Below are 56783 nucleotides of genomic sequence, written 5' to 3' on the forward strand. Positions count from 1 at the left end.
ACCCAATGACCCGATCACGAATGACCAGACCAACGGGAATTGTTACTTGGCACTGACTTTCGGCACGCTGTTGAGTTCTCAAGGAGCGGACGCGCGAGGAACCAGACCCTGGAAGGTCGTCGTCTCCGGCGGCTTGACCCACGTTACGCCGTGCACGGCTCGCTGTCACACCCGGAGGTCTGACGGTGCGGCTCCCGGGCCTTTCGACCCGGTCTCGCTCGGCGCAGAAGGAAAGTTACGCGGCGGGGAGGGCCTCGTCAAACCGGTGCGGGGCCCGATCGGCCGTCGACCCGGCTGCGCGCCCCGGTGGCCGCAAGAACCTGCAGGTCAGCGCGATCCAGGGGATGCCGGGATGCGAGGCAGGTCACGCCCCGAGGCCCCGGGGACGGCGTCCCAGAGGCCCCACAAGACCGTTCCGGGGTGCTCAGAGACCGAGCAGCGACTCGATGCCGACGGTCAGACCCGGTCGGGAGGGAATCTCGCGGACCGCGAGCAGGACACCGGGCATGAAGGACGCCCGATCGTAGGAATCGTGCCGGAGCGTGAGCGTCTCCCCCGAGGACCCCATCAGGACCTCCTGGTGGGCGACGAGTCCGGCCAGCCGGACGGCGTGCACCGGGATCCCCTCGATGTCGGCTCCGCGGGCTCCGGGTAGCGAGTCCGCCTCCCGGGTGGCGTCCGGCGCGATCGGGATGCCGGCCGCCCGCCGCGCCGCGGCCACGAGGCGGGCGGTCCGGGCTGCGGTGCCGGAGGGGGCGTCGACCTTGGCCGGGTGGTGGAGCTCGACGATCTCCACCGAGGGGAAGAACCGCGCCGCCTCCTGGGCGAAGCGCATGAGCAGCACCGCACCGATGCCGAAGTTCGGCGCGATCAGCACACCGAGGTCGGGCTTGGGCTCCAGCCACTGGGCGATGGTGGCCAGCTTCTCCTCGTCGAAGCCCGTCGTCCCGACCACGCAGTGGATGTTCTGGTCGATGCAGAACCGGATGTTGTCCATGACGACGTCCGGCCGGGTGAAGTCCACGACCACCTGGGCGCCGGCGTCGGCGACGTTGAACAGCCACTCACCGTCGTCGACCATCGCGACCAGCTCGAGGTCCTCGGCGGCGTCGACCGCCCGGCACACCTCGGTGCCCATCCGGCCCCGGGCGCCGAGGACGCCCACCGAGACGAGCGGCGCCTCCCCGGGCGGGACGCTGGGGGGCTGTGGTGCGGCGGTCGGCGTGCTGGTGGTCATGCGGCGATGCTCACCAACGTGCGCGCCCGGCGCAAGGCGGCCTCCCTTCCGGGCGGTCCGGGAGGCACCGGGGTTCAGGTCCCGGCGGGAGGCCGGCGCCGGACGGCCAGGGCCCAGACCGCCAGGCCGGCGAGCACGCCGACGACGTCGGCCAGCCAGTCCGCGACCGAGGCGGTCCGGCCCACGGCATCGAGGCCCTGCACGACCTCGCTGCCGGCCGCGTAGAGCACCAGGAGGCCGGCCAGGACCGCGCGCCCCACCCCCGCCCAGCGGCCGGTGACCGCCAGCAGCAGGAACAGCGACGCGTGGACCACCTTGTCGATGCCGGGCGCGCTGTCGGGCACGTCGGACGGGGGCGCGAACAGCACCGCCAGGGAGACCAGGACGGCGACCGAGAACACGCCGCGGGACAGCGCCCCGTGTTGGCGCCACGGCGAGGCCGGCGGCCGGGGGGCGGACAGCCCGGGAGGCGGCGTCATGCCCGGCGGCCCCTCAGGCGGTCAGCCGGTCGAGGTCCCGGTCCCGGTAGGGACCGACCACGGCCAGGCAGACGTCCCGGGTCAGCAGGTCCGCGGCCACCGACCGGACCTGCTGCTCGTCCACCGCGTCGAGCAGACCGAGGACCTCCCGCACGGGGAGGTACTCCCCGTAGGAGAGCTCGCTCTTGCCGAGCCGGCTCATCCGGGACCCGGTGTCCTCCAGGCCGAGCACCATGCCGCCCTTCAGCTGCCCGCGCGCCCGGACGACCTCTTCGGTGGAGAGGCCGTGCGCGGCCACCCCGGCGAGTTCGGCCCGGACGATGCGCAGGACCTCCGGAACCCGCTTGGGCGAGCACCCGGCGTACACGGAGAAGCTGCCCGTGCCGGCGTAGTGCGTCAGCGCGGAGCCGACGCTGTACACCAGCCCGCGCTTCTCCCGGATCTCCTGGAACAGCCGGGAGCTCATCCCGCCGCCCACCGCGGCGTCGAGCACCGCGGCGGCGTACCGCCGGTCGTCGAGCCGGCCCATGCCGACGCTGCCCAGCAGCAGGTGGGTCTGCTCGGTCTTCCGGTGGATGAGCCCGGCCGGCCGGGCGGGCCGGACGAGGTCGACGTCGTCCCCCCGCCGCAGCGGCTCGGGGCGGCCCGGCCCGGTGAGCCGGTCGCCGAACGCGGCGGTGACCAGGTCGAGTACCTGGGAGTGGTCGACCCGGCCGGCGGCCGCCACGACGATCGAGGGGACGGCGTACCGGTCGCGGTACCAGCCGTCGACGTCATCCCGGCTCAGCGACTCGATCGACTCGACGGTACCCAGCACCGACCGGCCGAGTGGGGTGCTCCCGAAGAGCGTCTCGGCGAACAGGTCGTGCACCGCGTCGCTGGGCTCGTCGTCGCGCATGGCGATCTCCTCGAGCACCACCGTCCGCTCCGACTCGAGGTCGGGGGCGGTGTTCAGCGCATCGGTGACGAGGTCACCGAGCAGCGTCACCGCCAGCGGCAGGTCGCTGGCCAGCACGTTGGCGTAGTAGCAGGTGTGCTCCTTGGCGGTGAAGGCGTTCATCTCACCGCCCACGGCGTCCATCGCCGTGGCGATCTCCAGCGCCGAGCGGCTGCGGGTGCCCTTGAAGAGCAGGTGCTCCAGGAAGTGCGACGAGCCCGCGAGGGCCGGCGTCTCGTCCCGGGAGCCCACACCCACCCAGATGCCCACCGTCGCCGAGAGGACGCCGGGCATCGTCTCGGTCAGGACCCGGAGTCCGCCGGGCAGCTCGGTGCGCTCCACCCGGCCGCCGACCTCGTCGACGTCCAGCACCTGGATGCTGCCGACCGGGGCCGGGGCGGGTGCGTCGGCACCCGTCCCGGCCCCGGTGGTGGAGCGGCTGTCGAGCGTCGTCACGCCTCCGCGGGGGCGGTGTCGGCGTCGGCGGCGGCGTCGGCGGCCGGGGCGTCCGAGGACGCCTCGCCCTCGGCGACCGGGACCAGGCTGATCTTGCCGCGGGCGTCGATGTCGGTGATCTCGACCTGCAGCTTGTCACCGACGTTGGCGACGTCCTCGACCTTGGCGATCCGCTTGCCGCCGCCGAGCTTGCTGATGTGCACCAGGCCGTCCCGGCCCGGCAGCAGCGAGACGAAGGCGCCGAAGGCGGTGGTCTTCACGACCGTGCCCAGGAACCGTTCCCCCACCTTGGGCAGCGTGGGGTTGGCGATAGCGTTGATCCGGTCGACGGCGGCCTGGGCCGAGGGGCCGTCGGAGGCGCCGACGTAGATGGTGCCGTCGTCCTCGATGGTGATGTCCGCGCCGGTCTCGTCCTGGATCGCGTTGATCATCTGCCCCTTGGGGCCGATGACCGCGCCGATCTTGTCGACCGGGATGCGCACCGTGGTCACCCGGGGCGCGAACGGGCTCATCTCGTCGGGGCCGTCGATCGCCTCGAGCATGACGTCGAGGATGTGCAGCCGGGCCGCGCGGGCCTGGGTCAGCGCACCGGCCAGGACGTCGGAGGGGATGCCGTCGAGCTTCGTGTCCAGCTGGAGGGCCGTGACGAAGTCCTTGGTGCCGGCGACCTTGAAGTCCATGTCACCGAAGGCGTCCTCGGCGCCGAGGATGTCGGTCAGCGCGACGTACTCGGTCTTCCCGTCGACCTCGTCGGAAACCAGGCCCATGGCGATGCCGGCGACCGGCGCGCGCAGCGGCACACCGGCGTTGAGCAGGGCCAGCGTCGAGGCGCAGACCGAGCCCATCGAGGTGGAGCCGTTGGAGCCCAGCGCCTCGGAGACCTGCCGGATCGCGTAGGGGAACTCCTCGCGGTCGGGCAGCACGGGCAGCAGCGCCCGCTCGGCCAGCGCGCCGTGACCGATCTCGCGGCGCTTGGGCGAGCCCACCCGGCCGGTCTCACCGGTGGAGTACGGCGGGAAGTTGTAGTTGTGCATGTACCGCTTGCGGGTGATCGGGTTCAGCGTGTCCAGCTGCTGCTCCATGCGGAGCATGTTGAGCGTGGTGACGCCCATAATCTGGGTCTCGCCGCGCTCGAACAACGCCGAGCCGTGCACCCGCGGGAGCACCTCGACCTCCGCCGACAGCGGCCGGATGTCGGTGAGACCGCGGCCGTCGATGCGGATCTTGTCGCGCAGGATGCGCTGCCGGACGACCTTCTTGGTCACCGCACGGAAAGCCCCGGAGACCTCCTTCTCGCGGCCCTCGAACGCAGCCGAGAGCGCGGCCTTGACCTCGTCCTTGAGCGCGTCGGTGGCCTCCTCGCGCTCCTGCTTGCCGGCGATGGCCTGAACCACGGCCAGCTTCTCGGCGGCCTGGGCCTCGACCGCGGCGTAGACGTCGTCCTGGTAGTCCAGGAAGCGGGGGAAGTGCGCCTCGGGCTTGGCGGCCTTGCCGGCCAGCTCGGCCTGCGCCTGGCACAGCGCCTTGATGAACGGCTTGGCGGCCTCGAGGCCCTGGGCCACGACCTCCTCGGTCGGCGCGGGGGCACCGCCGGCGACCAGGGCGATCGTCTTCTCGGTGGCCTCGGCCTCGACCATCATGATCGCGACGTCACCGTCGGGCAGGACCCGGCCGGCCACGACCATGTCGAAGACGGCGTCCTCGAGCTCGGCGTGGGTCGGGAAGCCGATCCACTGGCCGTTGACCAGCGCCACCCGGGTGCCACCGACCGGGCCGGAGAACGGCAGGCCGGAGAGCTGGGTGGACGCGGATGCGGCGTTGATCGCGAGCACGTCGTAGACGTGGTCGGGGTCCAGCGACAGCACGGTGATGACGACCTGGACCTCGTTGCGCAGACCCTTGGCGAAGGTCGGGCGCAGCGGGCGGTCGATCAGCCGGCAGGTGAGGATCGCGTCCTCGGAGGGGCGGCCCTCGCGGCGGAAGAACGAGCCGGGGATCTTCCCGATCGCGTACATCCGCTCCTCGACGTCGACCGTCAGGGGGAAGAAGTCGAACTGCTCCTTGGGCTGGCGACCGGCGGTGGTGGCCGACAGCAGCGTGGTGTCGCCCATGGTGGCGACGACGGAGCCGGCGGCCTGCTTGGCCAGGCGACCGGTCTCGAAGGTGACCGTGCGGGCACCGAGTGCGCCGTTGTCGATCACCGCGGTGGCGGTGAAGACGCCGTCCTCGGCGTCGAAGTCGATCGGATCCGTGGTGGGTGCGGACATCGTGTCCTCTTCCTACGTCGCATGCGGCGACGTCCTCTTCGCGGCTGGGAGGCCGGCGGCGTCCGGGGCGACCGGTCTTCGATCGAAGCCCTCGGGGACGCGCTGTCCGCGCTCGTGCGCGGGTGCGTCCCGGGGGCCACTACCGAGGACCGGCCCTCGCGGGTGGCCGGAATCCCTGGCCGGTGGGCCCGTGCGGCGGGTTGCCGCACGAGAGAGGGGACCGTCCCGGCGTACCGGAGCGGTCCCCTCGGAGTGCTAGCGGCGCAAGCCGAGCCGCTCGATGAGCGAGCGGTACCGGTTGATGTCGGTCTTCGCCAGGTAGTTCAGCAGCCGCCTGCGGCGGCCGACCAGCAGGAGCAGGCCCCGCCGGCTGTGGTGGTCGTGCTTGTGCAGCTTGAGGTGCTCGGTCAGGTCACTGATCCGTCGGGTCAGCATCGCGACCTGCACCTCCGGCGAACCGGTGTCGCCCTCGACCGTCGCGTACTCGGTCATGATCTGCTTCTTCGTCGCGCTTTCAAGCGCCATGTGTTGCCTCCAGGGCAGGTCACGTGTGGCCCCCGGTCTGTGTCACGGGGGCAGCATGCACACACGTCGGTCACCCGACGCCACGAGCGAGGTTACACGGCCCGGTCAACGCCCTGTCGTGCCGAGTGGGGGCCGGAGGCCTCCGCGCAGGCGCGACGCAGCGGCTCAGCCCGGGAGGGGACGGCACCTGGTCGCGTTGCGACCCGAGAGGGTCGCAGTGTCAGAGACCGAGGGCCGCCCGGGTGTCCTGCACGTCCCGGGCCATCGCCTCGAGCAGTTCGGGAACTCCCGGGAAGGCGGCCATCCCGCGCAGCCGGACGGCGAACTCCACCCCGACGTGCTCGCCGTAGAGATCGCCGGAGAAGTCGAGCAGGTGCGCCTCCACGGTGCGCCGGCTGCCCGCGAAGGTGGGGTTGCTGCCCACCGAGATCGCCGCCGGGTGGCTGCTCCGGCTGGCGCCGGTGGTGTGGTCGCGCAGCACGAGCGCGCCGGCGTAGACGCCGTCGGCCGGGACGGCGGTGTACGGCGGGCTCTCCACGTTGGCCGTGGGGTACCCCAGCTCGCGGCCCCGGCGGTCGCCGCGCACCACGACGCCGTCGACGCGGTGCGGCCGGCCCAGCGCCATCGCCGCCGAGGCCATGTCACCGGCCGCGACACAGGCGCGGATGTAGGTCGAGGAGATGGTGACCTCCCCGTCGCCCACCAGGTCGGGAGCCTGCCCCACGCTGGTCAGGTCGACCCCTTCCACCGCGAAGCCGAACCGCCGGCCCTCGGCGGCCAGCGACTCGACGGTGCCGGTGGCCTTGTGCCCGTAGGTGAAGTTCCGCCCGACGACGACCTGCGCGGCGTGCAGGTGCTCGACGAGCACGGTGTGGGTGAACCCCTCCGGGGAGAGCCGGCTGAACTCGGGGGTGAACGGCAGCACGCACATCGCATCGACGCCGAGCCGGGCCACCAGCTCCGCCTTGCGGTCGGCGGAGGTGAGGATCGCCGGGTGCGAGCCGGGCCGGACCACCTCGGCCGGGTGCGGGTCGAAGGTGAGCAGCAGCGAGGGACGGCCCAGCGCACGCGCCCGGGCCACGGCGGTGCCGATCAGGTGCTGGTGCCCGCGGTGCACGCCGTCGTACATCCCCACGGTGACCACCGTGCGGCCGAGTTCGGCCGGTGTCGCCTCCAGGCCGCGCCAGCGCAGCACGCCGCTCCCCTCCCCCGGCTCGCGGCTCGTCCCACCCACCCGGGTCAGGAGTCGGGCGCGACGCGGTGCAGCCAGCCGTGGGTGTCGGGCAGCCGGCCGTGCTGGACGTCGAGCAGGTGGGCGCGGAGCTGCATGGTGAGCGGCCCGGGCTCGCCGTTCCCGATGGCGAAGTCGCCGGTGCGGGCCTTCACCGCCCCGACGGGGGTGATGACCGCGGCCGTGCCGCAGGCGAAGGTCTCGGTGATCGAGCCGTCGGCCACGCCGGACCGCCACTCGTCGACGCTGATCCGCCGCTCGGTGACCGGGTGCCCCAGCTCGCGGGCCACGGTGATCAGCGACTCGCGGGTGATGCCGGGCAGCAACGTGCCGGTGAGCTCGGGGGTGACCAGCTCGGCGTCCTCGCCGGAGCCGAGGACGAAGAACAGGTTCATCCCGCCCATCTCCTCGACGTAGCGCTTCTCCACCGCGTCCAGCCAGACCACCTGGTCGCAGCCCGCGGCGATCGCCTGCTCCTGGGCCAGCAGGCTGGCGGCGTAGTTGCCGGCGCACTTGACGTCGCCGGTGCCACCGGGCGCGGCCCGGATGTAGTCCTCGGACAGGTAGACCGAGACCGGGTGCACCCCACGCGGGAAGTACGCGCCGGCGGGGCTGGCGATCACGATGAACAGGTACTCGTGAGCCGGCCGGACGCCCAGGAACGGCTCGGTGGCCAGCATGTACGGCCGGATGTACAGCGTCTGGTCTGGTCCGGTGGGCACCCAGTCACGGTCGGCGTCCACGAGGGCGTCGACGGCGGCGATGAACGACTCTTCGGGCACCGGGGGCATCGCCAGCCGGGCCGCGCCCCGGGCGAACCGGGCGGCGTTCGACTCCGGCCGGAAGGTGGCCACCGTGCCGTCGGGCTGGGCGTAGGCCTTGAGCCCCTCGAAGATCGACTGGGCGTAGTGCAGGGCCGCGGCGCTGGGGTCCAGCTGCAGCGGAGCGTAGGCGGCCAACCGGGCATCGCACCAGCCCTGCCCCGCGCGGTGGCGGGCGATGAACATCGAGTCGGTGAAGTACCGGCCGAAGCCCGGGTCCTCCAGCACCTGGGCGCGCTCGGTGACCGGGCGGCGGGCCATGTCCTCCACGACCAGCGGTACACCCTCGGAGAACTCCCGCGGGGACGTACGGCTGTCGGCGAGCGTGTCGGTCATGGCTCCCACCTGCTGGTGCTCGTGCTGGCGCGGCGCCCGACGGTTGCCGGGCCGCCCGGCCACCCTAGCCCGCGCCCGGGCGGGCACCCCGGGCGCGGGCGCGGGTCCTCACCCCTTCGCGCCCTGCGGGCCGGCCGACTCGATGACCTCGTAGCTCCACAGGTGGTTCTGCGAACGCTCGGCCGCCGGGGCGAGCGTGTCGCCGCCCCCGTCGTGCGCCCGGTCGAACTCCTGGCTGGACTGCCAGGAGTCGTAGGCCTCCTCGCTGCTCCACCTCGTGTAGACAAGGTAGGAGTCGGTGCCCTCGACCGGGCGCAGCAGCTCGAACCACTCGAACCCCGGGGTGCTCTCCACGGCCCCGGCGCGGCCCTTGAACCGCTCCTCGAAGCGGGCCCGCTTGTCCTCCGGCATGGTCACGACGTTGATCTTCACGACGCTCATGGCAGGCATCCTGCCCAGCCGCGGCCGGTGTGACACGCCAGGTGCGGGAGACTGGACCGGTGACCGAACTGCGCCGCACCGCCGACGTCGGCATCGCCCGGCTGGATGTCGACCGGGCGGCCCGCACCGGCACCCCGGAGGTCGTCTACGCCGCGGGCAAGACCCCCGAGCAGACGGTCACCTGCCTGGCCGGGTTGCTCGACGCCGGGGCGGGGCCGGGTGGTGGGGCCTTTGCCTGGGCGACCCGCGTCGACGCACCCACGGCCGCCGCGGTGCGCGCCCGCTGGCCCGAGGCGGGGGTCGACGAGGCAGCCCGGATCGCGTGGGTCGGCGAACTGCCGGCACCGGTCGGCCGGGTGCTGGTGCTCACCGCCGGCACCTCCGACGGCCCGGTGGCGGCGGAGGTGGCGGCCACGCTGGCCGCCAGCGGCGTGGGCTGCGCCCGGGTGGACGACGTCGGGGTGGCCGGGGTGCACCGGGTGCTGGCCGTCGCCGACGACCTCGCCGCCTGCGATGCCGTGGTGGTGGTCGCCGGGATGGACGGGGCGCTGCCGAGCGTGGTCGCCGGCCTCACCGACCGGCTGGTGGTCGCCGTCCCCACCTCGGTCGGGTACGGCGCGGCGTTCGACGGCCTGGCCGCGCTGCTGACCATGCTCACCGCCTGCGCGCCGGGCGTGCTGGTGGTCAACATCGACAACGGCTTCGGCGCCGGTGTGGCCGCGGCGCGGATCGTGCACACGCTGCGGCACGGCGACCGGCCCCGGGATCAGCGGTAGCGGACCGGGTCGGGCAGGAGCTCGTTCATCGATCCGGAGCGGAAGCCGCGGGGGTCCAGCTCCACGAGGTCGAAGCCGGCGGCGTCGCGGACCCGGGCCAGCACCTCCGGCCGGCCCGCCAGCTCGGCCACCAGCACGGCGTCGACCTCCACCCGGGCCGTGTCCCGTCCGCGCACGGCGCCGAGATCGCGCACCCGGAGGTCGCGCGCGGTCAGCCCGGCGGCGGCCAGCGCGCCGCGCAGCGCGGTTTCCGCCGTCTCCACCCGGGCCAGCCGCTCGGCCGAGACCGGCACGCCATAGGCGATCCGGCTGGCCAGGCAGGCGGCGGCCGGCTTGTCGGCCAGCGGCAGCTCCCAGCGGTGGGCGGCGGCGCGGACGTCGTCCTTGGTCAGGCCGGCGCGGGCCAGGGGCGCCCATGCGCCGCGCTCGGTGGCGGCGCGGATGCCGGGGCGGAAGCCGGCCCGCACGTCGTCGGCGTTGGTCCCGGTCACGACGTCGGCGATGCCGAGCCGGGCGGCGATCGGGGTCAGCACGTCGACCAGCTCGGCCTTGCAGAAGAAGCAGCGGTCGCCGGCGTTGGCCACGTAGCCCTCGCGGGACAGCTCGTCGGTGCGCGGCTGCTCGTGCCGCACACCGAGGGACCGGGCGAACCCGGCGGCGGCGGTCCGCTCGGCAGCCGGCAGGCTGGGCGACAGCGCCGTGGCGGCCACCACCCGTCCGGCGCCGAGGGCGCGCACCGCCGCGGCCAGCACGACACCGGAGTCGACTCCTCCGGAGAAGGCGACCAGCACGCCCGGGAGGGCGACGAGGTCGGCGTGCAGCGCGGCGAGCCGGTCGTCCAGGGCCGTCATGCGGTCCACGGTGTCACCCCGCGCTCCCGGGCGGGAAGCCGACCGCCACCCGGGCGATCCGACCGCTGTCCTCGATCAGGGCGACCAGCCGCTCCCCGGGGCCGACGGCGGCGTGCAGGCCGGCCGCGCCGGTCGCCGGCACCCGCTGGCCGTGGCCCAGCGCGACCGCCTCCTCCGCGGACAGCTCGCGGGCCGGGAACACCCGGCGGGCCGCCTCGGTGAGCGACAGCACGCCCGGGCCGGCACCCGGGCCGGCCAGGGCGGCCGCGGCCTCCTCGACCGGCCGGGCGTCGTCGGTGGCGAACGGCCCGGAGGAGGTCCGGCGCAGCGCGGTCAGGTGGCCGCCGACGCCGAGGGCCGCACCGACGTCGCGGGCGATCGCCCGGATGTAGGTGCCGGTACTGCAGCAGACGGTGACGTCGACGTCGACCAGGTCGGGCGTAGCGCGCCGCACCCGGTGCACGTCGATCCGGTGCACGGTGACCGAGCGGGCAGCGAGCTCGAACTCCTCACCCGCGCGCACCCGGTCGTAGGAACGGCGGCCGTCGACCTTGACCGCGCTGACCGAGGACGGCACCTGCTGCAGCGCGCCCACCTGACCGGCCAGCGCCGCGCGGACGTCGTCGTCGGTCACCCCGGCCGCCGAGGTGGTGCCGGTGACCTCACCCTCCTGGTCGTCGGTGACGGTGGTCCGGCCGAGCCGGACGGTGGCGTCGTAGGTCTTGTCCGAACCGCTGAGGTGGCCGAGCAGCCGGGTGGCCGCGCCGACGCCGAGGACCAGCAGCCCGGTCGCCATCGGATCGAGCGTGCCGGCGTGCCCCACCTTGCGGACCGAGAGGACCCGGCGCGCGCGGGCGACGACGTCGTGGGACGTCATGCCGCCGGGCTTGTCGACCAGGAGCAGGGACGGCGGGACGTCGGCGTCGGGCTTCTTCGGACTCACCTCCCGTCCTCGCCAGCGTTCGCCGGCCGGCTTCGCCGGGCTGCTGTGCTCCTCGGTTCGCTCGCGGGCTCGCTCACCCGTCCTCCTCGCTGGCGCTCGTCGGCCGGCTTCGCCGGGCTGCTGTGCTCCTCCGTTCGCTCGCGGGCTCGCTCACCCGTCCTCCTCGCTGGCGCTCGTCGGCCGGCTCCGCCGGGCTGCTGTGCTCCTCGGTTCGCTCGCGGGCTCGCTCACCCGTCCTCCTCGCTGGCGCTCGTCGGCCGGCTTCGCCGGGCTGCTGTGCTCCTCCGTTCGCTCGCGGGCTCGCTCACGTGCCCACCGTCCCAGGTGCGCTCAGCCAGCGGTCCCCCGCCACCCGGACGCCCACCGCGACCAGCCGCAGCACGATGAACAGGGTCAGCCCGGTCCACACCCCGGCCAGGCCCCAGTCGAGCCAGCCGGACAGCAGCGACAGCGGCACGAAACCCAGCAGGGCCGCGCCGAGGGTGACGGTGCGCAGGTAGGCGACGTCGCCGGCGCCCATGAGCACGCCGTCCAGCGCGAACACGACCCCGGCCAGCGGCTGCATGAGCGCGAGGAACCACCAGACGACGGCGGCCTGGGCGAGGACGGCGGGGTCGTCGGTGAACAGCGGCGGCAGCAGCGGCCGCAGGGCCAGCAGCGCGAGGGCGACCACGACCCCGGTGCCCAGGCCCCACAGAGTGACCCGGCGGGCGGTGCGGCGGGCATCGCCGGGGCGGCCGGCGCCCAGCGCGTGGCCGACCAGGGTCTGCGCGGCGATGGCGTAGGCGTCGAGCACGAGCGCGAGGAACAGCCACAGTTGCAGCGCGATCTGGTGGGCGCCCAGCGGGGCGGCGCCGGAGCGGGCCACCACGGCGGCGGCCGCGGCGAAGGCGAACTGCAGCACCGCCGCCCGCACCAGCAGGTCGCGGCCCAGCACCAGGTGGGCCCGCAGCGCCGAGGCCCGGGGCCGCCAGTCGATGCCGAGCCGGCGGAGCTCCCGGCCGAGGGCGAGCCCGAAGGAGGTCGCGGACACCGCCTGGCCGATGACGTTGGCCACCGCGGAGCCGACCAGGCCCAGCCCGGCCGGGTACACGAGCAGCGGGCACAGCACCAGGCTGACCAGGCTGCCGGCCAGCACGTACCGGACCGGGCGGTGGAGCTCCTGCACCCCGCGCAGCCAGCCGTTGCCGGCCAGGGCGAGCAGCAGGAGGGGCAGCCCGAGGCTGGCGACTCGCAGCCACTGCTCGGCGGCGTCGGCGACGGGGCCGGCCCCGCCGGCCAGCAGCCGGGTCAGCGGGCCGGCCAGCACCTGGAACACCAGCGCCAGGAGCACGCCGAGACCGAGGGCCAGCCAGGTGGCCTGGACGCCCTCGGCGACCGCGCCGGCGCGGTCACCGGCTCCGGACCGGCGGGCGGCCCGTGCGGTCGTGCCGTAGGCGAGGAAGTTCAGCAGCGCCGCGGCGTACGCCAGCAGTCCGCCACCGATCGCGAGCCCGCCGAGCGACACGGTGCCGAGGTTGCCGATGACGGCGGTGTCGACGAGCAGGTACAGCGGCTCGGCCGCGAGGACGACCAACGCCGGCGCGGCCAGCGCCGGGATCGACGGAGCTGAGCTGATCGCGACCCTTCGGGCCGCACCGCGGCCACGAGCCATCACCGATTTCCGATGAGCCGTTGCCGTCGTTCCCGGCGGAGACCCTCCGGGCCTCGCACCGGAGCCGCCGAGCTCGCAGGCTCGCTGATTGGCGGGCTCAGTTCGAGGACCCCGTCGCGAGCATGCCCCGCAGGGCGGCGATGGTGCCGGGAAGGTCCAGCCGGGAGGTGTAGCCGGCGGCCTGACGGTGCCCACCGCCGCCGAGCTCGATCGCGACGTGCGAGACGTCGGTGGCTCCCCGGGAACGGAGGGACACCACCCAGCTGCCGTCGTCCTGCCCCTTGAGGACGCACGCGACGTCGGCCTCCCGGGTGGCGCGGATCACGTCGACGAGCGCCTCGAGCTGGTCGCCGGCCAGACCGTGGTCCCGCGCCTCCGCGACGGTGGCCCAGGTCCAGACGAGCCCGGCGCCGACCTCGGTCTCGAGGCACGCCCGGCCGGCAACCAGGGACAGCAGCGGCAGCCGGCCGAACGGGGCGGTGTCGAACAGCCGCTGGCTGATCGTGGCGTGGTCGATGCCCGTGCCCAGCAGCCGGGCGGCGAGCTCGTGCGTGCCCGGCGCGGTGTTGCCGAAGCGGAAGGAGCCGGTGTCGGCGGCCAGGCCGGCGTACAGGCAGGTGGCGAGGTCGTCGTCCCACGCGACGCCGAGTCCGTCGAGCAGTTCGGCCACCAGCACGACGGTGGCCGCGGCGCCGGGGTCGACGAGCCGGACGGTGCCGAACCCCGGGTTGCTGGCGTGGTGGTCGACGACGAGGGACGTGCCGGCGGAGTGGAGGAGCCCGGCGAGGTCGCCCAACCGACCGGTCGAGGAGGCGTCGAGGCTGACGAAGACCTCGGGCGCCGTCGGGATCTGGTCCGAGGGCACGAGGGCGCCGGCGCCGGGCAGCCAGCTCAGCGACTCGGGGAGCACGAACGGCGCCGGGAAGGTCGCCACCACGCGGGCTCCCCGCCGACGGAGCCCCTCGGCCAGCGCGAGGGTGCTGCCGAGGGCGTCGGCGTCGGGCTGCACGTGGCCGGACAGCACCACGGTCGCCCCCGCGGACGCGGCCGTGTCGAGGAGCTCGATCGCGGTGGTCAGGGAGGCCCCGGTGACGGTGGTCACCGCGGTCAGGTGCCGGGGCCGGGGTCGGCCACCGGGGAGGCGTCGGACTCCTCGGTCACCTGGCCGCCACCGACCGGGATGGCCGGGCCGCCGTCGTCGGGCTCGTCCTCGGCGATGCTGCCGGTCTCGCCGATCTGCCCGCGTCTACCACCCATGGTGGGGTCCCCGGCCGGATCGGGAGCCGACCGGCCGCCGAAGGCGGCGCCCTCGGCGGAGGCGGCACGGTCGTACGGGTCCGGGTCGACGGCCTCGGTCATGGGGTGCTCCTGGTGGGCTCGGCCTGCGTGGACGTGGGGAGCCCGTCCCCGGACAGGACGTCGCGGTCGAGGCCGTCCCGCTCGGAGGTGGGCGCCGGGTCGGCGCCCCGGAGGTCGTCGTCGGCGGCGGTCTCGTCGGTGTCGTCGGTGTCGTCGGCCTCGACCGGATGGCGGTACGGGTCGGCGTCGCCGGCGTACTGGGCGCCCTCCCGGGCCCGGGCCAGCTCTGCATCGGCGTGCCGGACCCGCTCCAACGCGATCTCCAGCTCCCGGGCGGTGTCCGGGACGATGTCGGCGACGAAGGCGAGCGTCGGGACGAACTTGATGCCGGTCTGCTTGCCCACCGTGGACCGGAGGACGCCGGTGGCACTGGCCAGGGCGCGGGCGGAGTCGGCGACCTCGGTCTCGTCGCCGTAGACGGTGTAGAAGACCGTGGCCTCACGCAGGTCGCTGGTCACCCGGGCGTCGGTGATGGTCACCATGCCCAGCCGCGGGTCCTTGATCTGCATCTCGATGGTGGCGGAGACGATCTGGCGGATGCGCACCGCCAGTCGGCGTGCCCGTGCCGGGTCGGCCATCGGTCGGTCCTCCTGTGCTCGGCGCGGGCGTCCGGTGGGGCGCCGGCGCGGGATGGACGGCACCGGCCGGGGCCCTGGTCCAGGGCCCCGGCCAGCTACACACGGCCCCCTCGCAGGGGCCCTCCGCGAGCTTGCGAGCGGTGGGAGGGCGAGGGGGTCCTTCCTCATTCGTCGGAGTCGGACACGAGCTGCCGGTGGGTCGACAGCAGCGTCACCTCCGGCCGCTCGGCCAGCAACCGCTCGCAGGCGTCGAGGACCTCGGTCGCCTGCCCCGCATCGCCGGCCACCGTCGCCACGCCGACCTGCACGCGGCGGTGCAGGTCGTTGCCCTCCACCTCCGCGGCGGCGACGGCGTAGCGGCGCCGCAGGTCGGCCAGGATCGGCCGGACCACGGCGCGCTTTGCCTTGAGCGAGTGGACGTCGCCCAGCAGCAGATCGGCGCTGAGCGTGCCGGTGAACATCCGGCTCCCTCCGACCTGCCGCTGGGGACGTCGTGCTGGAACATCCTCGCCGCCCCACCACTCGCACCCGGAGCGGGCCCCTTCGCAGGGGCCCGCTGCGAGCTCGCGAGCAGTGGGGGGCGAAGGGGTCCTTCTACTCTCGCGGCTTCTCGCGCAGCTCGAACGTCTGGATCACGTCGTCGACCTTGATGTCGTTGAACGACCCGAGGCCGATGCCGCACTCGTAGCCCTCGCGGACCTCGGTCGCGTCGTCCTTGAAGCGGCGCAGCGAGTCGACCGACAGGTTGTCGGCGACCACGGCGCCGTCGCGGACCAGGCGCGCCTTGGAGTTGCGCACGATCGTCCCGCTGCGGACCAGCGAACCGGCGACGTTGCCGATCTTGGGCACCCGGAAGACCTCGCGGACCTCCGCCGTGCCGAGCTGGACCTCCTCGTAGACGGGCTTGAGCATCCCCTTGAGCGCGGCCTCGATCTCCTCGATGGCCTGGTAGATGACCGTGTAGTACCGGACGTCCACCCCCTCGCGGTTGGCCAGCTCGGTGGCCTGCCCTTCGGCCCGGACGTTGAAGCCCAGGACGATGACGTCGTCGGCCAGCGCGAGGTCGATGTCGCTCTTGGTGATGCCACCGACGCCGCGGTGGATGACCCGCAGCGAGATGTCGTCGCTCACCTCGATCTTCATCAGCGCCTCTTCGAGCGCCTCGACGGTGCCCGAGTTGTCACCCTTGATGATCAGGTTGAGCTGACGGGTCTCGCGGAGCGCCGCGTCGAGGTCCTCCAGGCTGATCCGCTTGCGCATGGAGGCGTTCTGCGCGTTGCGGATGCGGGCCTGGCGGCGGTCGGCGATCTGCCGGGCGACGCGGTCCTCGTCGACGACGAGGAACGTGTCACCGGCCCGCGGCACGGAGGTCAGGCCGACGACCTGCACCGGCCGCGACGGCAGGGCCTCCTTGAGCTTGGTGCCGTGCTCGTCGAGCAGCGACCGGACGCGCCCGTAGGCGTCACCGGCCACGATCGAGTCGCCCTGGCGCAGGGTGCCGCGCTGGACCAGCACGGTCGCCACCGGGCCCCGGCCCTTGTCCAGCTTGCCCTCGATGACCACACCCTGGGGGTCCTGCTCGGTGTTGGCGCGCAGGTCCAGGGAGGCGTCCGCGGTCAGCAGGATCGCCGTCGTGAGCTCGTCGAGGCCCTGCCGGGTGGTGGCGGAGACGTCGACGAACATCGTGTCGCCGCCGTACTCCTCGGCCACCAGGCCGTACTCGGTGAGCTGCTGACGGATCTTGGCGGGGTTGGCCCCCTCCTTGTCGATCTTGTTGACCGCGACCACGATCGGCACCTCGGCGGCCTGGGCGTGGTTGAGCGCCTCGACCGTCTGCGGCATGACGCCGTCGTCGGCGGCGACCACGAGCACCACGATGTCGGTGACCTTCGCCCCGCGGGCACGCATTGCGGTGAACGACTCGTGACCCGGGGTGTCGATGAAGGTGATCGGCCGCTCGTTGTGCTCCAGCTCGGTGACGATCTGGTAGGCGCCGATGTGCTGGGTGATGCCGCCGGCCTCCTTCGAGACCACGTTCGTGTGGCGCAGCGCGTCCAGCAGCTTGGTCTTTCCGTGGTCGACGTGACCCATGACGGTCACGACCGGCGGACGGATGTCCCAGTCGCCTTCCTCGCCCTCCTCGTCACCGAAGGTGAGATCGAACGTCTCGAGCAGCTCGCGATCCTCGTCCTCCGGGCTGACGACCTGGATGACCCAGCCGATCTCGGAGCCGAGGAGCTGCAACGTGTCGTCGTTGACCGACTGCGTCGCGGTGACCATCTCGCCCAGGTGGAACAGGGCGGTGACCAGCGCGGCCGGCTGGGCGTTGATCCGCTCGGCCAGGTCGGTCAGCGAGGCGCCACGGGGAAGCCGGACGGTCTGCCCGTTGCCCCGGGGCAGCTGGACGCCGCCCATGGAGGGCGCCGCCATGGAGTCGAACTCCTGACGCCGCTGCTTCTTGCTCTTGCGCCCGCGGACCGGACCGCGACCACCGGGCCGCCCGAAGGCGCCCGCGGTTCCGGCACCCGAGCCACCACGGCCGCGACCACGGCCACCGCCGCCGCCACCGGGCCGGAAACCACCGGCCGGGGCGCCGCCGCCACCACCGGGGCCGCCGGCGCCGCCGCCGGGACGGAAACCGCCACCGCCACCGGGGCCACCGGGGCCACCGGGGCGGCCACGACCGGCCGGGGCGCCACCGGGGCGACCGCCGGGGCCGGACGGGCGTCCGGGCATCATGCCCGGGCTCGGGCGCTGCGGCATCATGCCCGGGTTGGGACGCGGCCCACCGGGACCGGCCGCCGGACGGGGACCGCCGGGACCGGCCGAGGGGCGCGGCCCGCCGGGACCGGGACGCGGGCCGCCGGCACCCGGAGCGGGACGGGGACCGCCCTGCCCCGGTGCACCCTGACCGGGTACGCCCTGGCCGGGAGCACCGGCACCGGGCGCAGCCGGACGACCGGGCGCGGCCGGGCGGGGTGCGCTGCTGAAGGGGTTGTTGCCCGGACGCGGCGCCGGACGAGGGCCGGGCCGCGGGCCGGCCGCGGCGGGACGCGCCGCACCGGGGGTCGGTGCGGCCGGACGGGCACCCTGCGGCGGAGCCGCCGGGGGCTGCTGCGGCGGAGCCGCCGGGGGCTGCTGGGCCGGAGCGGGCGGCTGCTGCGCCGGAGCGGTCGGCTGCTGCGCAGCAGGCTGCTGCGGAGCGGGACGCGGCCCGGGCCGCGGGCCGGGTGCCGGAGCCACCGGGGCGGACGCCGCCGGGGACTGCTGCACCGGGGGTGCGACCGGCGCCGCCGGCGCCTGCGGAGCCGGGCTGGGCGCAACCGGCGCCGAGGCGACCGGGGCGGGCGTGGGGGCCGCGGGCTGCGGCGCCGGCGCGGACGGACGGGGGCCGGGTCGGGGGCCGGACGCGCCGTTGCCCCCACCACCGGAGCCGGAGTACGCCTCACGCAGCCGCCGGGCCACGGGGGCCTCGACGGTGGACGAGGCGGACTTCACGAACTCGCCCTGCTCCTTGAGCTTGGCGAGCACTGTCTTGCTGTCGATACCGAGCTCTTTCGCGAGCTCGTGTACGCGGGCCTTGCCTGGCACGGGTCTCCTCTTGGTGAGGCCGGCGGCTGGCCCGCTCGACCCCTAAGTCAGTGGTACATGGTCATCGTGACGACTTCACAGGTGGCTCATCCGAGGACGTCCTGCTCTCGACGTGCGGACCGGCCGGGTGCCGGTCCGTCGGTGGTCCTGCCATGGTGCGCCCGCCGGGGTGCACCCCGGCAACCGGTCGGGTGACCTGTTGCGCGACGTGCTCCTCCAGCGGACCGGTCTCCAGCGGCGTGCTGCACCGCAGCGCGCGCGGGAAGGCCCGCCGCCGGACCGCTGCGCGCAGGCACTCCGCGGTGGGGTGCAGTGACGCACCCCGACCGGGGAGCCGCCGCCCGGGATCCGGGGTCAACCCGGAGTTCCGCACGACGACCCGCAGCAGTTCGGTGACCGGAGCGCGTCCCCGGCACCCCACACAGGTGCGGACCGGGGTCGACGGGTCGGCCATCGTGAAGTCTAGCGCGCCGTCGAGCCGGGATGTTCCGCGCGCCGCGCAGGCGGTCGCGCACCGCCCGACGGGACGCGGCCGGGCGGCCGCGCGCCGGAACGCAGCGGCGCCCGCCCGACACCCGGCGACGCCGGGCCCTCGGCGCCATCGGGCTGCGCATCGCTGCGGATGTCGATCCGGCAGCCGGTGAGCCGGGCCGCCAGCCGGGCGTTCTGCCCCTCCTTGCCGATGGCGAGGGAGAGCTGGTAGTCGGGCACGACGACCTGCACGGCCCGGGCGGCGGGGTCGACCACCCGGGCGCTGGTCACCCGGGCCGGGGAGAGCGCCGAGGCGACGAACGAGGCGTCGTCGTCCGACCAGTCGACGATGTCGATCTTCTCGCCGTGCAGGTCGCTCATCACGTTGCGCACCCGCTGGCCCATCGGCCCGATGCAGGCGCCCTTGGCGTTGAGCCCGGGCACCGAGGTGCGGACGGCGATCTTCGACCGGTGTCCCGCCTCGCGGGCCACGGCCATGATCTCCACGCTGCCGTCGGCGACCTCGGGCGCCTCCAGCGCGAACAGCTTGCGCACCAGGTTCGGGTGCGTCCGGGACAAGGTGACCTGGGGTCCACGGAACGTGCGCGCCACCGAGACCACGTAGGCCTTGATCCGGCTGCCGTGCTTGTAGTCCTCGCCGGGGACCTGCTCGGTCGGCGGCAGGTTCGCCTCCACCTTGCCGATGTCGACCAGCACCATGCCCTGGATGTTGCGGCGGTCGTGCGCCTGCACGATGCCGCTGACGATGTCGCCCTCCTTACCGGCGTACTCGCCGAAGGTCTGCTCGTGCTCGGCGTCCCGCAGCCGCTGGATGATGACCTGCTTGGCGGTGCTGGCCGCGATCCGGCCGAAGTCGCGGGGGGTGTCGTCCCATTCGTGCACGACCTCGCCGTCGGGGCCGAGCTCCTGGGCCAGCACGGCGACCTCACCGCTCTTGCGGTCCACGTGCACGCGCACGTGCTTGGCGGCCCCCTCGGCGTGCCGGTAGGCGGTCACCAGGGCGGTCTCGATCGCCTGGAGCACGGTGTCCGCGGGGATGCCCTTCTCCCGCTCGACCGCCTTCAGTGCGGTCACGTCGATGTTCACTGCTCTCCTCCGGACCCGGTCGGGTGGCGCTGGTCCAGCGCCACCTCGTCCAGCTCGTCGATCTCGTCTGTGTCGATCTCGTCTGGGTGGATCTCGTCCTCGCCGGTGTCGTCGTCCGGCTCGTCGTCGGCGGGCCCGGTGACGACCAGGCCGGCATCCCGGTGCCCGGCCGGGCGGCTGAACTCCACCTGCACCCGGCCCTCACCCAGCTCTGCCCAGGGCACGGCGCGCTCGCCGACGGTGCGGCGCACCTGACCCTTCTTCGTGCCACCCTTCTCCACCGCGAGGACGACGCCGTCGTCGGTGACCCGCAGCAGCCGCGAGGTCACCTGCTCGCGGGCCGTCTCGGGCCCGACCTCCACGGTGACCAGGCGGCCGGCGTTGCGCCGCCAGTGGCGGGGCGCCGTCAGCGGGCGGTCCACCCCGGGGCTGGTGACCTCCAGCACGAAGGGCGCCCGGCCGGCGTCCTGCTCGTCGGCGTCGAGCACCTCGGAGACCGCCCGGCTGACCTCGGCGACGTCGTCGAGGCTGGTGCCCTCGTCCCGGTCGATGACGACCCGGACCACCGAGCGCTGGCCGGCCGCGCGGACGACCAGCTCCTCGAGGTCGTACCCGGCGGCGGTGACCACCGGCTCGACCGCGGCAGTGAGCCGGTCGGTGGTGCGGTCGGCGGCGGATGGTCCTCGGCTGGACACGGGCTGCCTCCTCGCTGTGCGCGTTGCTGTGCAGTCTGGTCGCCCGGACCGGCACGGGAGGCCGGAGCGACCCGGCGGTCTGCCGGCTCCGGTCGACGGGCCGGCGGCATGCTGCGCAGGAACCGTCAGGCTACCGCTCCCCGCGCGAGTCGACCGGGCGCACGGGCCGCACCCTGCCGGACCCGGCGGCACCGCGCCGACACCGGTCGTCACCGGGTCGTCGCCGGGTCGTTGCGGGGACGTTGCGGGGACGGGCCGCCGAGGACTGCGAGGATGGGCGGCGATGTCCGACTCCTCCCCCGGTGCCGTCCCGGCGGGCGCCTTCTCCCGGCGCGCGCTGCTGGCCGCCGCCGTGGCGGGGACGGCGGCGGTGGCCGCGGGCTGCACGTCGTCGGACGGCGACACCGCCGACGCGGTCACCCCCGCCCAGGTCGACCGGCTCGCCGAGCAGGTGGCGGTGCAGGCGGCACTGGTGGCGGCCTACGACCGCGCCTCGGCCGGCTCCGCCGAGGTGGCCACGGAGGTCGCCGTGCTGGCCGCCCAGGCCCGGGCGCAGCTCGAGCGGCTGGTGGCGGCCGCACCGGGGGCGGCGGCGGACCCGACCGCAGGACCCTCCTCGGCGCCGGGCGACCCGGCCGGGGTCCGGGCCCTGCTGCGCGCCGAGGTGGGCCGGGCGGCCGCCGCGCACGCGGCGGCCTGCCCGGACTTCACCGGCGCCCGGGCGGCGCTGCTCGGCAGCATCGCCGCCGGTCTGCGCGGGGCGGAGGGGCGGCTGGCATGAACACGCGACGACCTGGGAGGAGCGCCGCTCGTGGCTGACGGCGAGAGCACGCCGACCTCCGGGCGCACCGCGGTCGGCCCCGAGGAGGCAGCCCTGCAGGACGCGCTCGCCGCCGCCCACGTGGCGGTGTGGGGCTACGGCGTCGTCGGCGCCGCGCTGCCGGGAACCGACCGCGAGCCGGCCGACGTCGCGCTGGCCGCCCACCGCGACGTCCGCGACGAGGTGGCCGGGCTGCTGGACGCCCGGGGCGTGGACCCGGTGCCCGCCGAGGCGGCGTACGCCCTGCCGTTCCCGGTGCTGTCACCGGTCGACGCCGCCGCGCTGGCGGTCACCCTCGAGGACGGCGTCGCCGCGGCGTGGGCGTGGGTGCTGGACCAGGCCGGCGAGCGGTCCACCCGCGCGTGGGCGGTGGTCGTGCTGGCCGATGCCGAGGTACGGGCCGTCGCGTGGCGCGCCGCGGCCGGTCTGACCCCGGTCACCACGGCGTTCCCCGGCCTCCCCGGCTCCTGAGCAGCAGCCCCTGGAAGGGCCCCGGCCGGCCCACGCTTCGCGGGCTCCGGCCACGATCGGACGGGCCAGGGCGGTGTCAGAGGGCGCCGAGGAAGGTGTCGGCGACGTCCACCGCGACACTGCTGGACTGGCCCTCCTCGACGAGCACGGCGAAGGCGATGTCGCCCTGCGGCCCGCCGAGCTGGTAGCCCATGAACCAGCCGTGCGCGTCCGGCGGGGTGCCGGGGCCGAACTCGGCGGTGCCCGTCTTGCCGTACACCTCGCCGCGGTCGGCCAGGCCCGTGGCGGTCCCGGAGAGCACGACCTGGCGCATCATCGGCCGCAGCCCCTCCAGCACCGCGGCCGGTGGACCGGCCGGGGCCGGCCCTGCCACCGGTGCACCCGGCACCTCGACCGGTGCGGCCGGGGTGCCGCTGGCGATCCCGGCGGCGACGAGGGCGAGCTGCGCGGGGCTCATCAGCACCTGCCCCTGGCCGATCGCGTCGGCCGCCTTGGCGGTGCCGGTGCTCGTGGTGGGTACCTCGCCGCTGAATACGTCCACCGGCAGCTGCCAGTCGCTGCCGACCCCGTAGGAGGCGGCGGCGGCGGCCAGGGCGCCGTCGGGCAGGGTCAGGGCCTGCTGGATGAAGGTCGTGTTGCACGACTGCGCGAAGGCCTCGGTGAAGGGCACGGTGCCCAGGTCGAACTGGTCCTCGTTCTCGAACTCCCGGCCGTCGACCACGGTGGTGCCGGGGCAGGCCACCGGGGACGACGGGGCCACGGTGCCGGCCGACAGCAGCGCGGTCGCCGTCACCGTCTTCATGCTCGAGCCGGGCGGGAACCGGCCGGTCAGCGCGTTCGTCGGGTTGGCCGCCGCGTTGGAGCTCACCGCCAGCAGCTCCCCGGTGCCCGGGCGGACGACCACCAGGTGGGTGGCCAGTGGCTGGGTGGCGACGGCGGCGTCCGCGGCGTTCTGCAGCGCCGGCACCAGGGGCGTCTGCACCGGTGTCCCCGGGACGGGGTCCACCGAGCCGACGACCACACCGGTGTCCTCGAGTGCCTCGTCGTCGCTGACCACCGAGACGCTGAACCCGGGCGTGCCGGCCAGCTGGGTCTGGAAGGCGCGCTGCAGACCGCTGGTGCCGAGCACGTCACCGGCTGCGTACCGCGGCTCGCCGTCGTCGTCCACCGTCTCCTCCAGGACCTCCGCGGTCGCGGGTGCCACCCGGCCCAGCAGCGCGAGGGCGAAGCGGGAGGTGGGCGCCAGGGATCGGGTCTCGGTGGGGAACACGGCGCCGGGCAGGTCGAAGACCTGCGCGCGGATGGCCTCGAAGTCCGGTCGGCGGAGGCTGATGACGGGCACGAACTGCCCGGCCGGTGCGGCCTGCACGTCGGCGACGATCTCCTCGGCGGCGATACCGGTGGCGGCCGACAGGCCGGCGGCCAGCGACGGCAGGTCGGTCACCTGGCCGGGGTCGATCCCGACGTTGACGATCTCGGTGGGGGTGAACAGCGCGGCGCCCGCGCCATCGGTGATCGGGGCGCGCCCGGCGAGGGTGCGGCTGAGCTCGAGGTGCTGCCCCTCCCCCAGCTCGGGATGCACGATCGTCGGTGCGGACACCACCTGCCAGGAATCCCCCGCCTCGGTGAGGTCGAGCGCGGCCGAGTAGGTCCAGTCGGGGGCGGCGACCAGGTCCCAGGTGGCCTCCCAGGCGACCGTCGCCTCCCCGTCCTCGACCACGACGTCACCGACCTCGGCCGTCAACGTCGCGTCGGGCAGGTCGGTGGCCGTCCGGGTCAGCAGCGTGGTCGTCGCCGCCGGGTCGGTGGTCTGCGTCGCGGCGGCCTCGGTGTCGCCCGCGGTCCAGTCGTCGAGAAACGCCTGGGCGGCCGCGCGGACGTCGTCGGACGGGTCGCTCGAGCACCCGGCCAGCACCGGCGCCACGACCAGCAGCGCCACTCCGGCCGACCCGATGACCTGCGCCGTCCCCCGCCGTCTCCGCACCTCCCCACCTTGGCAGACACCGGCGACCGGGCCGAGCACCCGGCACCGAGATCCTTCTTCAGAAGAGGATGGAGGCGTAGGTGCCGACCTGGCTGAAGCCGACCCGGGTGTAGGCGGCGCGGGCCGTCTCGTTGTAGTCGTTGACGTAGAGGCTGACCACCGGGGCGATCGTGGTCCGGGCGTACTCGACGACGGCCGCCGTGCCGCGCTGACCGATCCCGCGGCCACGCCACCGCGGCGCCACCCAGACGCCCTGCAGCTGGCACGCCTCGCGCGACACGGCCCCGACGTCGGCCTTGAACACCACCTGGCCGTCCTCGATCCAGGCCAGCGCCAGGCCGGCGCAGACCAGCTCGGCGACCCGGGCGCGGTAGCCGGCGCCACCGTCGATCCGGAGGGGGCTGATGCCGACCTCCTCGGTGAACATGGCCACCGCCGCGGGCAGGAGGACGTCGAGCTGGTCGGGGCGGACCGGCCGCACCCGGGCCTCGGCCGGCACCGCCGGCGGCCCCTCGATGGCCATCAGCGGCTGGTGGGCCCGGACCTCGCGGGCCGGCCCCCAGGACGGCGCCAGCAGCTCCCACAGCGGCGTCACGGCCGAGGCCGGGCCGACGACGGTGGAGCACCGCCGACCGGCCCGGCGGGCCCGTTCGGCGAAGGCCACCGCCGCGGCGCGCTCGGCGCCGGGGCGGGCGAAGGGGATCAGGTTGGCGCCGGCCAGGCACACCGCGTCCAGCTGCCGCCCGGAGTACAGGCCCCACAACGGAGCCCCCAGCGACGTGCCGGTGCCGTACACCTCGACCCGGCCGGCGAGCATGCAGGCGCCGACCGGGTCGGTGGCCAGCAGTTCCCGGACCGCTGCCTCGTCGTCCTCGTGCAGGACGCGCGCCGATGCCGACCGCAGCACCTCCAGCGCTCCCGTCCTCGGCCCTGGGCCGTCGTCGTCCTCAGCTGACCGTCACGACCGGCGGACCCGACGGGTTGCCGACGTCGACCTGCTCGGCGGCGATGCGCATGGCCTCCTCGATCAGGGTCTCGACGATCTGCGATTCCGAGACGGTCTTGATGACCTCGCCGCGGACGAAGATCTGGCCCTTGCCGTTGCCGGAGGCGACGCCGAGATCGGCCTCCCGGGCCTCGCCCGGTCCGTTGACGACGCAGCCCATGACCGCGACCCGCAGCGGCACCTCCATGCCCTCGAGCCCGGCGGTGACCTCGTTGGCCAGCTTGTAGACGTCGACCTGGGCCCGGCCGCAGGACGGGCAGCTGACGATCTCCAGCCCGCGCTGGCGAAGGTTCAGCGACTCCAGGATCTGGTTGCCGACCTTCACCTCCTCCACCGGCGGTGCCGACAGCGACACCCGGATCGTGTCGCCGATGCCGCGGGACAGCAACGCCCCGAAGGCCACGGCGGACTTGATCGTGCCCTGGAAGGAGGGCCCGGCCTCGGTGACGCCCAGGTGCAGCGGGTAGTCGCACTGCTCGGCCAGCAGCTCGTAGGCCCGCACCATGACGACCGGGTCGTTGTGCTTGACCGAGATCTTGATCTCGCGGAAGTCGTGCTCCTCGAACAGCGAGCACTCCCACAGCGCGGACTCGACCAGCGCCTCGGGTGTCGCCTTGCCGTACTTGGCCAGCAGCCGGCGGTCCAGCGAGCCGGCGTTGACGCCGATCCGGATCGGGGTGCCGGCGTCCTTGGCGGCCTTGGCGATCTCGCCGACCTTGTCGTCGAACTTCTTGATGTTGCCGGGGTTGACCCGGACGGCGGCGCAGCCGGCGTCGATCGCGGCGAAGACGTAGCGCGGCTGGAAGTGGATGTCGGCGATCACCGGGATCTGCGACTTCTTCGCGATGATCGGCAGCGCCTCGGCGTCGTCGGTGTCGGGCACCGCCACCCGGACGATCTGGCAGCCGGACGCGGTCAGCTCGGCGATCTGCTGCAGCGTGGCGTTGATGTCGGCGGTCTTGGTGGTGCACATCGACTGCACGCTGACCGGGGAATCGCTGCCCACCCCGACCCCGCCGACGTCGAGCTGCCGGGTCGCGCGGCGAGGGGCGAGGACGGGCGGCGGCAGGGCAGGCAGCCCCAGAGAGACGGTCACGTGCGCTCCTCGCTGACGCTCGTCGGCCTCGTGACCGACGGTGCTGTGCTCGATGGTTCGTTCGCAAGCTCACTCACAACCAGAAGTCTCCTACTGCGAGAGCGTGAGGGGGTTGACGATGTCGGCGATGAACAGCAGCCCGGACAGCACGATGAACAGCCCGGCGACGACGTAGGCGACCGGCATCAGCCGGGCGATGTCGAACGGGCCCGGGTCGGGCCGGCCGCGCAGCCGGGCCGCGACCGAGCGGGCCTTCTCGTAGAGCGCACCGGCGACGTGCCCGCCATCCAGCGGGTAGATGGGCACCAGGTTGAACAGGAACAGCACCAGGTTCACCCCGGCCAGCAGCGAGAAGAACGTGCTGATCTTCTCGGTGGTGGTGAAGCGCTCGAGGGCGAACACCTCACCGGAGATCCGGCTGACGCCGATGACGCCGATCGGTCCGTTGGGGTCTCGCTCCTCGCCCAGGAACGTGGCCCGGAACAGCTGCGGAATCCGCTCCGGAATCTCGATCAGCCGGTCCACCGACCGCTCGATGGTGTCACCGAGGAAGGCCGGGACGGCGGTGACCGGCTGCTGCACGTAGGTCTGCGCCGGACTGACCCCGACGTAGCCGACGCGGACCGTCTCGTCGCTCTGCGCCTCGAGGTAGACGCGGTTCTCGATCGGGGTGACGGTCAGGTCGCGCTCGGCGCCGTCCCGTTCCACGGTGAGCACGACCGGGGCGTCGATGCTGGCCCGGACGGCCTCCTGCAACTGCTTCCAGCCGGTGTCGGTCTCCTGCGACACCGGGCGGCCGTCGATGGCCACGATGGTGTCGCCGGGCTCCAGGCCGGCCGCGGCGGCCGGGCTCGGCGGCGGCAGCGCGCACTCGGCGCTGCCGGTCTCGCACCGCTCGCCGGTGTCGGTGATCGGTACCCGGCAGGGGTCGGCGGCACCTGCGCTGCTGGCACCGGCGGGCAGCACGCAGGCCGGGACCGAGGCGATCGTCGTGGTCGACTCCGGGATGCCGAAGCCGACCAGCACGACGGTGAAGAAGACGACGGCGAGCACCAGGTTGTGGAACGGACCGGCGAACATCACGATCACCCGCTGCCACCAGGGCTTCTTGTAGAAGACCCGGTCGCCGTCGGTCGGCCGCACGTCGTTGAGCGCCTGGCCGCGGACCTCGGCGATGAAGCTGCGCATCCGGGTGGCGCGCTTGCTCTCGCCCTCCTCGGCCGGCGGGATCATCCCGACGATGCGGATGTAGCCGCCCAGCGGAACGGCCTTGATGCCGAACTCGGTCTCCCCGCGGTGCCGGGAGAACACCGTCGGGCCGAAGCCGACGAAGAACTGCGGCACCCGCATGCCGAACTTCCGGGCCCAGAAGAAGTGGCCGAACTCGTGGAAGCCGATGGAGAACAACAGGCCGACGGCGAAGGCGACGATCCCGAGGACCGTCAACAGGAACCCGCTCAGTTCAGCCCCTCCGTCACATCCGCTGGCCGATCGCGGCGCGGGCGTGCTCCCGGGCCCACTTCTCCGCGGCCAGCACGTCCTCGACGCAGGTGGGGACGCCGAGGTCCGGCGCCTGGTCGAGCGTACCCGCGACGACCTGGACGATGGCTGGGAACGACAGGTGTCCGGCCGCGAACGCCGCCACCGCCTCCTCGTTGGCCGCGTTGTACAGCGCCGGGACGACGCCGCCGGCCTCCCCCGCCTGCCGGGCGAGGCGCACCGCCGGGAAGGCCACCTCGTCCAGCGGTGCGAACTCCCAACGGGTGGCGGCCGACCAGTCGAGGGCAGGCTGGACGTCGGGCAGCCGGTCGGGCCAGGCCAGCGCCAGGGCGATCGGCAGCCGCATGTCCGGTGGGCTGGCCTGGGCGATCGTCGCGCCGTCGGTGAAGGTGACCATCGAGTGCACGATCGACTGCGGGTGCACCACGACGTCGATGTCGGCGTAGGGGACGCCGAAGAGCAGGTGGGCCTCGATCAGCTCCAGCCCCTTGTTGACCAGCGTGGCCGAGTTGATCGTCACGACCGGGCCCATGTCCCAGGTCGGGTGGGCCAGGGCCTGCTCGGGGGTGACGTCGGCCAGCTCGGCCGCGGTGCGGCCGCGGAAGGGGCCGCCGCTGGCGGTGAGCACCAGCCGCGCGACCTCGCCGCGGGCACCGCCCCGCAGGCACTGCGCCAGGGCCGAGTGCTCGGAGTCGACCGGCACCAGCTGACCCGGTGCGGCCGCGGCGGTGACCAGCGACCCCCCGGCGACCAGGGACTCCTTGTTGGCCAGCGCCACGGTGCGCCCGGCCCGGAGCGCGGCGAGGGTGGGCCCGAGTCCGATGGACCCGGTGATCCCGTTCAGGACGACGTCGGCGGGGCGGGCGGCCAGCTCCTCGGCGGCGCGGGGTCCGGCAAGGATCTCGGGGAGCGCGTACTGCCCCTGCGCCCAGCCGCGCTTGGAGGCAGCGGCGTAGAAGGCGAGCTGCAGATCCTGGGCGGCCGTGGCGCGGGCGACCGCCACGGTGCGCACGCCCAGCGACAGGGCCTGCTCGGCGAGCAGGGCCACGTCGCCGCCACCGGCGGCCAGCGCGGTCACCCGGAGGTGGTCGGGGTTCTGCCGGGCCACGGCGATCGCCTGCCGGCCGATCGACCCGGTGGACCCCAGCACGGTGACCTTCCGCGGCGCGTTCACGGGTGCATCCTCGCAACACCCGCCCCCCGCCCGCCGGTCGCCGGGTGGCCGTTCGCCGGGCCTGGCATCATGCGTCGTGAGCGAGCGTGCGAGCTCACCGACCAGCACAGCAGCGCCGCGAACGCGGCCGACGAGCCCCAGCGAGGAAGCCACGTGAGTGAGCACAGCGGCCGTGGACAGGGCCACCAGACCAGCGCCCGGGTGATCGAGCAGCCCGCCCGGGTGGAGGGCATCGTGCGGGCCGGCGAGGCCCCGATCCAGCACGAGCGCCCCGAGGACTGGGGCTGGCACCACGAGATGGGCAAGTACGGCCGGATCGCAGCGCTCGTGCCGATCGCCTTCCTCGCCGCGATGGTCTTCGGCAACCACGAGGGCCAGGTGGAGGACCTCTGGTTGATCAGCCTGGCGGCCGTCATGGTGGTGCTCCTGATCTGGGACTCCCGCCGCCGGAAGAACGCCTGGCGCAAGAACTGAGCTCACGCCGCCGACTGCGGCGCCGCACGACCACGGAGGCCGCCTCCCCCACGGGGAGGCGGCCTCTGCCATTGGCATGTCCTGCCCGATTCCCGACTCCGTCCGCAGCAACGGGTGGTGCGGCTGTGACGGGATGGCCGGCCGGCCAGCGTGTCCTGGCAACCAGTGCCAAGCGGGCCCTGCCGGGCAGCTAGACAGAGACGGACAGGTCCGGCCGCCGGACCACCGCCCCACCCCGGAGGTCCCGATGGCCCGCCTGCCCCGTTCCCGGGTCGCCGTGGCGGCCGGTCTCGCCGCCGGCACCGCCGTTGCGGTCCTCACCTTCGGGACCACCGCGGCCGCCGCGCCGCAGGGTGCGCCGGCCAGTGCACCCGCGCTGCCGCTGACCGTGGTCGCGGGGACCCCGTTCACGGTCAGCGGAAGCGGGTGCCACGCCCTCGACGCCGGCGATCCGGCCAGGGTGGCCGTCCTGACCGACGAGGCGGAGTCGACCGACGACCTGGCCGTCGGCGTGGCCGACGCCGACGGCGAATGGTCGGTGACCCTGTCGTTCCCGGCCGGCACGTCGGCCGGGACGCACGAGGTGGGCGCCGTGTGCCGGGGCGGCGGCTCCGCGGACAGCGCGGAGTTCGACTACCCGATCGTCGCCGTGACCGTGACCGCGGCAGGACCGCCGGCCTCCGGCACGGACGACGCCGACCGCCCCTGATCGCTGGACGATCGACCGCAGGATCGTTCCGGTCACCCGCCCTCGCGCCGTGACGCAGATACCAGCACATGTGGGTAGCGATCCGTCCAGCTGTCGGCAGGTGCACACAGCGTCGAAGGCCTCGCGTCTGGACGATCCGCGGGTCAACTGTCATGACTTGGTCGATAGCGTGGCGTGTCGGAGCAACGACTGCCATTCCGGGACGAGACCGACCACTAGACAGACACCAACAGGCCCGGACGTCGGGCCGCCGCCACGAACCGGAGACTCCGATGAGCCGCCTGTCCCGCTCCCGCGTCGCCGTGACGACGGGCCTCACTCTCGGCACCGCTACCCTCGGTCTGGCGCTGGCGCCTGCCGCCCTCGCCGCCGACCCGCTGCCCGCCCCGGTGGCTCCTGCCTCCGTCGTCGCCGGTGCGTCGTTCACCGTCAACGGCACCGCATGCCCGACCCTCGACGAGGCATACCCGGCATTCGCGGTCGTCCTGACCGACGAGGCGCTGGAGACCGACGACCTGGTCATCGGGGAGTCCGACGCGAACGGCGCATGGTCGGTGACCCTGTCCTTCCCGACCGGCACCCCGGCCGGCGTCCACCAGATCGGTGCGGTCTGCAGCCAGGTCTACGGCACCGAGGGCACCGAATACCCGTTCATCACCACGACGGTGACCGCGCCGGCCACGACGCCGACCCCCGCCCCCAGCACCGACACCAACGACACCGGCACCGACACCGGCACCGACACGGCCACCCCGGCCACCCCGGCCAAGGGCGCCATCAAGGGCGCCTCGGCCAACACCGCGGGCATCGCCCCCACCTCCACCTCGGTGCCGGCCTCGGCCGTCGTCCCGGGCAAGGAGATCACCAAGATCCTCAAGGGCTTCCAGCCCTTCGAGGTCGTCACCCTGGTCATGCACTCCACCCCGACCGTCCTGGGCACCTTCACCGCCGACGCCAACGGCGTCGTCACCGCGACCTACACCATCCCGGCCGGCACCACCGAGGCCGACCACACCTTCGTCTACGACGGCAACAAGGGCTCCTACTTCCAGGAAACCGTCCACGTCGGCACCGGCACCACCACCGCCAGCTCCAGCAACCTGGCCTACACCGGCGCCAGCGTCGCCGTCCCACTCGCCCTCGGCGGCGCCCTCGTCATCGCCGGCAGCGGCGCCCTCCTCGTCTCCCGCCGACGCACCGGAGCCACCCAGGCCTGAGCATGACCACACCGACCACACCCGCGGACGCCGGCCAGGAACCCCCCGGCCGGCGTCCGCCGTCCGCTGCCCCCGGGGTCTCGTCCCGGCGGCGCCGGCTCCGGACGGTCCTCGCCGTCCTGGCGGCGCTGGTGGCGCTCCTCTGCGTCGATGCGACGCTGGTCAGCGCCCGGGTGGGTGAGCTGGATGTCGATCTGCGTCCGGACGGCGACGGGACCACCTGGGTGCTCGTCGGCTTGGACTCCCGCGAGCGCCTGCCGGCCGGGGCGGCCGTCGAGGACTTCGGCAGTCCGCAGGACGTGCCGGGGAGCCGTGCCGACGTCATCGTCGTCGTGCACCGGACGGCCGACGGCGTCGCCGGTGCGCTGTCGATCCCCCGGGACCTCGTCGTGCGATCCGGGGGTATCACGGCCGGCCGCCTGGCTCTGACCTGGCTGGACGGCCCGGGGGCCACGGCCGACGCGCTCTGCACCCTGGGCATCCCGGTCGACCACCTGGTGGCGGTCGACCTGGCCGGCTTCGCCTCGGTGGTGGACGCGGTCGGCGGTCTGGACCTCGACGTGGCCGCCGCGGTCCGCGATCCCGCCGCCGGGCTGTTGCTGCCCTCGGCCGGGCCGCAGCACGTGGACGGCGCGACCGCCCTGGCTCTGGTGCGCTCCCGGCATCCGGAGCGCCGGGTCGGCGACGACTGGGTGCCGGTCCCGGTCGACCCGGACGGCCGCGCGTCGGCCGCCGGCACGGTTCTCTCGGCCCTCACCGACGCCGTCCACGGATCCGTCGTCCGCCCGTGGCGTCTCCAGCGGATCGCCTGGGCCGCCTCGGGTGCGGTGACCGTCGACCCGGGCACCTCCGTGGCCGATCTGATCTCGCTGGCCCGGGCGGACGTCGGGGAGGTCGCGGTACTGCCGGTCAGCGCTCCCGTGGGTAGCACCATCGCCCGGGTCGCGACCGATGAGACGACCGCCGCGGTGGCGGCGGCAGGCCTGGCCTGCGAGCGATGAGCATCGGGTCCGCTCCGGGCAGATCCGGACATCGCCGCCCCGTCGGGTGATCCCGTTTCAGTTGGCCCGGTTCCACGCCGATGTCCAGGGCAAGCCGGTCCGGACGTGCGGGCCGCCAACCTGAGACCGGAGTCCCGATGTCCCTCCTTCCCCTGCGCCGCGTGACCGCTGCCGCCGGCCTGTCGCTCGTCGCCACCACCGCCGGTCTGGCGCTGGCGCCCGCCGCCCTCGCCGCCGACCCGCTGCCCGCCCCGGTGGCTCCTGCCTCCGTCGTCGCCGGTGCGTCGTTCACCGTCAACGGCACCGCATGCCCCACCCTCGACGAGGCATACCCGGCATTCGCGGTCGTCCTGACCGACGAGGCGCTGGAGACCGACGACCTGGTCATCGGGGAGTCCGACGCGAACGGCGCATGGTCGGTGACCCTGTCCTTCCCGACCGGCACCCCGGCCGGCGCCCACCAGATCGGTGCGGTCTGCAGCCAGGTCTACGGCACCGAGGGCACCGAATACCCGTTCATCACCACGACGGTGACCGCGCCGGCCACGACGCCGACCCCCGCCCCCAGCACCGACACCAACGACACCGGCACCGACACCGGCACCGACACGGCCACCCCGGCCACCCCGGCCAAGGGCGCCATCAAGGGCGCCTCGGCCAACACCGCGGGCATCGCCCCCACCTCCACCTCGGTGCCGGCCTCGGCCGTCGTCCCGGGCAAGGAGATCACCAAGATCCTCAAGGGCTTCCAGCCCTTCGAGGTCGTCACCCTGGTCATGCACTCCACCCCGACCGTCCTGGGCACCTTCACCGCCGACGCCAACGGCGTCGTCACCGCGACCTACACCATCCCGGCCGGCACCACCGAGGCCGACCACACCTTCGTCTACGACGGCAACAAGGGCTCCTACTTCCAGGAAACCGTCCACGTCGGCACCGGCACCACCACCGCCAGCTCCAGCAACCTGGCCTACACCGGCGCCAGCGTCGCCGTCCCACTCGCCCTCGGCGGCGCCCTCGTCATCGCCGGCAGCGGCGCCCTCCTCGTCTCCCGCCGACGCACCGGAGCCACCCAGGCCTGAGCATGACCACACCGACCACACCCGCGGACGCCGGCCAGGAACCCCCCGGCCGGCGTCCGCCGGCTCAGCCGATGCCGGATCCGATCGCCAGACCGATCAGGTAGGTCACCGCGGCCGCCACGGCGCCGAACAGCAGCTGGCGCAGGCCGGCCTGCCACCAGGGCCGCGCGGTGAAGCGCGCGGAGATCGCGCCGGCCGCGACCAGACCGATCCCGCCGCACAGCAGTGCGAGCCACAGCACCGGCGCCCCGAGCAGGAACGGCAGCAGCGGGATCACCGCGCCGACGGCGAAGCACAGGAACGAGGAGACCGCCGCCGTCATCGGCGACGGCTTCTCCTCGGGGTCGAGGCCCAGCTCGTTCACCGCGTGCACCCGCAGCGCCTGCTCCGGGTCGCGGGACAGCTGCTCGGCGACCGCCGCGGCCAGCGGGGCCTCGAGCCCCCGGGCCTCCCACAGCTCGGCCAGCTCCCGCTGTTCACCGACGGGGTTGGTCGTCAGCTCGTGGCGCTCCTTCGCGACCTCGAGGTCCAGCTGCTCGTTCTGCGTGGTGACCGACGTGTACTCACCCAGCGCCATGGAGATCGCCCCGGCGGCGAGACCGGCAACCCCGGACAGGACGACGGCGTGCGCGCTGACCCCGCCCCCGGCCACCCCGGCCACCAGCGCGGTGTTGGTCACCAGGCCGTCCATCGCCCCGAAGACGGCGGCGCGCAGCCATCCCCCGGCGACGTCGGAGTGGGTGTGGGTGTGCGCCTCGGCCTGTCCCGGATGCCCACCCGCGGTGCCCGGTGCGGTCATGCCTCGTCGGGGTCGGCGCCCAGGGCCACGGACTCCTCGACGGGTGGCTGCGGGATCGAGGGGGTCGCGAGGGCGACGCTGGGGACGCCGTCCACCTGGTCGGCGGCGGCGAGCTGCCCGCAGGCGCCGTCGATGTCCGATCCGCGGGTGTCGCGGACCGTCGTCGGCACGCCGGCCGCCCGGAGCCGGGCGACGAACTCGCGCTGCGCGGGCAGCGGGCTGGCGTCCCAGGGGCTGCCCGGGGTCGGGTTCAGCGGGATGAGGTTGACGTGCGCCAGCCGCGAGGACAGCAGCTTCCCGAGCAGGTCGGCGCGGAACGGCTGGTCGTTGACGTCGCGGATCAGCGCGTACTCGACCGAGTACCGGCGACCGGTGCGCCGCGCGTAGTCGTCGGCGGCGCCGAGCACCTCGGCGACCTTCCAGCGAGTGTTGATCGGCACCAGGGTGTCGCGCAGCTCGTCGTCGGGGGCGTGCAGGCTCACCGCGAGGGTCACGTTGAGCCCCTCCTCGGTGAGCCGGCGGATCGAGGGCACCAGGCCGACCGTGGAGACGGTCACCGCGCGCTGGGACAGCCCGAGCCCGTGCGGGGCCGGCGTGAGCAGCGCATCGAGGGTCTTGCGGACGCGGGGGTAGTTCGCCAGCGGCTCGCCCATGCCCATGAAGACGACGTTGGACAGCCGCCCCGGCCCCCCATGGATCTCCCCGTTCGCCATGGCGGCCGCGGCGGCCACGGCCTGACCGATGATCTCGGCCGCGGAGAGGTTGCGGGTGAGCCCGCTCTGCCCGGTCGCACAGAACGGGCACGCCATCCCGCAGCCGGCCTGGCTCGAGATGCAGACCGTGGCCCGCTCGGGGTAGCGCATGAGCACGCTCTCGACCAGCGCGCCATCGTGCAGCCGCCACAGGGTCTTGCGGGTGCGTCCACCGTCGGCGGACTGGTGCCGGACCGGGGTCAGCAGGCCGGGCAGCAGCGCCGCGGTGAGGTCCTCGCGGACCGCGGCCGGGAGGTCGGTCATCTGCGCCGGGTCGGTGACCCCGGCGTAGTAGTGCCGCACCAGCTGGTCGGCGCGGAAAGCCGGCTGCCCCAGGTCGACCGCGGCGGCGCGGGCCTCCTCGCGGGTCAGATCGGCGAGGTGGCGGGGCGGCTTGGTACGCCGCGGGGCGTCGAAGACGAGAGGCAGGGCAGTCATAGCGTGTTCCATGGTCCCACTGCCCGGCGGCCCGGGGCCCGTCGGTGAGGGTGAGATGGCTCCCCGGCCGGTGGGGTCAGTAGGGCCGGGCGGCGCTCGCAAGCGGCGGCAGCTCGACCGGAGGGGTCGGTGCCGACGTCGCGGTGGGCGGCGCCGTGCCGGTCGGCGGGGCGGTCGGCGTCGGCTCCGCCGGATCACTCGGCTCTGCCGGATCGCTCGGCTCCGCCGGATCGCTCGGGTCGGGCGGCGTCGTCGGCGTCGGCTTCGCCGGATCACTCGGCTCCACCGGATCGCTCGGGTCGGGCGGTGCCGTCGGCGTCGGCTCGGCCGGATCGTTGGGGTCGGGCGTCGTCGGCGTCGGCTCCGCCGGATCGTTGGTGTCGGGCGTCGTCGTCGCCGTGGGCGGCTGCGTCGCGGTGGGCGGCGGCGTCGCGGTGGGCGGCGTCGTGGGCATCGGCGTCGTGGGGATCGGCGTCCCGATCGGCGGGGCACCGGGCGTCGGCGTTCCCGCGGGCGGGGCCATCATGACCGGGGCGCCCGGCGTCGCTCCGGTCGAGGGCGCGCCGACCGGAGCGGCGGTCTTCACCGGGGCGACGGGGGGCACGGGCGCCCGCACGGCGGTCACCGGTCGTGCCACCACCGGCCGCCCGGCCGCGTCGCCAAGGGTCGTGCCGCTGGCGGCGGGCGCGGCCAGCGGCCCGGTCACCCGCGCGACCGACGGCTCGGCGGCCGGAACCGCGGTCGGCACGGCAGGGGGGCTCGGGACGGCGGCACCGTCGGCGCCCCGGCCCGCTCCACCGGCGCGCGCCGAGGGGGTCGTCGCGGCAGGGGTCTCCCGCTCGGCTGCTGCGACGGCCGGGGCCTCGCGGTCGGCGACACCGGACGACGTGAACACCGCGACTCCCGCGCCGACGACGACCAGGACCAGCGGCACGAGCATCCGGGCCCGCCACCGGGGACGCACGCCGGCAGGGCTCAGGACGGGTTCCTGGTCGACGGACCCGACGGGATCCCGGGCGTCGGGTCCCGCGCCCTCGTCGACGTCGTCCTCCGCCTGCTCGTCGTCGACGACCGCAGCCGCATCGGTGACCGCGGGCTCCAGGGCCGGGACCGCCGTCTGGGCAGGTCCGGCGGCTGCCGCGGCGACGACGCCGGTGTCCGCGGGCCCGTCGTCAGCACCGTCGTCGCCCTCGGCATCCCGGAGCTCTCCGTCCTCCGCGCCCTCGGCCGCGGCCGCGTCGACGTCCAGCGGCTCGACCGCGTCGCCGTCCGCGGCGCCGCCGGTCGGTTCCGGAGATCCGTCGTCCCCAGGCTCCTCGGGCTCAGCCTCGTCGGGCCCGGCTTCCTCGGGCCCAGCCTCGTCGGGCTGGAGCTCGTCATCCTCCGACGCCAGCCACTCGGGCAGCCAGGCGGCGTCCCAGCTGGGGTCGGCGGCATCCGCGCCCGGAGCGCCGGGCGCGGCAGGCGGAGGAACGACGTCCCGCGGTCGACCGGTGTCCACGAGCGCTCCTCCCCCGGCGGTCGTCCGGCCGGCCACGTCCGTGGCCGGTACTCAGGAAGCCGGAACCAACGGGCCATGCTGCCCCTCGCCGGCGGGTCCGCCGGGCAGGCGACGCCGGGGAGAATGGCCAACCCGCGCCGGGCGCGTCGTCACACTTCGTTACTGGAGTGGCCGGACAGGTCCGCGTGTTGCCGGACCCAGCCGTGCATGGCGATCCCGGCAGCGACGCCGGCGTTGAGCGACCGGGTCGAGCCGAACTGCGCGATCGAGACGGTGAGCGCGGCCCCCGCCCGGGCCTCCGGCGTCAGCCCGGGCCCTTCCTCGCCGAAGAGCAGGACGCAGCGCCGGGGCAGGTCGACGGTCTCCAGCGGAACGGCACCGGGCCCGTTGTCGACCGCCACGACGGCCAGGTCGGTCGAGGCCGCGAAGCGCAGCAGGTCGGCGACCGTCGGGTGGTGGCGCAGGTGCTGGTAGCGGTCGGTGACCATTGCCCCACGCCGGTTCCAGCGCTGACGGCCCACGACGTGCACCTCGGCAGCGAGGAAGGCGTTGGCGGTACGCACGACCGTGCCGATGTTCATGTCGTGCCCGAAGTTCTCGATGGCGACGTGGAACGGATGCCGGCGCCGGTCGAGGTCGGCGACGATCGCCTCGAGCGTCCAGTAGCGGTAGCGGTCGACGACGTTGCGCCGGTCGCCACCGGCCAGCAGTTCCGGGTCGAGACGAGCATCCGCCGGCCACGGACCCGGCCACGGGCCCACCCCGACGGATTTCCCCCACTCGGTCGGTCCGGGAGGTTCCTCGTTCGGCACCGGGAGCATGCTGCCACGGCGCCGGCGGGAACCCGGCCGACGAGCCGGCCCGGCGGGGGTTCACCGTCGTCGGCCGGAGCAGGTGCGCGTCGACGGCCCGTCGCCCTCACACCGGGGCGACGACCGACAGCAGCAGGTAGGCGACGGCGGCCGAGGGCAGCAGCGAGTCCATCCGGTCCATCAGCCCACCGTGGCCGGGCAGCAGCGCCCCCATGTCCTTGATCCCGAGGTCGCGCTTGATCAGCGACTCGCCCAGGTCGCCCAGCGTCGAGGTGAGGGCGATCGCTATCCCGAACAGCACCCCACCCCACCAGGGCCCGGAGAATGCGAGGGTGACGAACAGGGTGCCGATGAGCACGCACGCCGCGACCGAGCCGGCCAGCCCCTCCCAGGACTTCTTGGGGCTCACCGTCCGCGCGAGAGGATGCTTTCCGAAGAGCACACCGGCCGCGAAGCCGCCGATGTCGCTGCCGACCACGGTGACGATGAAGGCCAGCACCCGGGCGGCGCCGTCGTCAGGGACCAGCAGCAGCACCGCGAAGCCGGCCAGCAGCGGCACGTAGAGCGCCACGAGGACCGCGGCGGAGGCATCGCGCAGGTAGCCGACCGGGCCGTCGCCGAGCCGCCAGAGCAGGACGGCGAAGACGGTCAGCAAGAACGCCACCACCAGGCCGGTGGGGCCCCGGGTCCAGGCCAGCGCCACGATCGCCAGCGAGCCGATCAGCAGCGGCGGGAGCGCCGGGCGGTGCCCGCCGTCCTCGAGGGCACGGCTGAGCTCGACCACGCTGATCAGCACCGCGATGGTGAGGACGAGCAGGAACGCCGGCCGCCAGACCAGCAGGGACGCGAGGAGGACCACAGCCAGGCCGACGCCGACGCCGACGGCGGCGGCCATGTTCCGGCCGGCCCGTCCGCTGGCCGGTGCCGGAGCGCCACTGGGCGTCTCGTGCGGCGTCTCGCCGGTCGCCTCGGCCCCCAGCGCGTCGGGCAGCGCGGTCGCCGGTGGCTCCTCGGCTCCGCCGCCATCGGCCGGCCGGGCCGGGGAGGCCCCGGAACGGCGAGGCACCGGCGGTGGCTGCACCTGCCGCACCGGGCCGGTGTCGGCCCGACGGTGGGCGGGACCGGGCCGCGGCCGCCGCGGAGCATGCTCCTGGGGAGCCGGCCGGTCGTCGTCCCGGTCGAGGCCGGGGACCAGGCCCCTCAGGCCGAGGGCAGGCTCGGTACCCGGGCCGTTGGGCTCGGGGCGGGACGGGTGGCGGGCCATCGTGCTGCGGCGCGTCGGCTCAGACGTCCAGCAGCTCGGCTTCCTTGTTCTTCATCGCCTCGTCGATGCTGGCCACGTGGGCCGAGGTGAGGTCGTCGAGCTCCTTTTCCGCGCGGCGCACGTCGTCCTCACCGGCCTCGCCGTCCTTGGCGATGCGGTCGAGCTCTTCCTTCGACCGGCGCCGCACGTTGCGGATGGCGACCTTGGCGTCCTCGCCCTTGGCGCGGGCCACCTTGACCAGATCACGGCGGCGCTCCTCGGTCAGCTGCGGGAACACCACCCGGATCAGCGTGCCGTCGTTGGTCGGGTTGACGCCCAGATCCGAGTCGCGGATGGCCCGCTCGATGGCCTGCAGCTGACTGGCGTCGTAGGGCTTGATGACCGCCATCCGCGCCTCCGGCACGGTGATCGAGGCCATCTGCGGCACCGGGGTGTAGGCGCCGTAGTAGTCGACGACGATCTTGTTGAACATCGATGGGGTGGCGCGGCCGGTGCGGACGGAGCCAAGGTCCTCGCGGGCGACCGACAGGGCCTTGTCCATCCGCTCCTCGGCGTCGAGCAGGGTGTCGTCGATCACGGGGCTCTCACTTCCTGCGGCAGGTGCTGCCGCGCTGGCCGGCGGGTGGTGACGGTGCGGGGCGGTGCGGGCGACGTCCGGCGAGCGTCGCCCGCACCGTGCGAGCGGAGCCGGTCGTCAGACCGGCTGGCTGATCAGCGTGCCGATCTTCTCACCCGCGACCGCCCGGGCGATGTTGCCGTCGCGCAACAGGTTGAACACGACGATCGGCATCTGGTTGTCCATGCAGAGGCTGATGGCCGTGGCGTCGGCCACCTTGAGCTGCTTGGCGAGCACGGTGCCGTAGTCGAGGTCGTGGTACATGGTGGCCGCGGAGTTGGTCCGCGGGTCGTCGTCGTAGACGCCGTCCACCCCATTCTTGGCCATGAGCAGCACCTGGCAGCCGATCTCCAGGGCGCGCTGGGCGGCGACGGTGTCGGTGGAGAAGTACGGCATGCCGGCACCGGCGCCGAAGATGACCAGGCGCCCCTTCTCCAGGTGCCGGACGGCCTTGCGGGGGATGTAGGGCTCGGCGACCTGCCCCATGGTGATCGCCGTCTGCACCCGGGTCTCCAGGCCCACCTGCTCGCAGAAATCCTGCAGCGCCACACAGTTCATGACCGTGCCGAGCATGCCCATGTAGTCGGCGTGCCGGCGGTCCATGCCTGCCTGCGACAGCTCGGCGCCGCGGAAGAAGTTGCCGCCACCGACGACGACGGCGACCTGCGTGCCGGCGTGGACGACGGCGGCCAGCTGCTCGGCGATGTTGCGGACGATGTCCGAGTCCAGCCCGACCTTGCCGCCGCCGAAGGCCTCACCGGAGAGCTTGAGCAGCACCCGGGAGTAGCCCTGGCCGTCCGGGGGCGCGAAGGCGGTGGGTGCGGACGTCAGCCCCTCCGGGTTGATGGCGGTACGGGTGTCGGTCACATCGGTCCCTCGGGTCGGTGTCGTCTGCGTCGATCCTGCCGCATGGAGCCGCAGCGGGCGGGTCGGCCTGGGTCCGGACAGCCCACCGGCCCCGTCCCTGACGGGAACGGGGCCGGCGGTGACGTGCTGGAACGGCCCCCTTCCCGGGACCCACGCCGAGCCTGCGAGGCGGGGGGAGGAAGGGGGTCCTTCTTCAGTTCTGGCCGACCTCGAACCGGGCGAACCGGTCGACGGTCAGCCCCTGCTCGGCGATGACCTGCTTCACCGTGCGCTTGGGCTCGGTGATCGAGGGCTGCTCGAGGAGGACGAAGTCCTTGTAGTAGGCGTTGACCCGACCCTCGACGATCTTGCTGATCGCCTGCTCGGGCTTGCCCTCCTCCTTGGCCGTCTGCTCGGCGACGCGACGCTCGGTCTCGACCGCCTCGGCCGGGACCTCCTCACGGGTGAGGTACCGCGGGCGGGCGGCGGCGATGTGCATCGCCAGGCTGCGCGCGGCCTCCTCGCTGCCACCGGAGTACTGCACGGCCACCCCGATCGCCGGGGGCAGGTCGGTGGCGCGCTTGTGCAGGTAGATCGCGGTCGCGCCGTCGAAGGCGACGAAGCGGGACAGCACCAGCTTCTCGCCGATGCGGGCCGACTCGGACTCGATCAGCGCGGCGACGGTCTGGCCGTCGACCTCGGTGGCCAGCAGGCCGGCGGCGTCGGCCGGCTTCTGCGCCAGGGCGACGTCGAGCAGCCGGTCGGCGAGCTTGACGAAGTCGGCGTTCTTGGCGACGAAGTCGGTCTCGCAGTCCAGCTCCAGCAGGGCGCCGTCGCGGCTGACGACCACCCCGTTGGTGGTCGAGCGCTCCAGGCGCTTGCCGACGTCCTTGGCGCCCTTGACCCGCAGGAACTCGACGGCCTTGTCGTAGTCGCCGTCGGCCTCGGTGAGGGCCTTCTTGCAGTCCATCATGCCGGCGCCGGTGGCGTCGCGGAGACGCTTGACGTCGGCTGCGGTGAACGCGGGCATGTCACTTCCTCTGGTCTGGTGGAGTTCGGGACTCACGGCTCCGCGACGTACTCGCGGCGGCCCCTTCGCAGGGGCCCGCCGCGAGCTCGCGAGCGGTGGGGGGCGAGGGGGTCCTTACTCAGCCGTTCTGGGCGTTCTGCGTGCCGGTGGCGGTGTCGCCGGTGGCGGGAACGCCCTCGACGGGGGCGACCTCGGTCGCGGTGACCGTCGGGGGCTCGGCCGGGGTCTCCGGCAGCGGGGTCGCGGCGGCCTCGGCCGGCGCGGCGGCCTCGGCCGGTGCGGCGGGCTCGGCCGGCTCGGCCGGTGCGGTGGGCTCGGCCGGTGCGGCGGCCTCGCCCTGCTGGCCGGTCAGGAGCTCCCGCTCCCAGTCGGCCAGCGGCTCGCCACCACCGATGGCCGGCGCCTCGGCGCCGTCCTCGCTCCGGCCCGCGTTGGCCTGGGCCGCGGAGCGGGCCATCAGGCCGTCGGCCACGGCGTCGGCGATCACCCGGGTGAGCAGGCCGGCGCTGCGGATGGCGTCGTCGTTGCCCGGGATCTTGTAGTCGACCTCGTCGGGGTCGCAGTTGGTGTCGAGGATCGCGACGACGGGGATGCCCAGCTTGCGGGCCTCGCCGACGGCGATGTGCTCCTTCTTGGTGTCGACGATCCAGACGGCGCTGGGCACCTTCTGCATGTCGCGGATGCCACCGAGGGAGCGCTCGAGCTTGGCCTTCTCGCGCGAGAGGACCAGCTGCTCCTTCTTCGACAGGCTGACCAGCGCACCGGTCTGCTCGAGGTCCTCGAGCTCCTTGAGGCGCGCCAGCCGCTTGTAGACGGTCTGGAAGTTGGTGAGCATGCCGCCCAGCCAGCGCTGGTTGACGTAGGGCATGCCGACGCGGGTGGCCTGCTCGGCGATGGCCTCCTGCGCCTGGCGCTTGGTGCCGATGAACATGATCGACCCACCGTGGGCCACGGTCTGCTTGACGAACTCGTAGGCCTGGTCGATGTAACCCAGCGTCTGCTGGATGTCGATGATGTAGATGCCGTTGCGCTCGGTGAAGATGAAGCGCTTCATCTTCGGGTTCCAGCGACGGGTCTGGTGCCCGAAGTGGACCCCGCTGTCGAGCAGGTTCTTCATGCTGACGACTGCCACGTGGCGCCGCCTCTCTGTGCGCGCGCGGTCGACCCTGGGTCGGACCGCGCTCCTCGGTTGACGCGGGTGCCGGTTGGCGCACCGCCCTGGTGTCCGTTCCGCGCCACCGACCCGCCGCAAGGAACGGGACCGAGGTGGCGACCGCCCCGCTGCTGGAGCGGGGAGAGGACACGCGAAGTCGATCCGCCAGAGGCGGACCGCGTCGATCAGCATACGCGCTGCCGGGGGGCGGTTCGACCGGGTCGTCCCCAGCCCCGCGACCGGTCCACAGCGGCGGCGGGTCCGGGCCCCGCCGCCCGATGTCCGCCCAGGCTGGTCGGGTGCTCGCCCGCCGTGTGCTCGTCGTCGCGCTGGTCGTCGGCCTGCTGTCGGGGCCGGCAGCGCGGGCCGCTCCCCCGGCGGCCGCCCCGCCGGAGCCCTTGGCTCCGGCCACGTCCCGCTGGGGCTGGCCGCTGGCCGGCTCCCCCACGGTCTCCCGCGCGTTCGACGCCCCGCCCACGCCCTACGCGGCCGGCCACCGCGGGGTGGACCTGCTCGGCGCCGCCGGCGACCCGGTGCTGGCCGCCGGCGCCGGCGTGGTCTCGTTCGCGGGCATGGTCGCCGGCCGCCCGGTGGTGAGCGTCGCGCACGCCGACGGCCTGCGGACGACGTACGAGCCGGTGCAACCCACCGTCGCCGCGGGGCAGTCGGTGACCCGGGGGTCGGCCCTGGGCACGCTCGCCCGGGGCCACGCCGGCTGCCCGGTCGAGGCCTGCCTGCACTGGGGGCTGCGGCGCGGCGAGAGCTACCTGGATCCACTGTCGCTGCTCCGCGTCCCGCGGGTGCGGCTGCTGCCGTGGGGCTGACGGTCGACGTGCCGCTGGCAGGGGAACGCCGGCCGTGGAACGCCGACCGGTCGCCCCTCTCCCTCAGGCGATGTCGGCGAGCTTGGTCCGCAGGTGCAGGACGGCCTTGGTGTGCAGCTGGCAGATCCGGCTCTCGGTGACGCCCAGCACCCGGCCGATCTCGGACAGGGTGAGGCCCTCGAAGTAGTAGAGACTCACCACGACCTTCTCCCGGTCGGGCAGCTGCTCCACGGCCCGGGCCAGCAGCTGACGGGCCTCCCCGTGCTCGGCCATCGCCTGCGGGTCCAGTGCGCTGGTGTCCTTGAGCGTGTCGACCAGGCGCGGGGCGGAGCCGTCGTCGTCCACGAGGAGCTCGTCGAGCGCGACGACGTTGACCAGGGACAGCTGGCCGAGGAACTTCCGGATGTCCTCGACGTCCATGTCCATCTCGTCGGCGATCTCCTCCTCGGTCGGGCTCCGCTGGAACTTGCTCTCCAGCGCCGCGACCGTGCGCTCGAACAGCCGCGCCCTGGTGCGCACCGACCGCGGGATCCAGTCGGTCGACCGGAGCTCGTCGATGATCGCGCCACGGATCCGCGCCATCGCATAGCTCTCGAACTTGATCTCGCGGGAGGGCTCGAACCGGGTGATCGCGTCGATCAGGCCGAAGGTGCCGTAGGACACCAGGTCGGCCTGCTCCACGTGCGCGGGCAGGCCGCTGCCCACCCGGCCGGCGACGTACTTCACCAGGGGGGCGTAGTGCAGGATCAGCCGGTCACGCAGGGCGCTGTCCCGGCCGACGACGTAGCGCGCCCACAGATCGGCCACCGCGGCACCGCGGTCGTCGTCGACATCGGGCTCCTGGACCGTCGCGTCAGTCACCGGTCGTCCTCCGCGCGGTCGTCGACCGCGGCTGCTGCCCCGTCACTCAGGCACCCCTTCAAGCTCGTGGATGTGCTCGCGCATGGACCGCGCGGAGCCGCTCGACCGTCACGTGCGTGTAGACCTGCGTCGTCGCGAGGCTAGCGTGACCCAGCAGCTCCTGGACCGACCGCAGGTCAGCGCCGCCCTCCAGGACGTGGGTGGCCGCGGAGTGCCGGAGCCCGTGCGGGCCGACGTCGGGGGTGCCGGGCGTCGCGGCCACCGCGGCGTGCACCACCCGGCGCGCCTCCCGGGCGTCCAACCGGCCGCCCTTGACCCCCAGCAGCAGCGCAGGGCCGCTGTCGGGCACCGCGAGCACGGGCCGGCCGTCCGCCAGCCACGCCTCCACCGCCGCGGCCGCCGGCGCACCGAACGGCACGCTGCGCTCCTTGCGGCCCTTGCCGAACACGCGGAGCAGCCGCCGGCCCCGGTCCACGTCGTCGACGTCCAGTCCGACCAGCTCACCGACCCGGACGCCACTGGCGTAGAGCAGCTCGACGACCAGCGCGTTGCGCAGCCGCACGGCCGTGGCGGCCCCGTCCTCGGGCTCGTCCCCGGCCCGGCCGGCGCGGTCGAGCACCTCGCGTGCCTGTTCAGCGCCGAGCACGCCGGGCAGCGTGCGGTGCCGGCGCGGGCTGGACAGCCGGAGCCCGACGTCCACCGGAACCTGGCCGGTGCGGCGCAGGTGCGCGGTGAACTGGCGCGCCGAGGCCGCGCGCCGCGCGGTGGTCGCCCGGCTGTCGCCCTTGGCCCGGCCCTGGGCCAGCCAGCTGCGGAGCGTGGCCAGGTCCAGGTCGGCGACGCCGGCGCCCCGACGTCGGACGAGATGGTCGAGCAGGGAGACGACGTCGCCCACGTACCCACGCACGGTGTGCTCGGAGAGGTCCCGCTGCAGCCGCAGGTGTTCCTCCCAGCCGGCCAGCGGCTCGGCCAGCGGAGCGGGCAGCGCAGCACGCAGCCCTGCTGTCCCGATCGCCATGCGCTGAGCCTCCGTCGGCAGGGCGACATGGTCAACGGGCCACGCCGGACACCTCGCTCACGACCGATCACCAGGGCCTGGTGCGCGCAGGGCGGGCTCCTCCCCCAGCAGGCCCCTTGCGGACGGGCTACCCGCCCCGGTGCAGGCGCCAGCCGGTGCCGGTCCACTGCACCAGGTCGGCGAGCTCCAGTGCGGGCAGCACCCGCAGCACGTCGACGACGTCGCAGCCGGCAACCGCGGCCAGCCGCTCCGGCGGCACCCCGGTGCGCACCGGGCAGGCGTCGAGCACCCGCCGGGCGACGTCGGAGAGGCTGTCGCGCGGGGTGGTCGGGGTGGCGGCGCGCTCGGCCAGGTCGGTGCCGATGCCACCGACCCGATCGACGACGTGCGCCGCGGTGGCCACCAGCGTGACGTCCTTCTCCCTCTCGCGCAGGAGCTCGTGGCACCCCACCGACATGGCCGAGGTGACCGGTCCCGGAACCGCCATCACCGCCTTCCCCAGCCGGTGCGCCCGGTTGGCGGTGGCCTGCGCGCCCGAGCGGGCCGCGGCCTCCACCACCACCGTGCCCCGGGTGAGCCCGGCGATCAGCCGGTTGCGGACCAGGAACCGGTGCCGCAGCGGCGCGCAGCCCGGGGGCCACTCGCTGACCAGCAGGCCGTCGTCGAGCACCCGGGCGAACAGCGTCGAGTGCGCGACCGGGTAGACCCGGTCGACCCCGCACGCCAGCACCACCACGGTGGGCGCGCCCGCTGCGAGTGCACCCCGGTGCGCCGCTGCATCGATGCCGTAGGCGCCACCGGAGAGGACCGTCCAGCCCCGCTCCCCCAGCCCGTGCGCCAGCTCACCGGCCACGTGCTCGCCGTAGGCGGTCGACGCCCGGGACCCCACCAGCGCGACCGACCGGTCGACGAGATCGTCGAGCCGGGGCTCCCCGCGTACCCACAGTGCCACCGGGGGCACCAGGGCCTGCGTGCGGTCGGTCGCCGGGGCGCCGTCCGCGGGCTCCGCTGCCACCGCGAGGGCCAGCGCGTGCAGCGGCAGGGCCGGCCACTCCTGGTCCTCGGGGCAGACCAGCCGGGCACCCAGCCGCTCGGCCCGCCGGAGATCGGCTCCGCTGACGTCCTCGTCGGCACGCGGGCCGACGAGCGCCTGCACCCGGGCCGGCGCGACTCCCGACCGCAGAGACGTCGCGGCGGCCACCGGCCCCTCCCGCTCCACGAACCGCCACAGCGCGACATTGCCCGGTTCCACGGCCCGGGAGAGCCAGGCCCGGGCACGGCGCACCTCGGGCGGCGCCGGAGGCTGCTCCGGACCGGGCCCGACGGGCGGCCCGCTCATGCCGCCGCCCGCTGCAGCCGCATGCCCAGGGCCTCCGCGACCTGATCACTCCCCGGCGTCGTGATGCCGGCCAGGTCGGCCAGCGTCCAGGCGACCCGCAGCACCCGGTCGAAGCCCCGGACCGACAGGGCGCCGCGTTCCAGGGCGCGCTCCGCCAGGGGGAGCGCGCCCCGGGGCACCGGCCAGCGGTCACGCAGCAGCCGACCGGGGACCTGGCTGTTCAGCTCCAGGCCCGTTCCGGCCAGCCGGGCGGCGGCTGTCGCCCGGGCGGCGCGCACCCGTCGCGCCACCTCGCCCGTGGACTCGGGCGGGGCCAGCCCGTCCAGCCAGGCCGCGCGGGTGACCGCCGGCAGGTCCACCCGCAGGTCGACCCGGTCGAGCAGCGGCCCCGACAGCCGGGACTGGTAGCGCCGCCGTTCCAGCGCACTGCACGTGCAGGCGGTGTCACCGGCGGCGCTGGCGCACGGGCAGGGGTTGGCGGCCAGCACCAGCTGTGCCCGGCATGGGAACGTCGCCGATCCGCTGGCCCGGTGGATGGTCACCTGCCCGCGCTCCAGCGGCTGGCGCAGCGTGTCCAGCACGGCACGGGGAAATTCCGGTGCCTCGTCGAGGAACAGCACGCCGCGGTGCGCCCGGCAGAGGGCCCCCGGCCGGATTTGCCCCGACCCGCCGCCGACCAGCCCGGCCATGGTGGCCGAGTGGTGCGGCGCCTCGAACGGCGGCCGGGTGGCCAGCGGCGACCCCGGCGCGAGGGTGCCGGCCACCGAGGCGATCGCGGTCACCTCGAGGGCGGCGGGCTCGTCCAGCGGCGGCAGCAGCCCGGGCAGCCGCTCGGCGAGCATCGTCTTGCCCGCCCCCGGCGGCCCGGTCAGGAACAGGTGGTGCCCGCCGGCGGCGGCGACCTCCACCGCCCGCCGGCCGGCCGCCTGCCCCACCACGTCGGCGAGGTCGGCGCCCGGCGGCGCAGGCGGGCCGGGGACGCGTGCGTGCGGCGTGAGCGCCACCCGGCCGGCGAGGTGCGCCACGACCTGACCGAGGCTGCCCGCGGCGAGCACGTCGATGTCCTCGACCAGCGCGGCCTCGTCAGCGTTCTCGCCGGGGACGATGACCTGCCGGTGACCGGCCCGCACGGCGGCCAGCACGGCCGGGAGCACCCCGCGAACCGCCCGCAGGGACCCGTCCAACCCGAGTTCGCCCAGCAGGACGAGCTCGTCGACGGCCGCGCGGGGCAGCACCCCCGCCCCGGCCAGCACTGCCACCGCGACGGCGAGGTCGAAGCCGCTCCCCTGCTTCGGCATCGCCGCCGGCGACAGCCCGATCGTGACGCGACGCAGGGGGAACTCGTGACCGCTGTTGACCACCGCCGCCCGCACCCGGTCCACCGACTGCCGCACCACCGCGTCGGGCAACCCGACCAGCACGACCGTCGGCACACCGGAGGCCAGGTCGACCTCCACCTCCACCATGGCGCCCTGCACACCGGCCAGCCCCACCGACCACGTCCGGGCGAGCGCCATCAGAACGCGTTCCGCAGGTGGGTGACCCGGGCGGGGCCCGAGCGGGGGACCAGCACGCCGACCACGTCGAAGCGGAGGTCGGGGGCATGGTGCTCGTGGGCGTCCAGCCAGGCCCGGGCCAGCTGGCGCAGGCGCCGGCGCTTGACCGCCGTCACCGCCTCGACCGGGTGCCCGAAGCCGTTCGCCGAGCGGGTCTTCACCTCGCAGAAAACCAGCGCGGAACCATCCCGGGCCACCACGTCGAGCTCACCGGACCGGCAGCGCCAGTTGCGGTCGAGCACCTCCAGGCCCTGGTCGGTCAGCACCCGCACGGCCACCCGCTCGCCGTACGCGCCCAGCGCGGCCCGGGTGGACGGGCGGGCACCGGTGGGCGGCCGTGGCGTCGTCTCTCGTGGGTTCTGCACCCCGCCGACCGTTCCCGGCAGCCGCACCGGGGTCCACGGTCCGGCTCGGGCTGTGGAGGGGTCCGCTGCCTGTGGACGGCGGCCGGCGGGCCAGAGGTCGACCGGGAACGCTTCCCCGATGGATCAGGTCAGGGCAGGCGGGGATTGTCCGGGAGCTCGAGGTCGGGCTTGTCGAGCTCCTCCACGTTGACGTCCTTGAACGTCACCACCCGCACGTTCTTCACGAAGCGGGCCGGGCGGTACATGTCCCACACCCAGGCGTCGGAGAGCTTCAGCTCGAAGAACACCTCGCCGCCGGCGTCGCGGACCTGCAGGTCCACCGAGTTGGCCAGGTAGAAGCGGCGCTCGGTCTCCACGACGTAGGAGAACTGCCGGACGATGTCCTTGTACTCGCGATAGAGCTGGAGCTCCATCTCGGTCTCGTACTTCTCGAGGTCCTCGGTGCTCATTGCTCGACTCCGCCCACGAGCACCGGAAAGTCGGTCGGCTGGGTGCTCACCGCCCCATCATCGTGCATCCCGCCCCCGCCCGACAGCCGCGGTGCCCGCGTGGCGCGCAGTGCGCTCGCCCGGGCCACGTTGACGAAGCGCATCCGGTGCTCGGAGCAGGGCCCGTGCCGGTCCAGCGCCGCGCTGTGCACGTCGGTGATGTAGCCCTTGTGCACGTCGAAGCCGTACTCCGGAAAGCGCTCGTGCAGGTCGAGCATGATGCGGTCCCGGGTGACCTTGGCCAACACGGACGCCGCGGCGACGCAGGCCGCGACCCGGTCGCCCTTCCAGACGGCGAGGGTGGGCTGGACCAGGCCGGAGACCGGGAAGCCGTCGGTGAGCACGTAGTGCGGGCCGGGATCGAGCACGGACACCGCCCGGCGCAGCGCCTCGATGTTGGTGACGTGCATGCCGCGCTCGTCCAGATCAGGGACGGGAATGGCGATCACCGACCAGGCGACCGCGCGGTCGACGATCTCGGCGTAGACCCGCTCGCGGGAGGCCGGGGTGAGCAGCTTGGAGTCGGCCAGGCCCGGGACCCGGCCACGGCGCCCGGGAGGCAGCACGCACGCGGCGGCGACCAGCGGGCCGGCGCATGCACCGCGGCCGGCCTCGTCCGCGCCGGCGATGGCACTGAAGCCGCGACGACGGATCGCGCCCTCCATCGACCAGAGGTCGTCGGGGGCCGGAGCGGGACGGACAGCCATCGCCGTCCGACCTTACGTCGCTGTCGGCTGGGTCCGCCGCCCTGCCGGACAGGGAACCGCGGGCCGGTCCCCGGGGGAACGGGGACCGACCCGCGGACGACCTCGCCGGACCACGGAAGGGTCCGGCGTGGTCACCGGACCAGCCACCGAGGTGACGGTCCGGCCGTGCAGTCGGGACCGGGCGCTGAGGAGGCGAGGACCCGGGCCCGACGGGCTCGGTGTGGTCAGGCGCCGGCGGGGGTGCCGGTCAGGGCGTGCGCGCCGCAGGTGCAACCCGGACGGGCCGGGTTGCGGGCCGAGAGCACGAGGGAGACCGCGTGGGCGCGGTCCCGGGCACCGAGCTTGCGCAGGATCGCCTTGACGTGGGACTTGACGGTGTCCTCGCTGATGAACAGGTTCCGGCCGATCTGCCGGTTGGACTGCCCCTGGATGAGCTCGTCGAGGACGTCGGCCTCACGCCGGGTCAGCGGCACCGACGGGGTCAACTCCTTGGCCACCGGCTCGGTGGCGCCCTCGGTGCGGCGGATCTGGGGGTCGACCACGGTGCGGCCGGCGCGGGCGGCCAGCACGGCCCAGCCCAGCAGGGTCGGCGAGGTGTTCATCAGCAGGTAGCCCCGCACACCGGCGGCCAGGGCCTCGTTGACCACGGCCGGGTCCTCCGAGGTGGCCAGCGCCACGATGGCGACCTGGGGGAAGCGGCGACGCAGGTCGCGGCAGGCGTTGAGCGTCTCGGCCCGGCCGGAGCCCAGCTCGACGACGACCGCATCGGGGCGGGCGGACTCGGCCAGGGTGAGCGCGCGACGGGCCTCGCCCGGCGTTCCGACCGCCTGCAGACCGGCGGTCTCGTTGATCATGCTGAGCAGCCCACGGCGCAGCACCGGGGCGTCGGCGAGGATGAGCACGCGGGTGACGCCGCGGGTGTTGGCCAGAGGTGCAGACACGACTTGCTCCGTTTCAGATCCGGTGAACTCTCAAACAATCCATCGGATGGGTGAACGGAGTACTTGAACACTTTTTCAAGAAAGACTTCTGCGCACACCGAAAGGTGCGACTGACCATTCGGGGCGACGAGTGCAGAATGTCGACAAGGCGCCTCGCGCCACTTCCCGCTCAGACGGGAATGGTCAGCCGTCGGCCGGCTCGCGTCCCGGCCGGGTCCGCGGACCGCGCCGCACACGACGCCATCCCGTGCCGGGTGGGCGGCTCGAGGGCCCGGTCAGCACGGCGCGCCGGGCCACCGAGCGGCGCCGTCGTCGCCAGGCGGTGACGGGGACAGCACCGATCAGGCCCAGGGCGTACGGGGCCGCCACGGCGGCATTCCCCTGCACCACCGGAGCCCCGAGCGCCTGCTCCTGACCCTGGATGTCCGGGTCGTCGAGCAGGGTGAACCGGTCCAGCGGCCAGACGATCAGCGCCGCCTTCCCGATGACGTCGTCGACGCCGATCGTGCCGGAGTACCGGTCGGTGACGTGCTCACGGGAGTCCGCCGAGGCCACCCGGTGGTCGCCCATCACCCACAGCCGGTCCTCCGGCACGGTGACCGGCCCGAAGGCCCGTGACTCCAGCGGCTTGTCCTCGAAGATGTAGGGCTCGTCGAGGGGCTCGCCGTCGACGGTGACCCGGCCCTGCGCGTCGCAGCACTGGACCGTCTGCCCTTCCGTCGCGATCACCCGCTTGACGAAGTCGTCCTCGCTCGGCGGGGCCACGCCGACGGCCCGCCCGATGGTGAGCAGCGCGCCGGACAGCCAGTTGCCCGGCTCGTCGACGGTGATCTCCGGCGACCAGGTGTCCGGCCCCTTGAACACGACGATGTCGCCCGGCTCGGGCTCGCCGAACCAGTACGGCACCTTGTTGACCAGGACCCGGTCGCCGGTGCAGCCGGTGCAGCCGTGCAGCGTCTGCTCCATCGAGCCCGACGGGATGAAGAAGGCCTGCACCAGGAAGGTCTTGACCAGCAACGCCAGCACGAAGGCCACCACCAGGAGCACGGGCAGCTCGCGCAGCAGCGAGGACTTCTTCTCCGGGTCGGCCGCACGCCGGTGCCCGCCGGCCCGGCGCCCCCGCTCCGGTCGCGTCGCGGGTTCCTCGGGCAGCGGCCCGTCGGTGGCGTCGGCAGGCCCATCGGCCCGGTCGGTGCTCATCACGACCAGCGTACGGTCCGCGTCCGGCACCAGCCCCGGACGCGGCGTGCAGCCGGCCACAAACGCGACCGGACCGGCTGCGGTGCGCAGCCGGTCCGGTCGGGAGAGAGGAAGTCGCGTCAGCGCGCGACGGTCTCGCGCTTCTCCTTGATCTTGGCGGCCTTGCCGCGCAGCTCGCGGAGGTAGTACAGCTTCGCCCGGCGGACGTCACCACGGGTGATGACCTCGATCTTCTCGACGACCGGGGTGTGCACCGGGAAGGTGCGCTCCACGCCGACACCGAAGCTGACCTTGCGGACGGTGAAGGTCTCGCGGATGCCCCCGCCCTGGCGGCGGATGATGACGCCCTGGAAGACCTGGATGCGGGAGCGGTTGCCCTCGATGACCCGCACGTGCACCTTCACGGAGTCCCCGGGGCGGAAGGTGGGGATGTCGTCGCGCAGCGACGCGGCGTCGAGGGCGTCCAGGGTGTTCATCGCAGCAGTCCTCAGTCCTAGTGGCTCGTTCGCGGTGCGGACAGCGGTGTGCCCGGCCTGTCCGTACTCGGGGGCTGCGCTCCACGCCCGGCTGGTCGATCAGCGCACCGGTCGACCATGAGCAGAGAGCCACCGCCGGCACGTGCCGGCGGCCTGCAGCAGCTCTCTACTGTGCCACATCTTCGGACGACGATGCGCGGCGGGCCGGTCCAGGGGCCGGCGAGCAGCTCCGGGAGAGGTTGCCGCGCTCGTGGGAGTCGGCCGGAGTGCCTGCCCCGCCCTGGGGGTCGGCGTCCAGAGCGATGCGATCGGTCGGGCTCAGGGCGCCATCCGGCAGGGCGGTGAGCAGGTCGGGACGGCGGTCGGCGGTGCGCCGCAGCGACTCGGCGCGACGCCAGCGGGCGATCGCGGCGTGGTCACCGGACAGCAGGACGGGAGGCACCTCGTGCCCCCGCCAGGTGGCCGGCCGGGTGTAGGAGGGGCCCTCGAGCAGCCCGTCGGCGTGCGAGTCGAACTCCACGGACTCGGCGTTGCCGACCACCCCGGGGATCAGCCGGGTGACCGCTTCGACCATCACCAGGACCGCGGACTCGCCGCCGGCCAGCACGTAGTCACCGATCGAGACCTCGGAGACGGGGCCGCTGCCGGCCGCCCAGTCGGCGACCCGCTGGTCGATGCCCTCGTACCGGCCACAGGCGAAGACCAGCCCCGGCTCGGTGGCCCAGGCGGCGGCGGTGGCCTGGGTGAACGGCCGGCCGGCCGGGGTGGGCACGACCAGCCGGGTGCCCGGCGGGCGGACCGCCTCCAGGGCGCGGGCCCACGGCTCGGGGCGCATCACCATGCCGGGTCCGCCGCCGTAGGGCGCGTCGTCGACGGTGCGGTGGACGTCGTCGGTCCACTGCCGCAGGTCGTGCACGCCGATGGAGACCAGCCCACGGGCGGCCGCCTTGCCGAGCAGCGACTGCCCGAGCGGGGCCAGGTACCCGGGGAAGATCGTCAGGACGTCGATGCGCAGTGCGCTCAGAGCTCCAGCAGGCCCTCGGGCGGGTCGACGACGAGATGGCCGGCGGCCAGGTCGACCGTCGGCACGATGGCCTGCACGAACGGGACGAGCAGGTCGCCGGCCCCGGGACGGCGGACGACCAGCAGCTCGGTGCCCTCGTGGCGCACCGCGGTGACCTCGCCCAGCACCGAACCGTCCGGCAGCTGCGCGGCCAGCCCGACGAGCTGGTGGTCGTAGAAGGAGTCGGGATCCTCGAGGTCGGGCAGGTCGGTGACCGGGACCAGCAACCGGGTGTTGCGAAGGGCGTCGGCGGCCTCGCGGTCGGCCAGCACGCCGCCGTCCGGGCCGGCCAGCTGCAGCAGCAGCGTGCCGCTGTGCCAGCGCATGTCCACCACGGTCAGCGGCCCCCGCTCGGCCGGCTCGGTGCTGAGCACGGCGCCCGGGGTGAACCGGAGGTCGGGGTCGTCGGTGCGCACCTCGACGGTGACCAGACCACGGACACCGTGGGGTCGGCCGATACGGCCGACCACCACGGTGTCGGTGGACTCAGGAGCTGCGGGCACGGAGGGTGCTGCTCAGCGCCCGTCGGTGTCGACGACGTCGACCCGCAGGCCGCGGCCGCCGACCCCGGTCATGACCTGGCGCAGCGCCTTGGCGGTACGCCCGCCACGGCCGATGACCTTGCCGAGGTCGTCGGGGTGCACCCGGACCTCGAGGGTCTTGCCACGCCGGCCGTTGACCAGGTCGACGGCGACGTCGTCGGGGTTGTCGACGATGCCCTTGACCAGGTGCTCGAGCGCCTCTTCGAGCACGTCTTACTCGGCGGGCTTCTCGGTGGCGGCCGGCTCGGCGGCGGCGTCGGCCTTCGGCGCGGCGTCGGCCTTCGGCGCGGCGTCGGCCTTGGGCGCGGCCTTCTTGCGCGGGGTCGTCGCGTCGGCGGCGGGCTCACCCATGGCGGCGCGGGCGGCCTCCTCGTAGATGGCCTTCTTGTCGGCCTTGGGGGCCGCGACCTTCATCGGCGGCGGGGCGGGCTCGCCCTTGAACTTCTGCCAGTCACCGGTCACCCGCAGGATCGCGGCGACGGCCTCGGTCGGCTGCGCGCCGACACCGAGCCAGTACTGCGCCCGCTCGCCGTCGACCTCGATGAAGGAGGGGTCCTCCTTCGGGTGGTACTTGCCGATGGTCTCGATCGACCGGCCGTCCCGCTTGGTACGGGCGTCGGCGACGACGATGCGGTAGTACGGCGCGCGCATCTTGCCCAGGCGCATGAGCTTGATCTTGGTGGCCACGGGTGTGGTGTGCTCCTCGAACTCAGACTGTGGTGCCCGCCGGACGGACGCGTGGGGCACGCCGGGGCGGAGCGAGGGACACGGACGGCAACGGTGAGAGGGCCGCCGACCGCCGTGTTCGACCCCCCATCATGCCAGACGGCGGACAGTCGCCGGGACCCGCGTCAGTCGGCCGGGCGCATCGCTGACCACGACAGCTCCGACGGCGGCCCCGACGTCGACCCCCGCGGCCCGGCCGCGCCCCCTCGCACCTCTGCCAGCACCGCATCGCGCGCCTCGGCGACGGGGACGTCACGGCGCTCCCCGGTGGCCCGGTCGCGGATCTCGATCACGCCCTCGGCCAGCCCGCGGCCGACCGTGACGATGGTCGGCATGCCGAGGAGCTCGGCGTCCTTGAACTTCACCCCCGGCGAGACCTTCGGCCGGTCGTCGTAGAGCACCGCCAGCCCCCAGCCGTCGGACAGGTCGCCCGCCAGGCGCTCCGCGAACTCGAAGATCGCGGGATCCTTGCCGGTGGCGACCACGTGCACATCGGCCGGCGCAATCTCCCGGGGCCAGACCAGGCCGAGCTCGTCGTGCGTGGACTCGGCGATCGCGGCCACGGCCCGGGAGACCCCGATCCCGTAGGAGCCCATGGTCACGGTCACGAGCTTGCCGTTCTCGTCGAGGACCTTGAGGTCCAGCGCCTCGGCGTACTTGCGGCCGAGGGCGAAGATGTGCCCCATCTCCACGCCGCGGGCCAGCTCCAGTGGACCCGAGCCATCCGGTGCCGGGTCGCCGGGCAGCACCTCGGCGGCCTCGATGACGCCGTCCCAGCCGAAGTCGCGGCCGGCGACCAGGTCGAACACGTGCGCGCCGGGCTCGTTCGCGCCGGTGATCCAGCGGGTTCCGGCCACCACCCGGGGGTCGACCAGGTAGCGGATGCCGCTGGCGCTGTCGGCACCCAGCACCTGCGGGCCGATGTAGCCCTTCACCAGCGCCGGGTGGGCGGCGAAGTCGGTGAACCCCTCCACCTCGGCCGGCGCGACCTGGGCCTCCAGCCGCTTGGCATCGACCTCGCGGTCGCCCGGCAGGCCGACGACCAGCGGCTCCCGGGTCCCGTCGGGGTGCACCAGGGTCACGACGACGTTCTTCAGCGTGTCCGCCGCCGTGTACCCGGCGTCCGGGAACTTCTCGTTGGCGACCGCGACGAGCGTCTCGATCGTCGGGGTGTCCGGGGTGTCCTCGACGTGGGCGTCGGGCAGCCCGTCGAACGGCACGGCCTCGGGTACGACGGTGGAGACGGCTTCGACGTTCGCCGCGTACCCGCCGGGTGAGCGGACGAAGGTGTCCTCGCCGATGGCCGTCGGGTGCAGGAACTCCTCGCTCCGGGAGCCGCCCATCGCCCCGGACATCGCCGAGACGATCACGTACTCCAGGCCGAGCCGGTCGAAGATCCTGATGTAGGCGGCCCGGTGCGCGGCATAGGAGCGGTCCAGGCCGGCGTCGTCCACGTCGAAGGAGTAGCTGTCCTTCATGGTGAACTCCCGGCCGCGGAACAGCCCGGCCCGCGGCCGGGCCTCGTCCCGGTACTTGGTCTGGATCTGGTAGAGCGAGAGCGGCAGATCCTTGTAGGACGAGTACAGGTCCTTCACCAGGAGGGTGAACATCTCCTCGTGCGTGGGGCCGAGGAGGAAGTCGTTGCCGCGACGGTCCTGCAGCCGGAAGAGGTTGGGGCCGTACTCGGTCCAGCGGCCGGTGGCCTCGTAGGGCTCACGGGGCAGCAGCGCAGGAAAATGGACCTCCTGGGCGCCCATCGCGTCCATCTCCTCGCGGACGACGCGCTCCACGTTGCGGAACACCCGCCAGCCCAGCGGCAGCCAGGTGAACCCGCCCGGGGCAGCGCGCCGGATGTACCCGCCGCGGGCGAGGAGCCGGTGGCTGGGCACCTCCGCGTCGGCCGGGTCGTCACGCAGGGTCCGCAGGAACAGGGTCGACATCCGCAACAGCACCCCGACATTGTCGACCTACCGGTCGACACCGCGGCCAGCGGGTTTGTCCGGCTGCGCTGAGCGAGTCGCCGTGTCCCCGGCGGGGAGCCTCCGGCCCCCGCGCCGGGTCCACCGACGACTTCGTCGTCGTCCGTACCCGTGGGCGGCTGGTCAGCCCGCGCCTCCTGGCGTGGCGCTGAGCGTCCTCGGCTGCTCAGCTGACGATCTGGCCGCGGAGGATGACTC

58 protein-coding genes and 1 pseudogene (1 of these 59 running past the window's edge) are annotated in these 56783 nt (G+C 74.2%); 9 read left to right on the forward strand and 50 right to left on the reverse strand.

Annotated elements, in window-relative coordinates:
* Positions 1-424: 424 nt before the first annotated feature.
* From dapB to ACYVG5_RS17710, 8 genes are all read right to left on the reverse strand, one after another.
* A complete protein-coding gene (gene dapB, locus ACYVG5_RS17675) occupies positions 425-1237 on the reverse strand; it encodes a 4-hydroxy-tetrahydrodipicolinate reductase (RefSeq protein ID WP_222049307.1) in 813 nt (270 codons plus the stop codon).
* 74 nt (positions 1238-1311) lie between these two features.
* A complete protein-coding gene (locus tag ACYVG5_RS17680; protein WP_222049306.1) occupies positions 1312-1716 on the reverse strand; it encodes a VanZ family protein in 405 nt (134 codons plus the stop codon).
* A 13-nt stretch (positions 1717-1729) separates the two neighbouring features.
* Positions 1730-3109 (reverse strand): M16 family metallopeptidase, encoded by a 1380-nt coding sequence (locus ACYVG5_RS17685; protein WP_460683405.1) that lies wholly within the window; start codon positions 3107-3109, stop codon positions 1730-1732.
* Positions 3106-5376 (reverse strand): polyribonucleotide nucleotidyltransferase, encoded by a 2271-nt coding sequence (locus ACYVG5_RS17690; RefSeq protein ID WP_222049305.1) that lies wholly within the window; start codon positions 5374-5376, stop codon positions 3106-3108. The genes ACYVG5_RS17685 and ACYVG5_RS17690 overlap by 4 nt, the downstream gene beginning before the upstream one ends.
* Before the next feature lie 255 nt (positions 5377-5631).
* Positions 5632-5901 carry a 30S ribosomal protein S15 gene (gene rpsO / locus ACYVG5_RS17695; RefSeq protein WP_222049304.1) on the reverse strand — a complete coding sequence of 90 codons (270 nt, stop codon included), beginning with the start codon at positions 5899-5901 and terminating at the stop codon, positions 5632-5634.
* 220 nt (positions 5902-6121) lie between these two features.
* Positions 6122-7096, reverse strand: a complete 975-nt coding sequence (locus ACYVG5_RS17700) for a bifunctional riboflavin kinase/FAD synthetase (RefSeq protein WP_222049303.1) — start codon at positions 7094-7096, stop codon at positions 6122-6124.
* 44 nt (positions 7097-7140) lie between these two features.
* Positions 7141-8289 (reverse strand): branched-chain amino acid aminotransferase, encoded by a 1149-nt coding sequence (locus ACYVG5_RS17705; RefSeq protein ID WP_222049302.1) that lies wholly within the window; start codon positions 8287-8289, stop codon positions 7141-7143.
* A 108-nt stretch (positions 8290-8397) separates the two neighbouring features.
* Positions 8398-8730 carry an antibiotic biosynthesis monooxygenase family protein gene (locus ACYVG5_RS17710; protein ID WP_222049301.1) on the reverse strand — a complete coding sequence of 111 codons (333 nt, stop codon included), beginning with the start codon at positions 8728-8730 and terminating at the stop codon, positions 8398-8400.
* Positions 8731-8789: 59 nt separating this feature from the next.
* On the opposite strand from ACYVG5_RS17710, the gene larB reads away from it, so the two are divergent.
* Positions 8790-9506 (forward strand): nickel pincer cofactor biosynthesis protein LarB, encoded by a 717-nt coding sequence (gene larB, locus ACYVG5_RS17715; RefSeq protein WP_222049300.1) that lies wholly within the window; start codon positions 8790-8792, stop codon positions 9504-9506.
* On the opposite strand, the gene larE is transcribed toward larB, so the two are convergent.
* From larE to rimP, 12 genes and pseudogenes are all read right to left on the reverse strand, one after another.
* Positions 9497-10357 (reverse strand): ATP-dependent sacrificial sulfur transferase LarE, encoded by an 861-nt coding sequence (gene larE / locus ACYVG5_RS17720; RefSeq protein WP_222049331.1) that lies wholly within the window; start codon positions 10355-10357, stop codon positions 9497-9499. The two genes, larB and larE, sit on opposite strands and share 10 nt — an antisense overlap.
* Positions 10358-10370: 13 nt before the next feature.
* Positions 10371-11300: a tRNA pseudouridine(55) synthase TruB gene (gene truB / locus ACYVG5_RS17725; RefSeq protein WP_222049299.1), complete on the reverse strand. Its 930-nt coding sequence runs from the start codon at positions 11298-11300 to the stop codon at positions 10371-10373.
* 304 nt (positions 11301-11604) lie between these two features.
* Complete coding sequence (locus ACYVG5_RS17730; protein ID WP_222049330.1) at positions 11605-12954, reverse strand: MATE family efflux transporter; 1350 nt, start codon at positions 12952-12954, stop codon at positions 11605-11607.
* A gap of 97 nt (positions 12955-13051) precedes the next feature.
* Positions 13052-14056 carry a DHH family phosphoesterase gene (locus ACYVG5_RS17735; RefSeq protein WP_460683406.1) on the reverse strand — a complete coding sequence of 335 codons (1005 nt, stop codon included), beginning with the start codon at positions 14054-14056 and terminating at the stop codon, positions 13052-13054.
* A 5-nt stretch (positions 14057-14061) separates the two neighbouring features.
* Complete coding sequence (locus ACYVG5_RS17740; protein WP_222049298.1) at positions 14062-14313, reverse strand: hypothetical protein; 252 nt, start codon at positions 14311-14313, stop codon at positions 14062-14064.
* Positions 14310-14891: a 30S ribosome-binding factor RbfA gene (gene rbfA / locus ACYVG5_RS17745; RefSeq protein ID WP_246630532.1), complete on the reverse strand. Its 582-nt coding sequence runs from the start codon at positions 14889-14891 to the stop codon at positions 14310-14312. The genes ACYVG5_RS17740 and rbfA overlap by 4 nt, the downstream gene beginning before the upstream one ends.
* Positions 14892-15055: 164 nt before the next feature.
* Positions 15056-15352, reverse strand: a complete 297-nt coding sequence (locus ACYVG5_RS17750; RefSeq protein WP_222049297.1) for a DUF503 domain-containing protein — start codon at positions 15350-15352, stop codon at positions 15056-15058.
* A 133-nt stretch (positions 15353-15485) separates the two neighbouring features.
* A complete protein-coding gene (infB, locus tag ACYVG5_RS17755) occupies positions 15486-17321 on the reverse strand; it encodes a translation initiation factor IF-2 (RefSeq protein WP_460683416.1) in 1836 nt (611 codons plus the stop codon).
* Between the two features lie 1020 nt (positions 17322-18341).
* A pseudogene (locus ACYVG5_RS17760) lies at positions 18342-18482 on the reverse strand (translation initiation factor IF-2 N-terminal domain-containing protein); the annotation flags it as partial.
* A 61-nt stretch (positions 18483-18543) separates the two neighbouring features.
* Positions 18544-18936 (reverse strand): YlxR family protein, encoded by a 393-nt coding sequence (locus ACYVG5_RS17765; RefSeq protein WP_222049295.1) that lies wholly within the window; start codon positions 18934-18936, stop codon positions 18544-18546.
* An 8-nt stretch (positions 18937-18944) separates the two neighbouring features.
* The gene (gene nusA / locus ACYVG5_RS17770; RefSeq protein WP_222049294.1) at positions 18945-20060 is read right to left on the reverse strand and encodes a transcription termination factor NusA; all 1116 of its coding nucleotides are present in this window, start codon (positions 20058-20060) and stop codon (positions 18945-18947) included.
* A complete protein-coding gene (gene rimP, locus ACYVG5_RS17775) occupies positions 20057-20755 on the reverse strand; it encodes a ribosome maturation factor RimP (protein ID WP_222049293.1) in 699 nt (232 codons plus the stop codon). Before rimP ends, nusA begins: the two co-directional genes overlap by 4 nt.
* A 283-nt stretch (positions 20756-21038) precedes the next feature.
* Between rimP and ACYVG5_RS17780 the strand changes: the two genes are divergently transcribed.
* On the forward strand, positions 21039-21536 hold the full coding sequence (locus ACYVG5_RS17780; RefSeq protein WP_246630531.1) for a hypothetical protein: 498 nt from the start codon (positions 21039-21041) through the stop codon (positions 21534-21536).
* 30 nt (positions 21537-21566) lie between these two features.
* The gene (locus ACYVG5_RS17785; protein WP_222049292.1) at positions 21567-22046 is read left to right on the forward strand and encodes a ferritin-like domain-containing protein; all 480 of its coding nucleotides are present in this window, start codon (positions 21567-21569) and stop codon (positions 22044-22046) included.
* A gap of 76 nt (positions 22047-22122) precedes the next feature.
* Here the strand turns inward: ACYVG5_RS17785 and ACYVG5_RS17790 are convergent, their stop codons facing one another.
* From ACYVG5_RS17790 to dxr, 5 genes are all read right to left on the reverse strand, one after another.
* Positions 22123-24030, reverse strand: a complete 1908-nt coding sequence (locus ACYVG5_RS17790; protein WP_222049291.1) for a penicillin-binding transpeptidase domain-containing protein — start codon at positions 24028-24030, stop codon at positions 22123-22125.
* 58 nt (positions 24031-24088) lie between these two features.
* Positions 24089-24937, reverse strand: coding sequence for a GNAT family N-acetyltransferase (locus ACYVG5_RS17795; RefSeq protein WP_222049290.1), 849 nt, complete (start codon positions 24935-24937; stop codon positions 24089-24091).
* Between the two features lie 40 nt (positions 24938-24977).
* Positions 24978-26132: a flavodoxin-dependent (E)-4-hydroxy-3-methylbut-2-enyl-diphosphate synthase gene (gene ispG, locus ACYVG5_RS17800; RefSeq protein ID WP_222049289.1), complete on the reverse strand. Its 1155-nt coding sequence runs from the start codon at positions 26130-26132 to the stop codon at positions 24978-24980.
* A gap of 90 nt (positions 26133-26222) precedes the next feature.
* The gene (locus ACYVG5_RS17805; protein ID WP_246630530.1) at positions 26223-27578 is read right to left on the reverse strand and encodes a M50 family metallopeptidase; all 1356 of its coding nucleotides are present in this window, start codon (positions 27576-27578) and stop codon (positions 26223-26225) included.
* Positions 27579-27606: 28 nt separating this feature from the next.
* Positions 27607-28806, reverse strand: coding sequence for a 1-deoxy-D-xylulose-5-phosphate reductoisomerase (gene dxr, locus ACYVG5_RS17810; RefSeq protein ID WP_222049288.1), 1200 nt, complete (start codon positions 28804-28806; stop codon positions 27607-27609).
* Positions 28807-28959: 153 nt separating this feature from the next.
* Between dxr and ACYVG5_RS17815 the strand changes: the two genes are divergently transcribed.
* The 5 genes from ACYVG5_RS17815 (at position 28960) to ACYVG5_RS17835 (ending at position 33289) form a co-directional block, all read left to right on the forward strand.
* The gene (locus ACYVG5_RS17815; protein WP_222049326.1) at positions 28960-29280 is read left to right on the forward strand and encodes a DUF2631 domain-containing protein; all 321 of its coding nucleotides are present in this window, start codon (positions 28960-28962) and stop codon (positions 29278-29280) included.
* A 247-nt stretch (positions 29281-29527) separates the two neighbouring features.
* A complete protein-coding gene (locus ACYVG5_RS17820; protein ID WP_222049287.1) occupies positions 29528-29989 on the forward strand; it encodes a hypothetical protein in 462 nt (153 codons plus the stop codon).
* Positions 29990-30261: 272 nt separating this feature from the next.
* Positions 30262-31206 carry a hypothetical protein gene (locus tag ACYVG5_RS17825; RefSeq protein WP_460683407.1) on the forward strand — a complete coding sequence of 315 codons (945 nt, stop codon included), beginning with the start codon at positions 30262-30264 and terminating at the stop codon, positions 31204-31206.
* 2 nt (positions 31207-31208) lie between these two features.
* The gene (locus ACYVG5_RS17830; protein WP_222049285.1) at positions 31209-32207 is read left to right on the forward strand and encodes an LCP family protein; all 999 of its coding nucleotides are present in this window, start codon (positions 31209-31211) and stop codon (positions 32205-32207) included.
* A gap of 137 nt (positions 32208-32344) precedes the next feature.
* Entirely contained in the window at positions 32345-33289 is a 945-nt protein-coding gene (locus ACYVG5_RS17835) for a hypothetical protein (protein ID WP_222049284.1), read from the forward strand.
* Between the two features lie 64 nt (positions 33290-33353).
* Here the strand turns inward: ACYVG5_RS17835 and ACYVG5_RS17840 are convergent, their stop codons facing one another.
* The 9 genes from ACYVG5_RS17840 to rpsB form a co-directional block, all read right to left on the reverse strand.
* Entirely contained in the window at positions 33354-34088 is a 735-nt protein-coding gene (locus ACYVG5_RS17840; protein ID WP_222049283.1) for a VIT1/CCC1 transporter family protein, read from the reverse strand.
* Positions 34085-35278, reverse strand: a complete 1194-nt coding sequence (gene rlmN, locus ACYVG5_RS17845; RefSeq protein WP_246630528.1) for a dual-specificity RNA methyltransferase RlmN — start codon at positions 35276-35278, stop codon at positions 34085-34087. The genes ACYVG5_RS17840 and rlmN overlap by 4 nt, the downstream gene beginning before the upstream one ends.
* A gap of 76 nt (positions 35279-35354) precedes the next feature.
* Entirely contained in the window at positions 35355-36779 is a 1425-nt protein-coding gene (locus ACYVG5_RS17850) for a hypothetical protein (protein WP_222049281.1), read from the reverse strand.
* Between the two features lie 149 nt (positions 36780-36928).
* On the reverse strand, positions 36929-37591 hold the full coding sequence (locus ACYVG5_RS17855) for a TrmH family RNA methyltransferase (protein WP_460683408.1): 663 nt from the start codon (positions 37589-37591) through the stop codon (positions 36929-36931).
* 106 nt (positions 37592-37697) lie between these two features.
* The gene (locus ACYVG5_RS17860) at positions 37698-38657 is read right to left on the reverse strand and encodes a phosphatidate cytidylyltransferase (RefSeq protein WP_460683409.1); all 960 of its coding nucleotides are present in this window, start codon (positions 38655-38657) and stop codon (positions 37698-37700) included.
* A gap of 217 nt (positions 38658-38874) precedes the next feature.
* Positions 38875-39432, reverse strand: coding sequence for a ribosome recycling factor (frr, locus tag ACYVG5_RS17865; RefSeq protein WP_222049278.1), 558 nt, complete (start codon positions 39430-39432; stop codon positions 38875-38877).
* Between the two features lie 117 nt (positions 39433-39549).
* Positions 39550-40338, reverse strand: a complete 789-nt coding sequence (gene pyrH / locus ACYVG5_RS17870; RefSeq protein ID WP_460683410.1) for a UMP kinase — start codon at positions 40336-40338, stop codon at positions 39550-39552.
* Between the two features lie 193 nt (positions 40339-40531).
* Positions 40532-41347, reverse strand: a complete 816-nt coding sequence (gene tsf, locus ACYVG5_RS17875) for a translation elongation factor Ts (protein ID WP_222049277.1) — start codon at positions 41345-41347, stop codon at positions 40532-40534.
* A 118-nt stretch (positions 41348-41465) separates the two neighbouring features.
* A complete protein-coding gene (gene rpsB / locus ACYVG5_RS17880) occupies positions 41466-42479 on the reverse strand; it encodes a 30S ribosomal protein S2 (protein ID WP_222049276.1) in 1014 nt (337 codons plus the stop codon).
* Positions 42480-42799: 320 nt separating this feature from the next.
* On the opposite strand from rpsB, the gene ACYVG5_RS17885 reads away from it, so the two are divergent.
* Positions 42800-43324, forward strand: coding sequence for a murein hydrolase activator EnvC family protein (locus ACYVG5_RS17885; RefSeq protein WP_222049275.1), 525 nt, complete (start codon positions 42800-42802; stop codon positions 43322-43324).
* Between the two features lie 63 nt (positions 43325-43387).
* Here the strand turns inward: ACYVG5_RS17885 and whiG are convergent, their stop codons facing one another.
* From whiG to ACYVG5_RS17965, 16 genes are all read right to left on the reverse strand, one after another.
* Positions 43388-44185, reverse strand: a complete 798-nt coding sequence (whiG, locus tag ACYVG5_RS17890; protein ID WP_222049274.1) for an RNA polymerase sigma factor WhiG — start codon at positions 44183-44185, stop codon at positions 43388-43390.
* Between the two features lie 58 nt (positions 44186-44243).
* Positions 44244-45203, reverse strand: coding sequence for a tyrosine recombinase XerC (locus tag ACYVG5_RS17895; protein WP_222049273.1), 960 nt, complete (start codon positions 45201-45203; stop codon positions 44244-44246).
* Positions 45204-45330: 127 nt separating this feature from the next.
* Positions 45331-46542 (reverse strand): DNA-processing protein DprA, encoded by a 1212-nt coding sequence (gene dprA, locus ACYVG5_RS17900; RefSeq protein WP_222049272.1) that lies wholly within the window; start codon positions 46540-46542, stop codon positions 45331-45333.
* Positions 46539-48059 (reverse strand): YifB family Mg chelatase-like AAA ATPase, encoded by a 1521-nt coding sequence (locus ACYVG5_RS17905; protein WP_222049271.1) that lies wholly within the window; start codon positions 48057-48059, stop codon positions 46539-46541. The genes dprA and ACYVG5_RS17905 overlap by 4 nt, the downstream gene beginning before the upstream one ends.
* Entirely contained in the window at positions 48059-48490 is a 432-nt protein-coding gene (locus tag ACYVG5_RS17910) for a YraN family protein (RefSeq protein ID WP_460683411.1), read from the reverse strand. Before ACYVG5_RS17910 ends, ACYVG5_RS17905 begins: the two co-directional genes overlap by 1 nt.
* Positions 48491-48591: 101 nt before the next feature.
* Positions 48592-48912, reverse strand: a complete 321-nt coding sequence (locus ACYVG5_RS17915; protein WP_163612132.1) for a DUF2469 domain-containing protein — start codon at positions 48910-48912, stop codon at positions 48592-48594.
* Positions 48909-49658, reverse strand: coding sequence for a ribonuclease HII (locus ACYVG5_RS17920; protein WP_222049270.1), 750 nt, complete (start codon positions 49656-49658; stop codon positions 48909-48911). Before ACYVG5_RS17920 ends, ACYVG5_RS17915 begins: the two co-directional genes overlap by 4 nt.
* Before the next feature lie 224 nt (positions 49659-49882).
* Positions 49883-50599: a LuxR C-terminal-related transcriptional regulator gene (locus tag ACYVG5_RS17925; RefSeq protein WP_222049269.1), complete on the reverse strand. Its 717-nt coding sequence runs from the start codon at positions 50597-50599 to the stop codon at positions 49883-49885.
* Positions 50600-50782: 183 nt separating this feature from the next.
* Positions 50783-51799, reverse strand: coding sequence for a signal peptidase I (gene lepB, locus ACYVG5_RS17930; protein WP_222049268.1), 1017 nt, complete (start codon positions 51797-51799; stop codon positions 50783-50785).
* A 119-nt stretch (positions 51800-51918) separates the two neighbouring features.
* Positions 51919-52275: a 50S ribosomal protein L19 gene (gene rplS, locus ACYVG5_RS17935; protein WP_222049267.1), complete on the reverse strand. Its 357-nt coding sequence runs from the start codon at positions 52273-52275 to the stop codon at positions 51919-51921.
* A 166-nt stretch (positions 52276-52441) separates the two neighbouring features.
* Complete coding sequence (trmD, locus tag ACYVG5_RS17940) at positions 52442-53299, reverse strand: tRNA (guanosine(37)-N1)-methyltransferase TrmD (RefSeq protein ID WP_460683417.1); 858 nt, start codon at positions 53297-53299, stop codon at positions 52442-52444.
* The gene (gene rimM / locus ACYVG5_RS17945; RefSeq protein WP_222049266.1) at positions 53296-53841 is read right to left on the reverse strand and encodes a ribosome maturation factor RimM; all 546 of its coding nucleotides are present in this window, start codon (positions 53839-53841) and stop codon (positions 53296-53298) included. Before rimM ends, trmD begins: the two co-directional genes overlap by 4 nt.
* 12 nt (positions 53842-53853) lie before the next feature.
* Positions 53854-54090: an RNA-binding protein gene (locus ACYVG5_RS17950; RefSeq protein ID WP_091537518.1), complete on the reverse strand. Its 237-nt coding sequence runs from the start codon at positions 54088-54090 to the stop codon at positions 53854-53856.
* A 3-nt stretch (positions 54091-54093) separates the two neighbouring features.
* On the reverse strand, positions 54094-54567 hold the full coding sequence (gene rpsP / locus ACYVG5_RS17955; protein ID WP_222049265.1) for a 30S ribosomal protein S16: 474 nt from the start codon (positions 54565-54567) through the stop codon (positions 54094-54096).
* 164 nt (positions 54568-54731) lie between these two features.
* Entirely contained in the window at positions 54732-56558 is a 1827-nt protein-coding gene (locus ACYVG5_RS17960) for a proline--tRNA ligase (protein ID WP_460683412.1), read from the reverse strand.
* Between the two features lie 193 nt (positions 56559-56751).
* Positions 56752-56783: the final stretch of an amidohydrolase family protein gene (locus tag ACYVG5_RS17965; protein WP_460683413.1), read on the reverse strand. Its footprint extends 1063 nt past the window's final position; the window shows 32 of its 1095 coding nt (coding positions 1064-1095); the start codon falls outside the window, past its right edge; the stop codon is at positions 56752-56754.

It is taken from the genome of Modestobacter lapidis, from assembly GCF_054780755.1.

Coding starts and splice junctions, on each gene's coding strand:
- dapB (WP_222049307.1), bottom strand. CDS start 1,237: ATGACCACCAGCACGCCGACCGCCGCACCACAGCCCCCCAGCGTCCCG.
- ACYVG5_RS17680 (WP_222049306.1), bottom strand. CDS start 1,716: ATGACGCCGCCTCCCGGGCTGTCCGCCCCCCGGCCGCCGGCCTCGCCG.
- ACYVG5_RS17690 (WP_222049305.1), bottom strand. CDS start 5,376: ATGTCCGCACCCACCACGGATCCGATCGACTTCGACGCCGAGGACGGC.
- rpsO (WP_222049304.1), bottom strand. CDS start 5,901: ATGGCGCTTGAAAGCGCGACGAAGAAGCAGATCATGACCGAGTACGCG.
- ACYVG5_RS17705 (WP_222049302.1), bottom strand. CDS start 8,289: ATGACCGACACGCTCGCCGACAGCCGTACGTCCCCGCGGGAGTTCTCC.
- ACYVG5_RS17710 (WP_222049301.1), bottom strand. CDS start 8,730: ATGAGCGTCGTGAAGATCAACGTCGTGACCATGCCGGAGGACAAGCGG.
- larE (WP_222049331.1), bottom strand. CDS start 10,357: ATGACGGCCCTGGACGACCGGCTCGCCGCGCTGCACGCCGACCTCGTC.
- ACYVG5_RS17730 (WP_222049330.1), bottom strand. CDS start 12,954: ATGGCTCGTGGCCGCGGTGCGGCCCGAAGGGTCGCGATCAGCTCAGCT.
- ACYVG5_RS17740 (WP_222049298.1), bottom strand. CDS start 14,313: ATGACCGAGGCCGTCGACCCGGACCCGTACGACCGTGCCGCCTCCGCC.
- rbfA (WP_246630532.1), bottom strand. CDS start 14,891: ATGGCCGACCCGGCACGGGCACGCCGACTGGCGGTGCGCATCCGCCAG.
- ACYVG5_RS17750 (WP_222049297.1), bottom strand. CDS start 15,352: ATGTTCACCGGCACGCTCAGCGCCGATCTGCTGCTGGGCGACGTCCAC.
- infB (WP_460683416.1), bottom strand. CDS start 17,321: ATGGCGGCGCCCTCCATGGGCGGCGTCCAGCTGCCCCGGGGCAACGGG.
- ACYVG5_RS17765 (WP_222049295.1), bottom strand. CDS start 18,936: ATGGCCGACCCGTCGACCCCGGTCCGCACCTGTGTGGGGTGCCGGGGA.
- ACYVG5_RS17780 (WP_246630531.1), top strand. CDS start 21,039: ATGTCCGACTCCTCCCCCGGTGCCGTCCCGGCGGGCGCCTTCTCCCGG.
- ACYVG5_RS17820 (WP_222049287.1), top strand. CDS start 29,528: ATGGCCCGCCTGCCCCGTTCCCGGGTCGCCGTGGCGGCCGGTCTCGCC.
- ACYVG5_RS17825 (WP_460683407.1), top strand. CDS start 30,262: ATGAGCCGCCTGTCCCGCTCCCGCGTCGCCGTGACGACGGGCCTCACT.
- ACYVG5_RS17830 (WP_222049285.1), top strand. CDS start 31,209: ATGACCACACCGACCACACCCGCGGACGCCGGCCAGGAACCCCCCGGC.
- ACYVG5_RS17835 (WP_222049284.1), top strand. CDS start 32,345: ATGTCCCTCCTTCCCCTGCGCCGCGTGACCGCTGCCGCCGGCCTGTCG.
- ACYVG5_RS17840 (WP_222049283.1), bottom strand. CDS start 34,088: ATGACCGCACCGGGCACCGCGGGTGGGCATCCGGGACAGGCCGAGGCG.
- rlmN (WP_246630528.1), bottom strand. CDS start 35,278: ATGACTGCCCTGCCTCTCGTCTTCGACGCCCCGCGGCGTACCAAGCCG.
- tsf (WP_222049277.1), bottom strand. CDS start 41,347: ATGCCCGCGTTCACCGCAGCCGACGTCAAGCGTCTCCGCGACGCCACC.
- ACYVG5_RS17895 (WP_222049273.1), bottom strand. CDS start 45,203: ATGGCGATCGGGACAGCAGGGCTGCGTGCTGCGCTGCCCGCTCCGCTG.
- dprA (WP_222049272.1), bottom strand. CDS start 46,542: ATGAGCGGGCCGCCCGTCGGGCCCGGTCCGGAGCAGCCTCCGGCGCCG.
- ACYVG5_RS17905 (WP_222049271.1), bottom strand. CDS start 48,059: ATGGCGCTCGCCCGGACGTGGTCGGTGGGGCTGGCCGGTGTGCAGGGC.
- ACYVG5_RS17915 (WP_163612132.1), bottom strand. CDS start 48,912: ATGAGCACCGAGGACCTCGAGAAGTACGAGACCGAGATGGAGCTCCAG.
- ACYVG5_RS17920 (WP_222049270.1), bottom strand. CDS start 49,658: ATGGCTGTCCGTCCCGCTCCGGCCCCCGACGACCTCTGGTCGATGGAG.
- lepB (WP_222049268.1), bottom strand. CDS start 51,799: ATGAGCACCGACCGGGCCGATGGGCCTGCCGACGCCACCGACGGGCCG.
- rplS (WP_222049267.1), bottom strand. CDS start 52,275: ATGAACACCCTGGACGCCCTCGACGCCGCGTCGCTGCGCGACGACATC.